We start from the raw sequence: 56,656 nt of genomic DNA on the forward strand, positions 1-56,656 counted from the left end.
TGGGAAGCCGCCAAGAAAGACCCCAGCGAATTCATGGGCCGGCTCTTCTTCGAAGCAGCCGTCCCCACCAAGGGAGCAGGCGCCCTCAAGAGCATCGCGCGGCTCAAGCACCTCGACGGTGCCACGGGTGGAGGCAAGGGTCGTGAAGGTCACGCGAACGACCCCCACGACACCTCTCGAGACTGCGACGGCAAGACGTGCGCCAAAGACCCCGTCGACATGGCCACCGGCCGGATGCTCCTACCGCAGACGGACATATCCCTGCCGGGCTCTCTGCCCCTTGTGTTCAGCCGTACCTTCGAGTCGTCGTACCGAGCGGGCCGCTGGTTCGGGCCGGCGTGGGCGTCGACCATCGACCAACGTCTGGAAATCGACTCCGAAGGCCTGATCTTCGTCCGCGAGGACGGCAGTCTGCTGGCCTACCCCCATCCGGCCCCCGGTGTGCCGGTCATGCCGACCCATGGTGCGCGCCTACCGCTGGACCGCGACCAGGACGGTTACACGGTTACCGACCTGGAAACGGGCCGGATCTGGCGTTTCACCGACCACAGTGCAGATCTGGCACTGCTCGCCCAGATCGACGACCGCAACGGCCGCTGGATCACCTTCGAGTACGACCACACCGGTACCCCGACTGCGATCGTCCACCACGGTGGCTACCACCTCAAGCTCACCACCGCCGAGGGCCGCGTCACCGCCCTGCACCTCGCGGGCGCCGCGCCCGACGGCACCGACCAGGAGATCCGCCGCTACGGCTACACCGACGGCCACCTCACCGAGGTCGTCAACTCCTCCGGCCGCCCTCTCCGCTTCGGCTACGACGAGCACGGCCGGATCACCTCGTGGACGGACACCAACGGCGGCCACTTCGACTACGTCTACGACGACCAGCACCGCTGTGTGTACCAAACCGCCCCGAGCGGCCTCATGGAGTCCCGTTTCACCTGGGACGACGTGGACCCGGAGACCGGACTGCGGTCCCACGCGATCATCGACGGCCTGGGCAACACCACGCGCTATCTCGTCAACGACCGTGTCCAGGTGGTCGGCGAGATCGACGCGACGGGAGCGATCACCCGCTTCGAGTACGACCGTTACAACCGGCTTCTCTCCCGCACTGACCCGCTCGGCCATGTCACGCGATACACCTACGACGACGCGGGCCGGCTGATCGAAGCGGTCCGGCCGGACGGCAGACAGCTGACCGTGGACCGCGACGAGCTCGGGCTTCCGCGGCGCGTGCGAGGCACGGACGGCACGGTGACGCGCCTCACCTACGACGAGCGCGGGAACCGCACCTCCGTCACCGATACCACAGGCGCCATGACCCGGTTCTCGTACGACGAAGCGGGCAACCTGACCCAGGTGACCGACGCCCTCGGGCACTCGTCCGTCGTACGCCGCAACCCGGCAGGGCTACCCATAGAGGTCACCGACCCGCTGGGAGCCACGACGCGCTACGAGCGCGACGCACTTGGCCGGACCGTCACCATCATCGACCCGCTCGGTGCGACGACCCGCCTGGAGTGGACGGTCGAGGGTCGGCTGGCCCGACGCGTCGACCCGGATGGCAGCGAGCAGTCCTGGACGTACGACGCAGAAGGGAACTGCCTCTCCCACACGGACCCCATGGGCGCCGTCACCCGCTTCGAGTACACGGACTTCGACCTGCTGGCAGCCCGGACCGAACCCAATGGGGCCCGCTACGAATTCCTCCACGACTCCAACCTGCGGCTGACCGAGGTCGTCAACCCGCAGGGACTGCGCTGGACATACGCGTACGACCCCGCTGGGCGCCTCGTCTCCGAGTGCGACTTCGACGACCGCACCCTCACCTACGCGCACGATGCGGCGGGTCGCCTCATCGCCCGTACCAATGGCGTGGGGCAGACGGTGCGGTACGAGCGCGACGTGCTGGGACAGGTCGTACGCAAGGACGCGGCGGGGGCCGTCACGACCTTCGAGTACGACATCTTCGACGAGCTCGCCGTGGCAACCGGCCCGGACGCGACGGTGACACGCCTGCGTGACAAGTACGGCCGCCTCCGGTCCGAGACCGTCAACGGGGCCCGGATGGAGTTCGGGTACGACACCCTGAGCCGCCGTACGAGCCGCAGGACCCCCAGCGGCGCCGTCAGCACGTGGGCCTACGACGCCGCAGGCCGCCGCACGGAGCTGACCACGGCCGGCCGCACCCTCACCTTCGAACACGACGCGGTCGGCCGGGAACTCGCCCTCCACATCGGCGACACGGTCACGCTGACCCACGCATTCGACTCACTGGGTCGTCTCACCGACCAGCACGTCACCGGCGCAGGCCGCACCGTCCAACGCCGCGCCTACACCTACCGCGCGGACGGCAACCTGATCGGCATCCAGGACCAGCTCTCCGGCACCCGCACCTTCGACGTCGACGTGACCGGCCGAGTCACCGCTGTCCACGCGGAGGGATGGACGGAGCGGTACGCCTACGACGAGGCGGGCAACCAGACGGAGGCGAGCTGGCCCGCTTCCCACCCGGGCCAGGAGGCCACGGGCACCCGCGCCTACACCGGCACCCACCTCACCCGCGCGGGCTCCATCCGCTACGAGCACGACGCACAGGGCCGCATCGTGCTGCGCCAGAAGACCCGTCTCTCGCGTAAGCCGGACACCTGGCGTTACGAGTGGGACGCGGAAGACCGGCTGACGTCGGTGACGACGCCGGACGGCACGGTCTGGCGCTACGCGTACGACCCCTTGGGCCGCCGAATATCCAAGCAATCCCCCAGGGAAACGGTCCACTTCACCTGGGACGGCACGACCCTCTGCGAGCAGACGACCGACCACGTCACTCTCACCTGGGACCACGCGGGCCTACGCCCCCTGTCCCAGACGGAACGCCGCACGGACACGGATGATGAGCGCTTCTTCGCCATCGTCACCGACCTCATCGGCACGCCGACGGAACTCGTCGACGAATCGGGTGACGTGGCGTGGTGCACCCGATCGTCCCTCTGGGGCACGACGACGTGGAACCGCGACGCCACGGCGTACACCCCCCTCCGCTTCCCGGGCCAGTACTTCGACCCTGAATCGGGCCTTCACTACAACCACTTCCGCTACTACGACTCGGAGTCGGCCCGCTACCTCACCCAGGACCCACTGGGCCTGGTCCCGGCGCCGAACCCGGCGGCGTACGTCCACAATCCGCACACGTGGGGTGATCCCATGGGCCTGTCGGGTTGCAAGGATTTCTCCCCGGGCGCAACGCTAGGAGACGTCAGCAAAGTAAAAGGCTGGGTCCCCGACTCCATTCCCGAAGAGGCAATGGAGGTCCTTCGGGACGTCAGAGAGTATGGTTTCGGCTGGTGGGGCGGCCCGGGCTTCCACGGACCGAAGTGGTGGATGGAACCGTTTGCAAATGACGCGAGAAATGACGGCTACCAGCTCCCCACACACGACCCCTCGGGAACTCCAATCACCTACACGGAATACGGAACGTATCCGTCACCGGAAAACCCAAAGCCCGGCGGCGAGCGCTGGGTGTTCGGCAGCGATGGATCCGTCTACTACACCCCTACCCACTATCAGACGTACATTGTCGAAACAAGCCCTACGTGGACGGAGCAATGAAGGAAGGCTCACCCGTGGTTCACATCAGCCCGTGGATGCACGTCGTCACAGTAGGTGGCGCCATGCCGATCGATGAGATCCTGCCACTATCGGGCAGATTTTACGTAGCCCACTTGGAAGGTCAAGAACTTCCAGACGAGTTCTCGGCCTTCCAAAATCTCCAGGAATCATTGCAGTTCCCCGAATACTTCGGCTGGAACTGGAACGCCGTATACGACTGCCTTCGGGATCTACAGTGGCTCTCATCGGATCACCATGTTGTGATCATCAAGTCCGCGGAGCGCGCACTTTCCGAGGACGACACAGCCCGCGAAAAGTTTTTCAGGACTCTGTGGCGTGCGGGTCAGCGGTGGTCTTACGTCAAGCGGCCTGAAGGCATAACACTCAGCAGGCTCACCGTCATCCTGTCATGTGCCAAAGATTCCGTATCGGGCCTCACGGATCTCCTTCAAGAGCTTCAGGACTAGCCCAAGCACCTCATCGATGACATCGGAAGCCATCGCCACATAGATCAAGGGGCCCGGAAACCGTAGAAAGGTCCCGGGCCCCCTCTGCTGGCCTCGTGTCGCTTACCGCGCCGCGTCCGGGTGGACCGACTCGGTCACCGGGCGCGACTCCGCCGACTTCGGCGTCACCGGCTTGCGGAGCGCGATGTTCAGCTCGCGGAGGCGCGACTCGTCCAGCTCCGTCGGCGCGCCCATCATCAGGTCCTGGGCGTTGCCGTTCAGCGGGAAGGCGATCGTCTCGCGGATGTTCGGCTCGTCGGCGAGGAGCATGACGATGCGGTCCACGCCCGGGGCGATGCCGCCGTGGGGCGGGGCGCCGAAGCGGAGGGCGCGGAGCATGCCCGCGAACTCGTGCTCGACGGTGTCGCGGTCATAGCCCGCGATCTCGAAGGCCTTCAGCATGATCTCGGGCTCGTGGTTCCGGATCGCGCCGGAGGAGAGCTCCACGCCGTTGCAGACGATGTCGTACTGCCAGGCGAGGATGTCCAGCGGGTCCTTCTCCTCGAGGTCCTTCATGCCGCCCTGCGGCATCGAGAAGGGGTTGTGGGAGAAGTCGATCTTGCCGGTCTCCTCGTCCTTCTCGTACATCGGGAAGTCGACGATCCAGCAGAAGCGGAAGACGTTCTCCTCGAAGTGGCCGGCGCGCTTCGCGGCCTCGACGCGGACCGCGCCCATGATCTTGGAGACCTCGTCGAAGTCGCCGGCGCCGAAGAAGACCGCGTGGCCGGGGGCCAGGGAGAGGCGCTCGGTCAGCGTCTTGACGTTGTCCTCGGTGAGGAACTTGGCGATCGGGCCGGTGAAGGACATGTCCTCGCCGACGCGGATCCAGGCCAGGCCCTTCGCGCCGTGCTCGACCGCGAAGTCGCCGAGGGAGTCGAAGAACTTGCGGGTCTGCGACGCGACGTCCGGCACCGGCAGCGCGCGCACGTGCTTGCCCGCGAACGCCTTGAACTCGGAGTCGGCGAAAACGTCCGTGATGTCGACGAGCTCCAGCTGGGCGCGCAGGTCCGGCTTGTCGTTGCCGTACTTCAGCATCGCCTCGCGGAACGGGATCCGCGGGAACGGCGACGTGACGTGGCGCCCGCCGCCGAACTCCTCGAAGAGCTCGGTCATGAGCTTCTCGATCGGCTGGAAGACGTCCTCCTGCTCGACGAAGCTCATCTCGACGTCGAGCTGGTAGAACTCGCCCGGCGAGCGGTCCGCGCGCGCGTCCTCGTCGCGGAAGCAGGGCGCGATCTGGAAGTACCGGTCGAAGCCGGAGATCATCAGCAGCTGCTTGAACTGCTGCGGCGCCTGCGGCAGCGCGTAGAACTTGCCCGGGTTCAGACGGGACGGCACGACGAAGTCACGCGCGCCCTCCGGCGAGGTCGCGGTGAGGATCGGGGTCGCCATCTCGTTGAAGCCGAGGGCCACCATCTTGGAGCGGATCGCGGCGATGACCGCCGAGCGCAGCATGATGTTGCGGTGCATGCGCTCGCGGCGCAGGTCGAGGAAGCGGTACTCCAGGCGCCGCTCCTCGTTGACGCCGTCGTCCGTGTTGATCGTGAACGGCAGCGGGGCGGAGGCGCCCAGCACCTCGACCTCGGCGACCTCGACCTCGATCTCGCCGGTCGGCAGGTCGGGGTTGATGTTCTCGGTGCCGCGCGAGACGACCTTGCCGTCGACGCGGACGACGGACTCCTTCGTCTGCTTGTCCAGCGCCTCGTACGCGGCGGTGCCGGGCCGGGCGACCAGCTGCGTGATGCCGTAGTGGTCGCGCAGATCGATGAAGAGGATGCCGCCCAGGTCGCGCCGATTGTGCAGCCAGCCGCTCAGCCGGACGTCGGTACCGACGTCAGAGGCGCGGAGCTGGCCGCAGGTGTGGGACCTGTACCGATGCATCGTCGTTCATCCAGTCTCGGGATAGGGATAGGGCTCGACGCGTCAAGGGTACCGGCCGCACCCAGCCGGGTACCGAATCGCCGGTGGCGGGCGGTACCCCCGCCTTCTTAGAGTGGGTCAATGCGCACCGAGGACGTCCTGGCCGCGATCGCGACCGGCCTGTGGCGTTGGGACAACGCGACCGGGATCGTCACGCTCGACGCGGAGGCCGCCCGGCTGCTCGGGCTGCCCGCCGGGCCGGCGGAGCTGACGGAAGCCGCCGTACGCTCCCGCTTCCACCCCGTCGACTGGAACGAGATCGACGGGATCGTGAACCTCGCCGTCGCCGAGGGCACCCTCGCCGAGGCGCGCCTGCGGATCGTGGACGAGAACGGCCGGGTGCTCCGTACCGTACGCAGCCGCTCCCGGCCCCTGATCGACGGCACCGACTACCACCTCGTCGGAACGCTCCAGGAGGTCGCGGAGCCGCCGGCCGGCACCGCCGCCCGCACCCCCGTCACCGGTGACTGGCGCCGGTCGCGCGAGGCGTTCCTGCTGGACGCGGGGCGGGCGCTCGCGGAGGCGCGGTCGACGGCGGAGGTGCTGCGGGTGGCGGCGTCGCTGTCGATGCCGGGCTTCTCGCCGGACGGCCTCGCGGTCTTCGGGGTGGCGGGCGACCGGTTGACGATCATCGGGCACCACGGACACAACCCGGGCGACGACGGGCCCTTCGCGGACATGCCGCTGGACACGGACTACCCGGCGGCCGAGGTCGTACGGTCGGGGCGGGCGATCTATCTGCCGTCGCCGGAGGAGTACCGCGCCCGCTTCCCGGCGACCTGGCCCCTGGCGCAACGTTTCGGCAGGGAGTCCTGGGCCTTCCTGCCGCTGATCGTCGCGGGGCGCACGATGGGCGCCTGGATGGCGGCGTTCAAGCACCGGGTCGCCTTCACGCCCGACGAGCGGTCGGTGCTGACGACCGTGGCGCGGATGCTGGCGCAGGCGCTCGCGCGCGCCGGGGTCGCGGAGTCCGAGCGCGAGCTGTCGCTCGGCCTCCAGCGCACCATGATGCCGGTGCTCGGCCCGGCGATCCCCGGCATGGAGGTGGCCGCGCGGTACGTGCCCACGGGCGGCGGGCTCCAGGTCGGCGGCGACTGGTACGACATGATCCAGCTGCCGGCCGGCCGCGTCGCGCTCGTCATCGGCGACGTACAGGGACACGACGTGCGGGCCGCCGGCCTCATGGGGCAGCTGCGGATCGCCCTGCGCGCGTACGCCTCCGAGGGCCACCGGCCAGACGCGGTGCTGTCGCGCGCCTCCCGCTTCCTGTACGGGATCACCGACAGCGCGGAGGGCGACCACGGCGGGCGCTTCGCGACCTGCCTGTACCTGGAGGTCGACCCGGCGACGGGCGCGGTGGACATCGCGCGGGCCGGGCACCCGGACCCGGCGATCCGGATGGCCGACGGGACGGTGGTGCAGCGGCCCACCGCCGGCGGGCTGCCGCTCGGCATCGTCGCGGACACCGACTACCCGACGACGCGGCTCACGCTGGAGCCCGGCGAGACGCTGATGATCTGCACGGACGGGCTGCTGGAGACCGGCGGGCACGACCTGGAGTCGGGCTGGGCCCGGATCCGCAAGCTGCTCGAACAGCACGACGGCGCCGACGGTCTGGAGGTGCTGGCCGACAGCCTCGTCCAGGCGGTGCACGGGCCCGGCTCGCACTACACCACCGGGCCGTTCGCCGACCGGCGCGAGGACGACATCGCGGTGCTGCTGCTGTCGCGTACGCCGGGGGGCGCGGCGCAGCGGGTGGCGGTCCGGCGCACCGCGCTGACCGTCGCCCAGGCCGAGCCGGAGCGCATCGCGGCGGGCCGGCGGCAGCTGCGCGAGCTGCTGCACGACTGGGCGGACCCGGAGCAGGTGGACGCGGCGGTCCTGATGGTCTCGGAGATGCTGACGAACGTCCTCGTCCACACGGACGGCGACGCGCTGCTGGTCGCCGAGGCGACCGGCGAGCACGGGGAGCGCCTCCTGCGCGTCGAGGTCGCCGACGCGAGCGACGAACTGCCGCACAAGCGGCGCCCGGGCGAGATGGCGTCGTCGGGCCGGGGCCTGCTGCTGATGGAGATGCTGGCGCAGGCGTGGGGCGTGGACCCGCGGGGCGAGGGCAAGTCGATCTGGTTCGAGCTCCGCGAGGGGGCGGCGCCGGCGGAGTCGGCGGGGCCGGCTGGGCTGGAGTCGGAGGCGCCCATGGCGTCGTTCTACGACGACGAGGGCCCGCCCGCGCCACCGGAGGGCCCGCCCGCGGCCGAGCCGCTCGCGTAACGCCTGCGCAGTTCGCCGAGCACCCCGAAGGCCGCCGCCGTCAGCGGCACCGCCAGCAGCATGCCGAGGATGCCGGCGACCGACGCGCCCGCCGTGATGGCCAGCATGACGACGGCCGGGTGCATCTGCACCGTGCGGGACTGGATCACCGGCTGGAGCACGTGCCCCTCCAGCAGCTGTACGGCGAGGACGACGCCGACCGCCCACAGCGCGATCACCCAGCCCCGGTCGGCGAGCGCGACGAGGATGGCGACGGCGCCGGAGATGAAGGCGCCGAGGTACGGGATGTACGCCCCGACGAAGACGAGAGCGCCGAGGCCGAGGGCGCCGGGCACGCGCAGGATCAGCATGCCGACGGCGATGAGCACCCCGTCGATCAGCGCGATGAACGTCGTGCCCCGCATGAACCCCTCCATGGCGCCGAAGGCGCGCCGGGCCATGGCCTCGACGTGGTCGGCGCTGTCGCGCGGCGCGAGCGAGCGCAGCGCCCGCATGGCGCGGCCGGAGTCGCGGAGGAAGAAGAAGACCAGGAGCAGGGCGAGGACGGCCATGGCGATCACCTCGCCCACCACGCTGAGCCCGCTGATCACACCGGAGGCCGCCGTACCGCCGAACTTGCCCAGCAGCTCCCGGGCGTTGGCGGCGAGGTCGCCGAGCGAGGTGCCGGCGGCGCCGAAGTGCCGGGCGAGGCCGTCGGCGGCGCGCCGCAGCGAGGTGAGGATCTGGTCGCCGGTGTCGATGAGCGCGGCGACGACGACGTACGTCGCCCCGCCGACGACCGCCACGACGGCGGCGCAGGTCAGCCCGGCGGCCAGCGACCGCTGCACCTTCATGGCGAGGAGCCGCCGGTGGAGCGGTCCGAGGAGCGCCGTGCCCAGGAGGGCGAGCAGGACGGGGGTCACGGCGGTCTGGAAGGTGACGCACAGCCAGACGCCGACGGCCGCGACGCCCGTCAGCAGAAGGACGACGACGCACCAGGCGGCGAGGCGCCGGACCGGCTCGGGCAGCAGGGTGTGCACGCCACCCAGCGCACCACGCCCGGCCGGGGGCCGCCCGTGGACGGGCCCCGGCCGGGTGACGCGGCGTCAGCTTCCCTGGCCCGTCAGCCGGTGATGTCAGCCGGCCTGGAGGCCGCCGGGCGTCATGCCGTGGACGGCGGGGATGCGGCCGAGGCGTCCGGCCTGGAAGTCCTCGAAGGCCTGCTGGAGCTCGGCGCGGGTGTTCATCACGAACGGCCCGTAGTGCGCCATGGGCTCCCGGATGGGCTGCCCGCCGAGGAGGACGACCTCCAGGTCGGGGGTGTGGCCGTCCTGCCGCTCGTCGGCGCGCACGGTCAGCGCGCCGCCGTCGCCGAAGACGGCGGTCTGCCCCATGTGGACGGGCCGCCGCTCGCGGCCGACGGAGCCGCGCCCGGCGAGCACGTACGCGAGACCGTTGAAGTCCTCGCGCCAGGGCAGGGTGACCTCGGCGCCGGGGCGCAGGGTGGCGTGGACCATGGTGATGGGCGTGTGCGTGATGCCGGGGCCCTGGTGCCCGTCGAGCTCGCCGGCGATGACGCGCAGCAGCGCGCCGCCGTCGGGCGAGGTGAGGAGCTGGACCTGGCCGCCGCGGATGTCCTGGTAGCGGGGGTCCTTCATCTTGTCCTTGGCGGGCAGGTTCACCCACAGCTGGAGCCCGTGGAAGAGGCCGCCGGACATGACGAGCTCCTCCGGCGGCGCCTCGATGTGCAGCAGGCCGGACCCGGCGGTCATCCACTGGGTGTCGCCGTTGGTGATGGTGCCGCCGCCCCCGTTGGAGTCCTGGTGGACGAAGGTTCCGTCGAGGAGGTACGTGACGGTCTCGAAGCCGCGGTGCGGGTGCCAGGGGGTGCCCTTGGGCTCGCCGGGCGCGTACTCCACCTCGCCCATCTGGTCCATCATGATGAACGGGTCGAGGTACCGGTAGTTGATCCCGGCGAACGCGCGCCGCACCGGGAAGCCCTCCCCTTCGAACCCGCTGGGCGCGGTCGTCACGGCCAGCACGGGTCGCGCCGCGGCCTGGGCCGGTGCGGCGACGCGCGGCAGGGCGAGCGGGTTCTCGACGGTCACGGCAGGCATGGCGTCCTCCTCGGGTGGGGCTGCGTTCCAGATTAGTTGAATTCTGAACTTCCTGCTACTGGAACACGGCTCCGCCCTCCGGCATTCCCCCCTGGTCCCGTTGTCCCGTTGTCAGTGGTGGCTGCGATCATCCCCGGCATGGAGAGCGAGACGGGAACGGCCGTCATCGAGGTGGCGTACGGCGAGGGCTGGGACCTGGCGGCCCGCGCGCTGGTACGGCCCCTGAGCCGGGAGGCGGCGCGCGCGCGGGACGGCGCGGGCCTGCCGTACGCCGTGGCGCTGCGGATACCGGGCCGCGAGGCGCCCCTCGAAGTCCGGCTGGTGTCCTGGCGGGACCACTACGCGGGGGTGTGGGTGTACGACGCCGAGGGCCGGCGTACGCACCACCTGGACCTGCGGCTGCTCGACGGGGGCAGGCTGCTGCACCGCCTCACGCGGCACTGGGAGTACGCCGACGCCGGGACCCCGGAGTTCGACGACGGCTGCGCCCGTACGACGCTGGAGCTGTTCCCCGACGGGCGGGGGTCGCTGGAGCGCCACCGGCCCGGGCCGGGCGGCGGCACCCTCGTGACGACGCCGGACCTCGCGGAGGAGGAGCGGTGGCTGGCGCGGCCGGCCTTCGGGGAGTGGCCACTGTTCTCGGCGGAGGCGGCCGAGGCACCGTCTTTCCGCGAGGCGGAGGTGGAGGCCGGTGAGGGCGTGGAGCCCCGGGAGGAGTGGCACCCGCCGCGCCCCGGCGGCTACGGCGACCGCGGGGTGCTCTTCCAGCCGGGTACGCGCCTGGCCACGCGCCACCACCCCGAGATGACGGTGCTGGAGCCGGACCGGAGCCTACGGATCCGGATACCCGGCGGGGTCCTGGCCGTCGACGCCCCCGACAACCGTGACGGCCCGGCCTTCGCGATCCCGGTCCCGCCGGGCACGTACCCGCTGGAGACCGCCCGGCTCTCGTACGGCTACGACTGCGAGTTCCGGGGCCGCTGGGTCACCACGACCGACCTTCCGGCCGTGCGGCTCCGGCTGAGCGACGAGCCGCCGGTGCGGTGGGAGATGGCCCTCGGGGAGGACCACGACCCCCGGCTGCTGCCGGACGGCGGGGCGTACGGCTTCGACACCGACAGCGCGACGGGCTGCTTCGCGGACGCCGCCGCCTGGGAGCCGCTCAAGGGGCTGTACGCCCGAGCCTTGTTCGAGGATGACGAGACCGCGGGAGAGGACCTCTCGGGAAACAGGGACTCGATGTTCCTCATGCGGACGTCGGACGAGGCGACGGGCGCCGACCTGATGGCCTTCGCCACCGGCGGGGACTGCACCTACGCCGTCTGGCTGGGCCGTGCGGCCTCCGGCGACCTCGCCTGCGTGGACGTACAGGTGGGGTACCTGCAGGAGCTCAGGGTCCTGTCGGACCCTCGGCCGTGAGGTCGAGTTCGCCGATGATCTCGTCCTCGGCCTTCTCACCGGTCGGCTGGAAACCGAGCCCCAGGTAGAACCCCTCCGGCCCGTCCTCCCCCGGCACCCACGTCACCGTCGCGCGCGTGCCGCCGCGCCTGCGGATCTCCTCGCAGACCGCCTCGACCGCGAAGCGCCCGTACCCCTTGCCCTGCTCGTCGGCGGCTATGGCCAGCCGCCACAGCCCGGAGCGCGGCCGGGGGTCCTCGCACTCGGGGGCGAAGCTGATGTCGAAGAAGGCCATCACGAAGCCCACGAGCCGGTCGCCGTCGAAGACCAGCCGCGGCCAGGCGGTGTCGGCGTCGGGCCGTGCGTACGCCTCGGCCAGCGACCGTGCGACCGGGGCGACGAAGCGCTCCTGGTCCGGGCGGACGGTGAGCTCGCAGGCGGCGAGGACGTTCTCGGGGGTGATCTTCTCCAGGCGGAGCGCTGTTGTCATGCCCGGCACCCTAGGCGCCCGTCCCCGGCCGGGCACCATGGTTTTTCCCGTACGGACAGGGGCCCGCTCAGCGCGACTGGAGGGCGTCCAGGGCCACGGTCAGGCACAGGACGAGCCGGCGGTCGAGCGACGGGTCCTGGACGCGTATCGCGTACCGGTCGCGCAGGCCCCACTTCCGCTCCACCGACATGACGGGGCTGCCGTCCTCCCGGGCGAAGTCGAAGTGGAAGACGAACGGGATCGGCACCGGAATCGGCAGGACCGCGTCCGCCAGCTGCACCGCACGGCGGGCCAGCGCGATCCCCTGGCTCCGCTCCTTGCCGGTGACCGGCGGCTCCTCGCCCTGGGTCAGGTGCCAGGTGGACCGCAGCAGCGAGGCCTTGCCGTCCTTGCGGAAGCTGCCGACGGGGGTGCCGTCGGCGCCGGTCACGTCGTACGTGGCGCCGAAGTCGATGAGGCTCTGCGCCTTGAAGCGGGCGAGCACCGTGGAGCGGTCCTCGCCGGTCCAGAGGGTGACTTCCTCCTTCAGCTTCATCCGCTTCTGCTCGGCGAAGGCGACGACCTGGCCACCGTCGGGGCTCGTGATCACATAGCGGTTCACGAGCGCGGTGACCTTCTGGGTCATGAGGAACTCACTCATCTGCTGCATACGCGGAACGCTATGCGGCGCGGCGAGGCCGCTTCCTCATCCTCAGGTCGGAGAACGGCCGGAGCCGCCGGCCGTATCCCTAGCCGTACATCCGCCGCATCGCGAAGTCGACCATCTGCTCGACGGCCTTGGCGTCGAAGACGATCCGGTGGTCGCCCTCCATGTCGAGGACGAAGCCGTACCCGGTGGGCAGCAGGTCGATCACCTCGGCGCCGGTGATCACGAAGTACTTGGACTCCTTGCCCGCGTACCGCCGCAGCTCCTTCAGCGAGGTGAACATCGGGATGACCGGCTGCTGGGTGTTGTGCAGCGCGAGGAAGCCGGGGTTGTCACCGCGCGGGCAGTAGACCTTCGAGGTGGCGAAGATCTGCTGGAAGTCCTCGGCGGACAGCGACCCGGTGGTGAAGGCCCGCACGGCGTCGGCGAGCGAGGGCGGCGACGGCTCGGGGTACAGCGGCGGCTGCTGCGCGTACCCCTGCTGGGGCGGGGCGTACTGCTGCTGGGCGCCCTGGTTCTGGTCGTAGCCGTACATGGCCACCAGGGTACTGAGTACGAAGCGGGCTCGTGGGCCCACCACCCGCCCGCGGCACGGTTTCAGACAGCCGTCGGCGGCACCGGCAGCATCGCGCGGGGGTCCTGTCCGGACAGCCAGAGCCCGATGAGGAAGGCGGTGGTCGCCTCCAGCAGTCCGGCCCGCTCCAGCCCGCCCGCGTCGAGCGGCTCGCCGCCGATGTCGCGTACGAGGGTGCGTACGGTCTCCAGGGCCTCTTCGTCGTCGCCGCACAGCGGTACGGCGGGCGGGGCGAGGCGCCACACGGAGTCCGCGCAGTGGTTGAACGCCTTCACGACACGGGCGCCGGACGCCTCCGCGATGCGCTGGGCGGCGGAGGGGCCGCCGTCGGTGGTGAGCAGGAAGCCGGGGCCCACGGGGTTGGTGCAGTCGATGAGCACCCGGCCCTCCAGGGCGGTGCCCGCCGCCCGCACGACGTCGAGGGCGCTGCCGTACGGGACGGCCAGCAGCGTCGCGTCGCCGAAGCCGGCGACGTCCGCGAGGGTGCCCGCCCCCTCGGCGCCGATGCGGCGCGCCAGCTCCGCCGCCTTGTCGGGTGCGCGCCCGCCGATCCGTACGCGGTGGCCCGCGCGCACCCAGTGGGTGCCGAGGGCCTCTGCCATGTTTCCGTTGCCGAGTATGCCGATGCGCATGTTCATGTCGGCTTACGCTAGGCGGCTCATCGGTAACCACCCGGTGCCCAAGCCGCCTGCTACGGAGGGGACTTCATGGACGACCGGCTCGCCGACTGCCGTGCCCGCCTCGGCTTCGACCTGCTGGCCCACACCTGGAACGCGGTCGTCCTCTACGCCCTCGCCGACGGCCCGCGCCGCCCGCGCGAGCTGCGGGCGGCGATCGGCGGCATCAGCGCCAAGGTCCTCACGGAGACGCTCCGGCGCCTGGAGGGCCACGCGCTGGTGGAACGCCACGCGTACGCGGAGTCGCCGCCGCGCGTGGAGTACGCCCTCACGGAGCTGGGCGCGACCCTGCTGGAGCCCATCCGCGCCCTGGGCCGCTGGTCCGCGGAGCACGCGGACGCCTACGCGGAGGCGCAGGGGTGGGGGGACGAGGCCTGACGGGCCTCCGGCGGGCGCGTCGCTCGTCACAGATCACCCGATAGGGGTTGCTCTTATTACCGACGGGTAGCATCATCGTAGCTACTTGCTGGTACGTGTACGAGGATTCCGCCTCCCCGAGCCTTACGGAGCCGTCGCCATGGGGCACTACAAGTCGAATCTCCGCGACATCGAGTTCAACCTCTTCGAGGTCCTCGGGCGCGACAAGGTGTACGGCACCGGTCCGTTCGAGGAGATGGACGTCGAGACCGCCAAGAGCGTGCTCGACGAGATGCGCCGTCTCGCCGAGAACGACTTCGCCGAGTCCTTCGCGGACGCCGACCGCAACCCGCCGGTGTTCGACCCGGAGACGAACACCGCGCCGATCCCGGAGACCTTCAAGAAGTCCTACAAGGCCTTCATGGACTCCGAGTACTGGCGCCTGGGCCTGCCCGAGGAGATCGGCGGGACGACCTCGCCGCGCTCGCTGATCTGGGCGTACGCGGAGCTGATCCTCGGCTCGAACCCGGCGATCTGGATGTACTCCTCCGGCCCGGCCTTCGCCGGCATCCTCTTCGAGGAGGGCAACGAGGCGCAGAAGAAGATCGCCTCGATCGCCGTCGAGAAGCAGTGGGGCTCCACGATGGTGCTGACCGAGCCCGACGCGGGTTCGGACGTCGGCGCCGGGCGCACCAAGGCCATCCAGCAGGAGGACGGCTCCTGGCACATCGAGGGCGTGAAGCGCTTCATCACGTCCGGTGAGCACGACATGTCGGAGAACATCCTCCACTACGTCCTGGCGCGCCCCGAGGGCCACGGCCCGGGCACCAAGGGCCTGTCGCTCTTCCTCGTGCCGAAGTTCCACTTCGACTGGGAGACCGGCGAGCTGGGCGAGCGCAACGGCGTGTACGCGACGAACGTCGAGCACAAGATGGGCCTCAAGGCGTCCAACACGTGCGAGATGACCTTCGGCGACAAGCACCCCGCCAAGGGCTGGCTGATCGGCGACAAGCACGACGGCATCCGCCAGATGTTCCGCATCATCGAGTTCGCCCGCATGATGGTCGGCACGAAGGCGATCGCCACCCTCTCCACCGGCTACCTGAACGCGCTGGAGTACGCCAAGGAGCGGGTGCAGGGCCCGGACCTGGCGAACTTCATGGACAAGACCGCGCCCAAGGTCACCATCACGCACCACCCCGACGTGCGCCGCTCGCTCATGACGCAGAAGGCGTACGCGGAGGGCATGCGCGCCCTCGTCATGTACACCGCCGCGATCCAGGACGAGATCCAGATCAAGGAGGCGGCCGGCGAGGACGCCAAGGCGCTCATCGGCCTGAACGACCTGCTCCTCCCGATCGTGAAGGGCTACGGCTCCGAGAAGTCGTACGAGCAGCTCGCCCAGTCGCTGCAGACCTTCGGCGGCTCCGGGTACCTCCAGGAGTACCCGATCGAGCAGTACATCCGTGACGCCAAGATCGACACGCTGTACGAGGGCACGACGGCGATCCAGGGCCAGGACTACTTCTTCCGGAAGATCGTCCGCGACCAGGGCGCCTCGCTGAACGCGCTCGCCGAGGAGATCAAGAAGTTCCTGGCCGTCGGCACGGGCGGCGAGGAGCTCGCCCCGGCGCGCGACGCGCTCGCCAAGGCGGCCGTCGACCTGGAGGCGATCGTCGGCACGATGCTGACCGACCTCACCGCCACCGGCGAGGACGTCAAGAACATCTACAAGGTCGGTCTCAACACCACCCGCCTCCTGATGGCCTCCGGTGACGTGGTCGTCGGCTACCTGCTGCTGCGCGGTGCCGCCGTGGCCGCGGAGAAGCTGGAGACGGCGTCCGCCAAGGACAAGGCGTTCTACGAGGGCAAGATCGCGGCCGCGAAGTTCTTCGCCGCCAACGTCCTGCCGGGCGTCTCGACCGAGCGCGCCATCGCCGAGGGCGTCGACAACTCCCTCATGGAGCTGGACGAGTCCGCGTTCTAAGTCCCAAGCAACGCGGCCTGGTCCTCATGGCGGCCCGCTCCCCGAGGTTCCCGGGGGCGGGCCGCCGTCATGCCACGGCGACGACGCCGGTCATGCCGCCGACGCCCGTATCGACGCCCGCGCGACCAGCACCGCCGCGGTCACCGGCAGGAGGTCGCCGAGGCGCACGGGCTCCCGGTCCGGGGTCCCCGTCGCCGCGGCCGCGCACGCCGCGCACAGCGGCATGAGGAGCTGGGCGCGCCACTGCGCGCCGGGGGCCGCGCACGCGGCGCAGGCCGGGGTCGGGGCAAGGGAAGTCGGGGCAAGGGAAAGAGTGCGGGTGGAGCCGGTCGTCGTCGTGGTCACCAGGACACCTCCGGTCGCGTTCGGTCCAATGCGGTGGACTCGTTCCGATCGTCGCAGCCACCACTGACAATCGGCCCGGCAACGGTGCCGCCATCGCACGGCAACAGGCCCCGCAATCGCCCGGGCCAGGCCCGGTTCCCCGCCGTAAGGTGACCTCATGACCAGCTCTCCCGCCCGCTTCGACCGCGGCCACACCGACGACCTGATGTCCTTCCTGGCGGCTTCCCCGTCCCCGTACCACGCCGTCGCGAACACCGCCGAACGGCTGGAGAAGGCCGGCTTCGAGCAGGTGGAGGAGACCGCCGCCTGGGACGGGACGACCGGCGGCAAGTACGTGATCCGCGGTGGCGCGATCATCGCCTGGTACGTGCCGGAGGGCGCCGCCCCGCACACCCCCTTCCGGATCATCGGCGCGCACACCGACTCGCCGAACCTGCGCGTCAAGCCCCGCCCCGACACCGGCGCGCACGGCTGGCGGCAGGTCGCCGTGGAGACGTACGGCGGGACGCTGCTCAACACGTGGCTCGACCGCGACCTGGGCCTGGCCGGCCGGCTGACCCTGCGCGACGGCAGCCACGTCCTCGCCAACGTGGACCGCCCGATGCTGCGCGTGCCGCAGCTCGCCATCCACCTGGACCGGCAGGCCAACGACGGCCTCAAGCTGGACCGCCAGCGGCACATGCAGCCCATCTGGGGCCTCGGCGACGACGTCCGCGACGGCGACCTGATCGCCTTCGTGGCGAAGGAGGCGGGCGTGGCCGCCGACGACGTCGCCGGCTGGGACCTGATGGTGCACGCCCTGGAGGCGCCCGCCTACCTCGGGCGGGACCGCGAGCTGCTCGCCGGGCCCCGCATGGACAACCTGCTGTCCGTACACGCGGGCGCCGCCGCGCTCGCCGCCGCGGCCGCCGCGGGCGACGGCCTGGCGTACATCCCCGTCCTCGCCGGCTTCGACCACGAGGAGAACGGCTCCGAGTCCGACACCGGCGCCCAGGGCCCCCTCCTCGGCACGGTCCTGGAGCGCTCGGTCTTCGCGCGCGGCGGCGGCTACGAGGACCGGGCCCGCGCCTTCGCCGGCACCGTGTGCCTGTCCTCCGACACCGGCCACGCCGTGCACCCCAACTACGCGGAGCGCCACGACCCGACGCACCACCCGCGCGCGAACGGCGGCCCCATCCTCAAGGTGAACGTCAACCAGCGGTACGCCACGGACGGCAGCGGGCGGGCCGTGTTCGCGGCGGCGTGCGAGAAGGCGGGCGTGCCGTGGCAGTCGTTCGTCTCCAACAACGACATGCCGTGCGGCACGACCATCGGCCCGATCACCGCCGCGCGCCACGGGATCCGCACCGTCGACATCGGCGTGGCGATCCTGTCCATGCACAGCGCCCGTGAACTGTGCGGCGCGGACGACCCGTTCATGCTCGCGAACGCGCTCACCGCGTTCCTGACGGACTGACACCTCCCGTACCGCGTAGGCGTTCCGGGTCCGGGTACCCGGAACGCCTACGTTGTGTTGACGAGGAGGCGGAAAATCATGGGCCTGGGTGGCTGCATCATCCTGATAGGGGTGGGTGCGATCCTCACCTTCGCGACCGACTGGGAAGCCGAGAGCGTCAACCTGGATCTGGTGGGGCTGATCCTGATGGCGGTCGGTCTCATCGGTGTCGCGACCTTCACCAGCATCTACCGGCGGCGCAGGGCGGTCGTCTCCCCGGTGGTCGACCCGATGGTCGACCCGCGTGACGACCGCCGCCCGCCGCTGTGACGCCCCGATCGGTACCGGGTGCTACGCGTCGAGTCCCGCGAGGATCAGCGGCAGGCGCGTGGCGCCCCCGTCCGTGACCTTCACCGGCACGCCCCAGTCCTGCTGGTGGACGTGGCACGCCGGGTATTCGTTCTCGGGGTCGTCGTCGCACGAGGCGGCCATCGCCGACACGTGCAGCACGCCCTCGGTGACCGCCGGATCGAACACCAGCTCCCGGAACAGATCCGTCCCCGTGCCGTCCCCGGACGCGAGCAGCTCCGGCGGCGTGGAGGACACCAGGAGCCGGGTGGAGGGCCCGTACCGGTCGTCGAGCTTCTGGCCGGCCGGGGCCTGGAAGACCACGTCCAGGCGGAGCGTGCCGGGGGCGACCTCGGTCGCCTCGCGCTGCGTGCGGTGGGCCACCGCCTCCACCTGGACGGCCTCCTCGGGAAGCCGCAGCCGGGTCAGGCGGTGCCGGGCCGACTCGACGACCACGATGTCGTCGCCGACGAACACGGCGTCGCTCGGCTCGCGCAGGTCGGTGGCGAGGGTCGTGACCTCGCCGGAGGCGGGGTCGTAGCGGCGCAGGGCGTGGTTGTACGTGTCCGAGACGGCGACCGAGCCGTCCGGCAGGGCGGTGACGCCCAGCGGGTGCTGGAGCAGCGCCTGACCGGCCTCGCCGTCACGGTGGCCGAAGTCGAACAGGCCCGTGCCGACGGCCGTGCGCACGGTGCCCTCGGCGTCGATCCAGCGCAGGGCGCTCGTCTCCGAGTCCGCGATCCACAGGCGGTCGCCGGCGGCCGCGAGCCCGGACGGCTGGGCGAACCACGCCTCGCCGGCGGGTCCGTCGACCAGGCCCTCGTTGGTCGTCCCGGCGGCGACGGAGACGGTGCCGTGCTCCGGGTCGTACGCCCACAGCTGGTGGACGCCCGCCATGGCGATCCATACCTTCCCCTGCCACCAGGCCACGTCCCAGGGGGAGGAGAGCGCCACCTCGCGGGCGGGCCCGGAGGTGGGGGAGCCCTGCCACCACTGCGCGCCGGTCCCGGCGAGGGTGGACACCTCCCCGGTGGCGAGGTCCAGGAGCCGCAGGGCGTGGTTGACGGTGTCGGCGACGACGACGCGGCCTTCGGGCAGCAGCGCGAGGCCCTGCGGCTCGTTGAAGCGCGCCGCGTCGGCCGCCCCGTCCGTGAGGCCGCGCTCGCCGGAGCCGTAGCGGCGTACGACGCTCTCGCCGTCCGGCGCCAGCTCGACCAGCTGGTGGCGGGTGGTGTCGGAGACCAGGAAGTTCCCGCTGTCGAGCAGGAGCGCCTTGCCCGGGAAGCGCAGGTGGGTGGCGACGGGCTCCGGCGGGACGTACGGACCGTCACCGCGCCGCAGGGTGCCCTTGGCCTCGTGCTCGGCCTCCAGCTCGTCCACGAGCCGCTCGATGGCCGTGGCGTGGCCCTCGCCCGCGTGCTGGGCGACGACGTACCCCTCGGGGTCGATGACGACGAGCGTGGGCCAGGCCCGTACGGCGTACTGCTTCCAGGTGGCGAGCTCGGGGTCGTCCAGGACCGGGTGGTGCACGCCGTACCGCTCGACGGCGTCGACGACGGCCTGGTGCTCGGCCTCATGCACGAACTTCGGCGAGTGGACGCCGATGATCACCACCGTGTCGCGGTGCTTCTCCTCCAGCTCCCGCAACTCGTCGAGGACGTGGAGGCAGTTGATGCAGCAGAACGTCCAGAAGTCGAGGATGACGATGCGGCCGCGCAGATCGGCGAGGGTCAGGTCCTTGCCGCCCGTGTTGAGCCAGCCGCCCTTGCCGACGAGCTCGGGGGCGCGGACACGGGCACGGCGGGGCGCGGAGGCGCGAGCGGAATCGTTCATGGTTCAAGGGTGCCATCCGCGCCCGCGCCCTGGGAACGGCAGTTCCAGCCGCTCCCCCGCGGGTCCTCAGCGGCCCAGGACGCGGTCCTTCAGGGCCGGGAACCGCTCCCGCGTGGTGGTCACCTTCTCCGGGTCGAGCTCGACCGTGAGGGTCTCCTCGCCCGGGCCCGCCTCCGCGAGGACCTCGCCCCACGGGTCGACGACGATGCTGTGGCCCGCCTGCTCGACGCCCGCGTGCGTGCCGGCCGTACCGCAGGCGAGGACGTACGCCTGGTTCTCGACGGCGCGCGCCCGGGCGAGCAGCGTCCAGTGGTCGCGGCGGCGCGCGGGCCAGCCGGCCGCGATGACGAGCCCGAGCGCGCCCGCGTCGACCAGGCCCCGGAACAGCTCGGGGAAGCGCAGGTCGTAGCAGGTGGCGACGCCGAGCGGGAAGTCCCCCACCGGGACGGTGACGAGCTCGGAGCCCGCCGCCATCAGCACGGCCTCGCCCTGGTCGAAGCCGAAGCGGTGGATCTTGCGGTACGTCGCGGCCAGGTCGCCGGAGGGGGAGAAGACGAGCGAGGTGTTGTAGAGGAGCCCGTCGGGCCCGCGCTCCACGACGGAGCCGGCGTGCAGCCACACCTCCGCCTCGGCCGCGGCCTTCGCCATCGCCTCGTACGTCGGGCCGCCGGGCACCGGCTCGGCCTCCGCCTCGAACGACTCGTACGCGAAGGCGCCGATCGGCCACAGCTCGGGGAGGACGACGAGGTCGGCGACCCCGCGCTGTCCGGCTACGAGCGACGCCACGCGCGCACGACGGTCTTGGGGCGATTCGTCCGGGTCTACCGCGATCTGGATCAGCGAGGCGCGCACACTACCACCGTCCTGGCATTCGAGTCGTCAACTCCGGCCCTACGATCGTCACACGAAAGCACTGCCGGGGTGCCTCGCGGCAGCGTAACTTAACTGCACAGCACCCAGCCCGCGTACCAACCGCCCGAGGGGTCCCGTGACCGTCCATCCCAGCCTCCAGAATTACGCCGACGCCTGGACCCACTCCATCGAAGCGATAGCCGAGCTGGTGCAGCCGCTCGCCGAGGGGGAGTGGAACCGCGCCACACCGTGCCCGGGCTGGTCGGTGCGCGACATCGTGTCGCACGTCATCGGCATGGAGTGCGAGATGCTGGGCGACCCGCGCCCGATCCACTCCCTCCCCCGCGACCTGTTCCACGTCCGCGGCGACTTCGCCCGCTACATGGAGGTGCAGGTCGACGCGCGCCGCCACCACACCGCCCCGGAGATGACGGCCGAACTGGAGTACGTCCTCATCCGCCGCGCCCGCCAGCTGCGCAACGAGAACCGCTCCCCCGACACCCTCATCCGCGCCCCGCTCGGCGCCCAGCAGTCGCTGGAACTGGCCTACCGGATGCGCGCCTTCGACGTGTGGGTGCACGAGCAGGACCTGCGCACCGCGCTCGGCAAGCCCGGCAACCTCGACTCCCCCGGCGCGTACGTCGCCCGCGACAACTTCCTGTACGTGCTGCCGCGGGTCGTCGCCAAGGACGCGGGCGCGCCGCCGAACACCGCGGTCGTCTTCGACATCCACGGGCCGGTCGAGTTCCTGCGTACGGTCCGGGTCGACGCCGAGGGGCGCGGCACGATCGACGGCGCGCCGTCCCTCGGGCCCGCCGTGACCATCGCGACGGACTGGGAGACGTACGTGCGCCTGGCCTGCGGGCGCGTACGGCCGTCGGCCGTGGCGGACCGGGTCAAGATCGAGGGCGACCAGGAGCTGGCCGACGCGATCCTCGCGCACTTCGCCGTGACGCCGTAGGCGCCGGGAAGGGCCGAAGGGCGTCACGCCGCCGGGACGTGCACCGTCTCCACCCGGCTCGCCACCAGCCGCTCCCGCTCCAGCCGGGCCGTGCGGGCCCGCAGGCGAAGGATCTGGGTGACGCCCAGCGCCTGGAGCGCGAAGACCGACGAGAAGGCGATCCGGTAGTCGTCGCCGGTCGCGTCCAGCAGCAGGCCGACGGCGAGCAGCGTCGTGATCGAGGCGGTGAACCCGCCCATGTTGACGATCCCGGAGGCCGTGCCCTGCCGCTCGGGCGGGTTGGCCGGCCGCGCGAAGTCGAAGCCGATCATCGAGGCGGGCCCGCACGCGCCGAGGACGACGCAGAGGGTGGCGAGCAGCCACATCGGGGCGTGGTCACCCGGGTAGGCGAGGGTGGCCGCCCACACGGCCGCCGTCGCCGCGACCGTACCGAGCGCGAGCGGCACGCGCGCGCCGTGGTGGCGGGCGATGATCTGGCCGTAGGTCATGCCGAACACCATGTTGGCGAGGACCGTCAGCGTCAGCATGTCGCCGGCCGTGCCCCGGGCGAGGCCCTGCTCCTCCACGAGGAACGGCAGGCCCCACAGCAGCAGGAACACCATCGCCGGGAACTGGGTGGTGAAGTGCACCCACATGCCGAGCCGGGTGCCGGGCTCGCGCCACGACCGCGCGATCTGGCGGCGGACGAACGCCGCACCCGCGTGGCGCACGGGCTCCGGCTCGTACCCCTCGGGGTGGTCCTTCAGGAACAGCACGAGGAGGACGAGGACGACCACACCGGCGAGCGAGCTGCCGGCGAACGTCACCGTCCACCCCAGCCCGTCCAGCGTCCGCGCGATCACGATCGTCGAGACGAGGTTGCCGACGACCCCGAAGAGCCCGGCGACCTGCGCGATCAGCGGCCCGCGCCGCGCGGGGAACCAGCGCGTGCCCAGCCGCAGCACGGAGATGAACGTCATCGCGTCGCCGCAGCCGAGCAGCGCGCGGGAGGCCAGCGCCATGCCGTACGACGGCGAGAGGGCGAAGCCCAGCTGGCCGACGGTGAACAGCACCACGCCGAGCGTGAGGACCTTCTTCGTGCCGAGCCGGTCGACCATCAGGCCGACGGGTATCTGCATGCCCGCGTAGACGAGCAGCTGGAGTATGGAGAAGGTGGACAGGGCGGAGGCGTTGATGCCGAAGCGGTCGGCGGCGTCCAGCCCCGCGACGCCCAGGGATGTGCGGAAGATGACGGCGACCAGGTAGACGCAGACGCCGACGCCCCAGACGAGGGCGGCGCGGCGGCCGCCCGGGGGGTCGTGCGGCAGCGCGGGCACGGGAGTGGCGTGGCTCACCGCTCCTCACCCCGCACCAGCTCCTTGACGCGGCTGACGTGCCGGTGCACGCACTGCGCGGCGCGCTCGGCGTCCCCGTCGCGGACGGCGGCGAGGATCTCGGCGTGCTCGGCGATGTTCTTGGCGATGCGGTCGGGGTGGGCCTCCATGACGGCGACGCCCATCCTCAGCTGCCGGTCGCGCAGTTGGTCGTAGAGGCGCGAGAGGATCTCGTTGCCCGCGTGGCCCACGATCTCGGCGTGGAAGGTGCGGTCCGTCAGGGCGACGGCCGCGAGGTCCCCCTCCTCGGCGCGCCGGCGCTGCTCCTCCACCAGCTCCTCCAGCCGCCCGATCAGCCGCGCCGACGCCGGTACGGCCTTGCGGACCGCGAACTGCTCGACCAGCAGCCGGGTTTCGACGACGTCCGAGATCTCCTGCGCCGACACGGCGAGGACGAGGGCGCCCTTCTTGGGGTAGAGCTTCAGCAGCCCTTCCATCTCCAGCTTGAGCAGCGCTTCCCGCACCGGAGTACGGGACACCCCCACGGCTTCGGCGAGTTCGCCCTCGGTGAGGAGAGTGCCGCCCTGGTAGCGGCGGTCGAGGACGGCTTGCTTGACGTGGGTGTAGACGCGGTCGGCGGCAGGAGGGGACGCGGAAGGGGCTGGCGGCATGCGCACAGCTTAGATACATGAAGGGTGCATGCGAGAGGCCCGCCCCGGAAATGGGACGGGCCTCACAGACGCGCCTCACGTAAGAGACGTAGGCGCGCTACGCCCAGGTGATGAGCCGCTTCGGCTGCTCCAGGATCGCGGCCACGTCCGCCAGCACCTTGGAGCCGAGCTCGCCGTCGACCAGGCGGTGGTCGAAGGAGAGCGCCAGGGTGGTGACCTGACGGGGCTTCACCTTGCCCTTGTGGACCCACGGCTGGAGCTTGATCGCCCCGACCGCGAGGATCGCGGACTCGCCCGGGTTCAGGATCGGCGTACCGGTGTCGACGCCGAAGACGCCGACGTTGGTGATGGTGACGGTGCCGCCCTGCATGGCCGCCGGGGTGGTCTTGCCCTCGCGGGCGGTGGCCACCAGCTCGCCGAGCGCCTCCGCCAGCTGCGGCAGGGTCTTGGCGTGGGCGTCCTTGATGTTCGGCACGATCAGACCGCGCGGCGTGGCGGCCGCGATGCCGAGGTTCACGTAGTGCTTGACCACGATCTCCTGGGCGGCCTCGTCCCAGGAGGCGTTGATCTCCGGGTTGCGCTTGATCGCCACGAGCAGCGCCTTGGCGATCAGCAGCAGGGGGTTCACCCGGAGCCCGGCCATGTCCTTGTCGGACTTGAGCTCCTCGACAAGCTTCATGGTGCGGGTGACGTCGACCGTGACGAACTCGGTGACGTGCGGCGCCGTGAAGGCCGAGCCGACCATCGCCTGGGCCGTCGCCTTGCGCACGCCCTTGATCGGGATGCGCGTCTCACGGCCGGACGCCGGGGCCGCCGGCGCTTCCGGCCGCGGCTGCGCGGCCGGGGCCGGAGCCGGGGCCTGTACGGGTACGGCGGCGGGCGCGCCGACCGAGGCGGCCGCCAGGGAGACCGCCGCGTGGACGTCCTCGCGGGTGACGGTCCCGCCGGGCCCGGTCGGTGTGACCGTCGCCAGGTCGACCCCCAGGTCCTTGGCCAGCTTGCGCACCGGCGGCTTGGCGAGCGGCCGGGGGCCGGCGGGCGCGGTGGTGGGCGCGGGGGCGGGCGCGGGGGCCTCCGGGGCAGGGGCCGGGGCCCCGTGCCCGTTCAGCTCGCCCTGGATCGCGGCGGCCGCGGGCTCCTGGGCCGGGGCCCCGGGCGCCTGCTTGCGCGGGCGGCGCTTGGTCGAGGTCGCGGCGACGCCGTACCCGACCAGGACGGGCTGACGCCCCTGGGGCTCGGCCTCGTCCGAGGCGGCCGCGTCCTTCGCGGCGGGCTCCTCCGCCGCGGGCTGCGCGGTCTGCGGCTGCTCCTCGGCGGCGGCGCCACCGGCGACCTCCACCGAGATGATCACCTCGCCGACGTCGACCGTCGTCCCCTCGGGGAAGCGCAGCTCGTGCACCACCCCGTCGTACGGGCACGGCAGCTCCACCGCCGCCTTCGCGGTCTCCACCTCGCAGACGACCTGCCCGTCCGTGACGGTGTCACCGGGCTGGACGTACCACTTGAGAATCTCGGCCTCGGTGAGGCCCTCGCCGACGTCCGGCATCTTGAACTCGCGGATCACAGCGGGCCTCCTCAGTACGCGAGCGAGCGGTCGACGGCGTCGAGCACTCGGTCGAGACCCGGCAGGTACTCCTCTTCGAGCCGGGCCGGCGGATAGGGCGCGTGGTAGCCGCCCACCCGCAGGACCGGCGCCTCCAGGTGGTAGAAGCACCGCTCCGTGACGCGCGCGGCGATCTCGGCACCCGAGCCGAAGAAGACCGGCGCCTCGTGCACGACCACCAGCCGCCCGGTCTTCTCGACGGACGCCTGCACGCTGTCGAAGTCGAGCGGCGAGACCGAGCGCAGGTCGAGGACCTCGACCGACCGGCCCTCCTCCGCCGCGACCGCGGCCGCCTCCAGGCACACCTTGACCATCGGCCCGTACGCGACCAGCGTCAGGTCGGTGCCCTCGCGGACCGTCCGCGCGCGGTGCAGCTCGCCCGGGATGGCCTCGGTGTCGACCTCGCCCTTGTCCCAGTAGCGGCGCTTCGGTTCGAAGAAGATCACCGGGTCGTCGCTCTGGATGGCCTGCTGGAGCATCCAGTACGCGTCCGAGGAGTTCGACGGCGTGACGATCTTCAACCCGGCGACATGGGCGAAGAGCGACTCCGGCGACTCGCTGTGGTGCTCGACGGCACCGATGCCGCCGCCGTACGGAATGCGGACGACGACCGGCAGCTTGACCTTGCCCAGCGAGCGGGCGTGCATCTTGGCGAGCTGCGTGACGATCTGGTCGTACGCGGGGAAGACGAAGCCGTCGAACTGGATCTCGACGACCGGCCGGTAGCCGCGCAGCGCGAGACCGATGGCCGTGCCGACGATGCCGGACTCGGCGAGCGGGGTGTCGATGACCCGCTCCTCGCCGAAGTCCTTCTGGAGGCCGTCGGTCACGCGGAAGACGCCGCCGAGCTTGCCGACGTCCTCACCCATGATGAGGACCTTGGGGTCGTTCTCGAGCGCCGTGCGCAGCGACTCGTTGAGCGCCTTCGCGAGCGGGAGTTTCTGTACAGCCATGGTTACTTGACCTCGCCATCCGCGTCGGCGAACGACGCCTGGTAGGCGGCGAACTGCGCGCGCTCCTCATCGACGAGCGCGTGCCCGTCGGCGTACACGTTGTCGAAGATCGCCAGGTGGTCGGGGTCGGGCATGGCCCGCACCGCCTCGCGGACGCGCTTGCCGAGCGCCTCGCTCTCCGCCTCCAGCTCCTCGAACCAGGCGGCGTCGGCATGCCCCTGCTTCTCCAGGTACGCCCGCAGCCGCAGGATCGGGTCCTTGGCCTCCCAGGCCGCCCGCTCGTCGTCGTGGCGGTAGCGGGTCGGGTCGTCGGAGGTGGTGTGCGCGCCCATGCGGTACGTGAACGCCTCGACGAGCGTCGGGCCCTCGCCGCGCCGCGCCCGCTCCAGGGCGGAGCGGGTCACGGCGAGGCAGGCGAGGACGTCGTTGCCGTCGACGCGGACGCCGGGGAAGCCGAAGCCCTGCGCGCGCTGGTAGAGCGGGACGCGGGTCTGCTTCTCGGTGGGCTCGCTGATCGCCCACTGGTTGTTCTGGCAGAAGAAGACGACGGGGGCGTTGTAGACCGCGGAGAAGGTGAAGGCCTCGGCGACGTCACCCTGGCTGGAGGCACCGTCACCGAAATAGGCGATGACCGCGCTGTCCGCACCGTCCTTCGCGACGCCCATGGCGTAGCCGGTGGCGTGCAGGGTTTGCGACCCGATGACGATCGTGTACAGGTGAAAATTGTTGCTGTTCGGGTCCCAGCCACCGTGGTTCACGCCACGGAACATTCCGAGCAGATTGGTCGGGTCGACCCCCCGGCACCAGGCGACGCCGTGCTCACGGTACGTCGGGAAGACGTAGTCGTCGTCGCGCAGGGCGCGGCCGGAACCGATCTGGGCGGCCTCCTGGCCGAGGAGCGAGGCCCACAGGCCCAGCTCGCCCTGGCGCTGGAGGGAGGTGGCCTCCGCGTCGAAGCGGCGGGTCAGCACCATGTCGCGGTACAGACCGCGGAGCTCCTCGGGGCTGAGGTCGATGTCGTACTCGGGGTGCTGAACGCGCTCACCCTCGGGGGTGAGCAGCTGTACGAGCTGGGGCTCGGCGCTCGCGGCGCCGGATGCCTTGGTCCCGCTCGCGCTGGTGCGCTTACTGCTGCGTCGCGGCTTGCGCGCGGCAGTGCCTTCCACGGTCACGTGCGTGCTCCTCCGTCTGTCCGGCCCCCGGGGTCCGCCGGGTAGGCCAGTCGGCTCCGCCTGTTTCCGTACGTATGCGCACGGGGTGGGTGCCCTCGGCCGGGAACAGGCGTGACAGGTGCCCCGGCGAGCACCCTGCCAAAGGCACGTTACCCAGTGCGCCGCATTACTGCGAAACCCCATTTGACCTGCGATTTTGCTTGGATTTCCAAGTAAATCGAGAATGCGGGGACGCGGAACGAAAAGAGCACAGGTCACAGCCTTGCGGGCCGCCGGAACACGGGCACGTTATCCCGCGGACCCCGGGCACGGGAAGAGTGAGTATGTGAGACTGATTCTGTGCGCGAAGATGGAAAAATCACGGTATTTCTGCTCGATGACCACGAAGTCGTACGGCGCGGCGTGCACGAGCTGCTCTCCGGTGAGCCGGACATCGAGGTCGTCGGCGAGGCCGGCACGGCGGCGGAGGCCCTCTCCCGCATTCCGGCGACGCGCCCGGACGTCGCCATCCTCGACGTGCGCCTCCCGGACGGCAGCGGCGTCGAGGTGTGCCGCGAGATCCGCTCCCGGGACGACTCCGTGAAGTGCCTGATGCTCACGTCGTACGCCGACGACGAGGCCCTCTTCGACGCGATCATGGCGGGTGCCTCCGGGTACGTCCTGAAGGCGATCCGCGGCAGCGAGCTCCTCACGGCGGTCCGCGACGTCGCCGCCGGCAGGTCCCTCCTGGACCCGGTGGCCACGGCCCGCGTCCTGGAGCGCCTCCGCGACGGCGCCCCCAAGGGCGACGAGAAGCTCGCGTCCCTGTCGGAGCAGGAGCGCAGGATCCTCGACCTCATCGGCGAGGGGCTGACGAACCGCGCGATCGGCGAGCGGCTGCACCTGGCGGAGAAGACCATCAAGAACTACGTCTCCAGCCTGCTCTCCAAGCTGGGCATGGAGCGCCGCAGCCAGGCCGCGGCGTACGTCGCCCGCCTCCAGGCCGAGCGCCGCTGACGGACCCGGGCTTACGCGGGACTTGGGGCCTGACCCGAAAGACAGGCCCTACGTCCCGCCGCCGCAGGGCCGAGCGGCCCTTCTGCGCGCCCGCGGCGCCACGGGAGGGTGGAGCCATGCCTCTCACCGACGAACCGCTCGCCGTCGAGCTGCTCGGGCGCGTGCCGTACGGCCGCATCGCGACCAGCCTGCGGGCCCTGCCCGCCGTGGCGCCCGCGCGGCACATCGTGAGCGGCGACGGCGAGGACGGCGAGGTCCTGCTGCGCATGGACCGGCGCCTCGGCTACCACCACGCCTGCCACGGCACCGTCGTCGCGTACGGCGCCGACAACTTCAACTCCGGCGCCGACGTCCTGTGGTCCGTCCAGTTCACGGGGACCGCCCGCCTCGCCGACCCCACCCCCCGCGAGCTCGCCCTCCTCGGTGCGGCCCCGGACCACCTCGACCCGGTTTACCTGCGCGTCCGGCCGGGATTCGTCTCCGTGCACACCCCCCACGCTGCGTGATCTAACATCTGCGGAGTGCCGCGCTCATCTGCAACACCCCCCGCCCCACCCCTGAGTGCGCTGCTGCGCCGCTACGACGGACCCGGCGAGCCGCTCTCCTGCGTCCCCGTCACCCAGGGCCTGCTGAACCGCGGCTACCGCCTCGCCACCACCCGCGGCGCGTACTTCCTCAAACAGCATCTCGACGCCCCGACCGCCGACCGCGACACCATCGTCCGCCAGCACCGCGCCACCCAGCGCCTGCACCACCTCGGCGTCCCGGTGGCCCCGCCGCTCGCCGACACCGAGGGCCGGACCGTCGCCGAGATCGGCGGCCGGTGCTACGCGCTCCACCCCTGGGTCGACGGCCGCCACCGGGACGGCGCGCAGCTGACGACGGCCGGCTCGCGGCGCCTCGGCGCGCTCCTCGGGCTCGTCCACACCTGCCTGGAGCAGGTGATGGAGCCGCAACCGCACACGGACGGTGACCACGGGCACCGCAGCGCCAACCCCGAGGACACCTTCCGGCTCATCGACCGGCTGCTGGCCCTCTCCCGCGCACGCCGCCCCCGCGACACCTTCGACGAGCTCGCCGAGCACCGGCTGCTGGAACGGCGCCGGCTCCTCGCCGAGCACGCCCACCGCCGCCCCCCGCGGGCCGACGCGGGCGGCTGGGTGCACGGCGACTTCCACCCGCTGAACCTGCTCTACCGGGGTGCGGAGCCCGCCGCGATCATCGACTGGGACCGCCTGGGTGTCCAGCCGCGCGCCGAGGAGGCCGTACGGGCGGCCGTCATCTTCTTCGTGCAGCCGGCGGGTGAACTGGAGCTGGCGAAGGTACGGGCGTACGCGCGCGCCTACCGGCGGGCGACCGGGGCCGACGCGGCCGAGCTGGCTGCGGCGGTGCACCGGGTGTGGTGGGAGCGGCTGAACGACTTCTGGATACTGCGCTGGCGCTACCAGCTGCACGACGGCAGGGCCGACCCGCAGTTTCCTGCGGCGTCGGCCCTGGCGGTGTGGTGGACGCGGGAGTACGAGGCGGTGCGCGACGCCTTCACGGCGTGACGCGCGGCCGACTACTGCGTGCCGCCGCCCTGCGTCGTCCCGGTGGTCGCGCCTTGGTCGGCACCGGCGTTGGTCGCGCCCTGCGTCGTCCCGTTGGTCGTGCCCTGGTCGGTACCGGCGTTGGTCGTGCCCTGGTCGGCACCACCGTCGGTCGTGCCCTGGTCCGTGCCGCCGTCGGTCGTGCCCTGGTCGGCACCACCGTCGGTCGTGCCCTGGTCCGTGCCGCCGTCCGTCGTCCCCTGGTCCGTACCGCCGTCCGTCGTGCCGGGGGAGGAGGGGGTGCCGCCGGACGGTGACGGCTCGTCCGTCTTCGGGTCCGTCGGCGGGCGGTACGACGGCGGGTTGTCGTTCCAGTTGCCGCCGCCGCCCGAGGAGCTGTCGGGCTCCTGGGACTCCTCCGACGGGTCGTCGCTCGGCGACGGGCTGTCGTCCTTGCCGGGCGTGGAGGGCGCGGTCGTCTTCGGCGTCTTCGTGTCCTGGCCGCCCTTGGGGGTGTTGGGCTTGTCGAGCGCGTACACCGCCCCCGCGACCATCGCGATCAGCGCCAAGGCGACGAACAGCCACAGCTTCCCGCGCCCGGAGCCGCCCTTGCCGCCGTCGTACGCGTACGCCCCGTCGTCCGGGTTCATCGGCGGCAGTATCGGGCCCTGCGAGGTCTCGCCGTGGACGGGGTGGCCCATCACCGAGGTCGCGGCGACGCCGCCGGCCGGGGTGCGGGCGCCGTCGTGCGTGTCGACGGGGCCGGTGTTCCAGGTCCCCGAGTGGCTGCCCTGCTGCTGGAGCATCTGGAGCCCGTACTGCACCAGCCCGCGCATCTCCTCGGCGCTCTGGAACCGGTCGTCCGGGTCCTTGGCGAGCGCGCGCATGGCCAGCCCGTCCAGCTCCGGAGGCGCGACGTCGGAGACCTCCGACGGCGGCACCGGGATGTCCTGGACGTGCTGGTACACCACGGACAACGGTGTCTCACCGGTGAACGGCGGCCGCAGCGCGAGCAGCTCGTACAGCAGGCAGCCCGTGGCGTACAGGTCGGAACGGTGGTCGACGGCCTTGCCGAGCGCTTGCTCGGGCGAGAGGTACTGGGGGGTGCCCATGACCATGCCGGTCTGCGTCATGGTGGTGGACGCCCCGTGCAGGGCGCGGGCGATGCCGAAGTCCATCACCTTGACCGCGCCGCTGTGCGTGATGATGACGTTCGCGGGCTTGATGTCGCGGTGCACGATGCCGTGCTGGTGCGAGTACGCGAGCGCCTCCAGCACACCGGAGACGATGATCAGCGCCTGCTCGGGCGGCGGCGCCTCGGCGTTGTGCAGCAGATCGCGGATGGTGCGGCCCTCGACCAGCTCCATCACGATGTAGGGGACGGACTGGCCGCCCACGATGTCCTCGCCGGAGTCGTACACCGCCACGATCGCGTGGTGGTTGAGCCCGGCGACGGACTGCGCCTCGCGGGTGAAGCGGGCCTTGGAGACGGGGTCCTCGGCGAGGTCCGCGCGCAGCAGCTTGACGGCGACCGTGCGTCCGAGGCGTACGTCCTCGGCGGCGAACACCTCCGCCATGCCGCCGCGGCCGAGGCGGTGGGTCAGGCGGTAGCGGCCGTCGCCGACGAGGCCGCCGACGCCCCAGTCGGAGGCGTCGTCGCGCATCTCGCGGGCGCCGCGCGACGCTTCGTCGCTCTGGTTCTGGTTCTGGTCGCGCTGACCGGGCTGGTCCCGCTGGTCACGCTGGTCCGGCGAGTCGCTCACGTCCCGGGAGTCGCGCGCTCCGCCGTCCGAGACTCCGCCGCCATCCGACACTCCTCCGCCGCCGCCTGCTTCGGATCCGGGTGCCATCAGTCCTCGCCGTCGTTTCTGTGCCCGCGTGCTGGGTGTGCCTGCGGTGTGCCGCCGTGTTCCAAAGGGGTACTACGCCCCGTCACGCTACAGCCTCCGCGCGCCGGGCCGGTTCCGGATGGACCGGCCATCCAATCGGTTCCACGTACACCTGTGCAAATTGCGTCGTGGGCGTGTAACGCTTCCGAGACGCTTCTTGTGCGTACGGTCACGGAACGGGCACCTGGCTTGACGTGTCCCGGCCCTCGGGCAGACTGGGCCCGTAAAACCGGATCACCGCGGCCACGCGCGCGCACGGGGGAGCAAGAAATGAGCCAGGACGGCGCACGGGGCCGCTATGCGGGCGGCTCGGTCGCGAGCGGCCGGTACCAGCTTCGCGACCTGCTCGGCGAAGGCGGCATGGCGTCCGTGTACCTGGCGTACGACACGGCCCTCGACCGCCAGGTCGCCATCAAGACGCTCCACACGGAGCTGGGGCGCGAGCAGTCCTTCCGCGAGCGCTTCCGCCGCGAGGCGCAGGCCGTCGCCAAGCTCCAGCACACCAACATCGTCTCGGTGTTCGACACGGGCGAGGACGAGCTGGACGGCTCGCTCATGCCGTACATCGTCATGGAGTACGTCGAGGGGCAGCCGCTCGGCTCCGTCCTGCAGGCGGACATCCAGCAGTACGGCGCGATGCCGGCCGACAAGGCGCTCAAGGTCACGGCCGACGTGCTCGCCGCCCTGGAGACCAGCCACGAGATGGGCCTGGTCCACCGGGACATCAAGCCCGGCAACGTGATGATGACCAAGCGCGGCGTGGTCAAGGTGATGGACTTCGGCATCGCGCGCGCCATGCAGTCGGGCGTCACCTCGATGACGCAGACCGGCATGGTGGTCGGCACGCCGCAGTACCTGTCGCCGGAGCAGGCCCTCGGGCGCGGCGTCGACGCCCGCTCCGACCTGTACTCGGTCGGCATCATGCTCTTCCAGCTGCTGACCGGCCGCATCCCCTTCGACGCGGACTCGCCGCTGGCCATCGCGTACGCCCACGTGCAGGAGGAGCCGGTCGCGCCCTCCTCCATCAACCGGGCGGTCACGCCGGCGATGGACGCGCTGGTGGCGCGGGCGCTGAAGAAGAACCCGAACGAGCGCTTCCCCAGCGCGGCCGCGATGCGCGACGAGTGCCTGCGGCTGCTGTCGGCCGGGCAGACCGGCGCGCCGGTGATCGTGGCCGGCGGCGGGCCGGTGAACAGCGGCGCGGGCGTGGGTTCGGCGGTCTTCCCGCCGGTCGACCACACGACCCCGGCGCCCGGCCCGCACGGTGTCCACACCCCGTACCAGCCCGGTCCCGCCCCGACCCCGGCGCCCGGCCCGTACGGCGCGCCGACCCCCGCGCCGCCGAGCTACGGCTACCCGCAGCAGGCGCACACCCCGGCCCCGGGCCCGGCGCCGTACCAGCAGACCCCGCCGCCGTACACGATCGCGCCGCAGGCCGCCCCGGCGTCCGGCGGTGGCAAGCGCGGCAGCACCGGCGTCATCGTGGGCGGCCTCGTCGCCGTGCTCGTCGTCATCGGCGGTGTCGTGACGGCGGTCAAGCTGTCCGGCGGCGAGGACGAGCCCGGCACGGACACCGGCCGCGGGGGCGCGACCAGCGGAGAGTCGGCCCAGGCGGGGCACAAGCCGCCGGAGCGCAACCGCACCATCGACCCGGAGAAGTGCACGGACGCGCCCGAGGACAGCGACGACCCGCAGAAGGTGCAGGCGCCGAGCTTCACCTACAAGGACGTGCTGTCGGTCAAGTCGTGCCTCCAGGCGGCGGGCTGGAAGTACAAGGTCGAGGAAGTGGACGACCCGCAGTTCGCGGAGGACCAGGTGATCTCGCAGTTCCCGACGGAGGGGACCGCCGTGGTGCCGGGCAACCAGACCTTCGAGCTGAGGGTCGCGACGGGCGATCCCGGGCAGTGACCCGGTCATGACCCCCGGGGTGCCGGCCGGCGGCCGCTGACTTTCGCTGGTGACTCCCGCGGGTGGTAACTCCTGGGGGTGGTAACTCCTGCGGGTGGCCGTGGGGCCGCCCGGGATGCCGGTGCGCCCGCCCCGTGTGACGCTGAGCCCACTGTACGAAGTGGCTCGCCACGGGAGGGGGTCACGCGGTGACTCCGAAACTCGGCCCACGGTCGCGGTGCGCGTTCCTCATACTGCTCGTGTGGGCGCTCGCGCCGGTCGGCTCCGCGTACGCGGACGAGAGCACGGCCCCGGGTACGCCGCCGGGCGCGGGCAGGCCCGCCGTCCGGCCGCTGAAGCCCACCGGGAGCGCGGCGGCACGGCCCGCCACGCCGGTCCCGGCCCCGGTCGCCCCGGCGCCGAGCGGTTCGGGCGCGGTGGGCGCCCCTTCGGCCGATACGTCCGCGGGGCTTTCGGGAGCCGCGGACGGGGCGCCGAATCCTGGGCTGAACCCGGCGCTGAACCCAGCGTTGAACCCGGCGCTCGTGTCGGACCGGCCATCGCCGTCGCCGTCGCCGTCGCTCGCCGGGCGGCCTGCCGGGGCGGGGCGTGAGCGGCCCGGGCGGCCTCTGCCGCCGTCGCCGTCGGTCGACCCGTCGGCGCAGGAGTCCGCCGCGAAGACGCCCTCCGAATCCGGCTCGGGCGACCCGTCACGTACCAAAACGGCAACAGCGCCGGACGCCTCCGGCGAGGAGGAACCGGACGACGAGGTACCGGAGACGGACGCCGCGGTGCCCGGAGAGCCGTCCCGTACGCCGCCCGCCGCCGCGTACGAGCCCGCCGCGCGGGCCGCCGAAACCGCCGCCGAGACCGCCGCTGACCGGCAGCTTCCCGTGCTCACCCTGGGTGTGGGCCTCGCCATGATGGGTCTGGGGCTCGGCTTCCTGGGACTGCGGATGCGCCGCCGCTGAGCCCCTGCCGGCGCCCTCGGTCCTCCTGTGTCCGCCGGGGTCCTCCTCGGGAGGGACCCCGCGGGTCCCTCGGAGGACGGTTGCCCGGCCCGACATACTCGGTATACATACTGAGTATGTCCATCCGCCACGGGCTGCTCGCCCTCCTCGAACACGGTCCGCGCTACGGCTCCCAGCTCCGTACGGAGTTCGAGTCGCGCACCGGGGCCACCTGGCCGCTCAACGTCGGCCAGGTGTACACGACGCTGAGCCGCCTGGAGCGCGACGGCATGGTGGAGCAGGGCGGCGAGGACGAGGCCGGGCACGCGCTCTACGCGATCACCGAGGCGGGCCGTGAAGAGCTCAGGAACTGGTTCGAGAAGCCCGTCGACCGCACCAGTCCGGCGCGCGACGAGCTGGCCATCAAGCTGGCCATGGCCGTCGGCGCCCCCGGCGTCGACATCCGGGCCGTCATCCAGGCGCAGCGCCGCCACACCGTCAGGGCGATGCAGGACTACACCCGGCTCAAGCACCAGGCGATCAGCGCCCTGGAGAGCGGGGCGTCGCGGGAACGCGACGACGTGGCCTGGCTGCTCGTGCTGGAGCAGCTGATCTTCCAGACGGAGGCCGAGGCGCGCTGGCTGGACCACTGCGAGGCCCGGCTCATCCGGCTGTCCCACGCGGTCGCGGGGGGCAGCGCTCCCGGGAGCGGTTCCGCCGCGGCGGGCGCGGCCTCCGCGGCGAGGGCCGCCGGCTCGACCCGCACCGGCTGAGCGCCGCCGCTGACCACTCCGGCGCTGCTGACCGCTCCGGCGCTCTCGCACCCTCACACGTCCGCACCTCACACGTCCGCGCTCTCGCGCTCCCGCACTCACTCTCGTACGAACATCCGCTGTGTACGCCCGCACGCGCGCGCGTACGCCCAAGGGGGGACCCTCCATGTCACCACGCCAGTCCGAGCAGCCGGTGCTGCAACTCCAGCGGCTCACCCGGGTCCACGGCTCCGGCGCCACCGAGGTGCACGCGCTGCGCGGCATCGACCTCGACGTCTTCCCCGGTGAGCTCGTCGCCGTCATGGGCCCGTCCGGCTCCGGCAAGTCCACGCTGCTGACCATCGCGGGCGGCCTCGACACCCCGTCCTCCGGGCGGGTCGTCGTCGAGAACACCGACATCACCAACGCCGACCGCAAGACGCTCGCCGCCCTGCGCCGCCGCAGCATCGGGTACGTCTTCCAGGACTACAACCTCATCCCGGCGCTCACGGCCGCCGAGAACGTCGCCCTGCCGCGGGAGCTGGACGGCACCTCCGCCCGCAAGGCGCGCGGCGAGGCCATCGCCGCCCTGGAGGAGATGGGCCTCGGCCACCTCGCCGACCGGTTCCCCGACGAGATGTCCGGCGGCCAGCAGCAGCGCGTGGCCATCGCCCGCGCGCTCGTCGGCGACCGGCGGCTCGTCCTCGCCGACGAGCCGACCGGCGCCCTGGACTCCGAGACCGGCGAATCGGTGCTGGCCCTGCTGCGGGCCCGCTGCGACGCGGGCGCTGCCGGTGTCCTCGTCACCCACGAGCCGCGCTTCGCCGCCTGGGCGGACCGCGTGGTGTTCCTGCGCGACGGCGCGGTCGTCGACCAGACCCTCCGCAGCGACGCCGACTCCCTGCTCACGGGCCAGGCGGCCGAACAGTGAACAACTGGTTCCACTCGTGGCGCGCGGCGGTGCGCATCGCCCGCCGTGACGCCTGGCGCTTCAAGGGGCGCAGCTTCCTCGTCCTGGCGATGATCGCCCTGCCCATCCTGGGTGTCAGCGCCGCCGATCTGACCCTGCGCTCCCAGGAACTGTCCACCGAGGAGAAGCTGGCGCGCACGCTGGGGGCCGCGGACGCGCTCATATCGGACCCGGGATACGGCGGAGTGCCGCTGTACCAGAACCCGCAGGGCGACCAGTCCTCGCCGGTCGGGGACTTCGACGACAAGCCGTTCCCCGAGGGCACGACGGACGTCACCAAGGCGTTCCCGGCGAACGCCACGGTCCTGCCGGACTCGGTCGGCTACGGGAAGCTGCGCACCGCGTACGGCCTCCTGCACGCCCAGATCCGCGAGTTCAAGGCCGACGACCCGTTGGCCGAGGGCATGGTCACCCTGCTGGACGGCCGGTTCCCGAAGAAGGCCGACGAGGTGGCCGCGACCAGCCACTTCCTGGAGGCCAGCGGCCTGCGCGTCGGCTCGGCGCTCACCGCGCGCGGCCTGGACCGCGAGTACCGCATCGTCGGCTCGTACGAGGTCCCCGACGCCCTCAAGGGCGACGAGGTCCTCGCCGTTCCGGGCGCGCTCCTGGACCCGCTGGACAAGGCGCTCAAGGCGGAGGGGCTGTCCGGCACGAGCAAGAGCACCACGCATCTGCTCCGGGTGCCCGGTGGTTTCACGTGGAACATGGTCAAGGAGGCCAACGCCAAGGGCGTGACGGTGACCTCGCGCGCCGTCCTCCTCGACCCGCCCGCCCGGTCCGACGTCCCCCTGTACGCCAAGGAGGGCTGGGCTCCGTACGAGCAGAGCGGCGCCGCCGACGCGGCGGCTCTGGCCGCCGCCGGCACGGTCGTGGGCCTGGCGATGCTGGAGATCTGCCTGCTGGCCGGTCCCGCGTTCGCCGTCGGCGCCCGCCGCTCGCGCCGCCAGCTGGGCCTGGTCGGTGCCAACGGCGGCGACCGCCACCACATCCGGGCCATCGTCCTCGCCGGCGGCCTGGTGATCGGCGCCGCGGCAGCCGTGGTGGGCACGGCGCTCGGCATCGCTCTGACCTTCGCGCTCCAGCCGGTGCTGGAGGAGACCATCGGCCGGCGGTTCGGCAGCTTCGACGTCCGCCCGCTGGAGCTGCTGGGCATCGGACTGCTGGCGGTGCTGACCGGGCTCCTCGCCGCGATCGTCCCGGCCGTCACGGCGTCGCGCCAGACGGTGCTGGCCTCCCTCACCGGCCGCCGCGGGGTGCGCCGCAGCAGCCGGGTGCTGCCCCTGATCGGGCTGGGCGCGGTGGCATTGGGCGCCGCGATCGCGCTGTACGGGTCGGTGTTCTCCGACCAGTTCGCCCTCGTCGCGGGCGGCAGCGCCCTCGCCGAGCTCGGTGCGGTGGCGATGACCCCCGCCCTGGTGGGTCTCTTCGGGCGCATGGGCCGCTGGCTGCCGCTGTCGCCGCGACTGGCGCTGCGGGACGCCGTCCGCAACCGGGGCCGTACGGCTCCGGCGGTCGCCGCGGTGCTCGCCGCGGTCGCGGGCACGGTCGCCGTGGCGACGTACGCGGTGAGCCAGGACGCGGGGAACCGGGCGCGCTACGAGGCGCGGCTGCCGCACGGCGCCGTCTCCGTGATGGTGATGGAGGGCGCCGGCCGGGACGTGCCGACGGTGCGCGACGCGGTCCAGAAGAACCTGCCCGTCGACGTACGGGCCGATGTCGACCGGATCGTGGTCGGCCGGGCCGGCTGCGAGCTGTACGGCAGTGGCGAGGGCTGCGGCACCCACGAGGTCGTCATCCCCAAGGCCAACGAGTGCCCGCTGTGGGTCTCCACGCCGGACGGCTCCGACCCCGCGGAGAAGCTCAGCAAGGAGGAGCGCCGCAAGCTCGGGCGCGACTGGCGCTGCCAGAGCATGGAGGGCATGGCGTACAGCGAGTCCGGGCTGATGGTCGCCGACGCCAAGCTGCTGACGGTCCTGGGGATCAAGGACCCGGGGGCCGCGAAGGCCCTGGCCGAGGGGAAGATCGTGTCCTTCTCGCGGCCGATGGTCGACAAGAACGGCGCCCTCTCCATCCGGCTGATCACCGACCAGCAGGCGGCCGATGAGGCCGCCCTGGCCGGCAAGGAGCGGCCGGGCCAGGTGAAGTCCTTCCCGGCGTACCAGGTGCCCGAGGGCACCGACGGGTACGGCGTGGCGGGCATCATGTCGCCGGCCACGGCCAAGGCGGCCGGGCTGGCCACGCAGCCGCTGGGCGCGTACTACACGACCGGCACCATGCCGACCGGCGAGCAGCGCCAGAAGCTGGACGACGAACTCGCCAAGACGGGCGTCGGCGTCGACCTCTACGTGGAGGAGGGCTTCGTCAGCGACGACAGCATCGTGCTGCTGTCGCTGACCGTCTTCGCGGGCCTCATCACCATCGGCGCGGCCGGTATCGCGACCGGACTCGCCCAGGCCGACGCGGAGGCCGACCTCAAGACGCTGGCCGCGGTCGGCGCGCCGCCGCGGGTGCGCCGGACGCTCAGCGGCTTCCAGTGCGGGGTGGTCGCCGTGATGGGCGTGGTGCTGGGCTCGGCGGCGGGCGTGCTGCCCGCGATCGGGCTCCGGCTCACCGAGCGGCGCCAGGAGATGAAGTGGTACCAGGAGGCGCTGGACCAGGGCGCCTCGATCGGCCCGGCACCGCACGTGCCGATCATCATCCCGTGGGAGACGCTGGCCGCCCTGCTGGTCGCCGTCCCGCTGGGCGCGGCGCTGCTCGCGGCCCTGGTGACCCGCTCCCGGGGGGCGCTGGCCCGCCGCGCGGCGACGTAGGCCGTACGTGTGCCCCTGGAGGAGGGTGGATCACCCTCCTCCAGGGGCAGACCGTGTGATGACGCACGTGTACGAGAGAATGGGCGCCATGGAGATGCCGAGGAATGAACGGTCGCAGGAGAGCAACCCCCACATCCTCGTAGTGGGGCAGGACGGGATGGCGCTCGGCGGCGGTGACGGCGACGACGAGCCGCGCGAGATCCCGGTGACCGAGATGGTCGAGCAGCCCGCGAAGGTCATGCGCATCGGCAGCATGATCAAGCAGCTGCTGGAAGAGGTCCGCGCCGCTCCCCTGGACGAGGCCAGCCGGGTCCGCCTCAAGGAGATCCACGCCAGCTCCGTCAAGGAGCTGGAGGACGGCCTGGCGCCGGAGCTGGTCGAGGAGCTGGAGCGCCTGTCCCTGCCCTTCACGGACGAGGCGGTCCCGTCGGAGGCGGAACTGCGCATCGCGCAGGCCCAGTTGGTGGGCTGGCTGGAAGGCCTGTTCCATGGCATCCAGACGGCGCTGTTCGCCCAGCAGATGGCGGCCCGCGCCCAGCTGGAGCAGATGCGCCGGGCGCTGCCGGCCGCCGCGCACCACGACGATGACGACCGCTCGCACGGCGCCATCCGATCGGGCCCGTACCTGTAAGACGTGTCCGTAGGCGTTTCGAGGCCCGGTCCCTTCGGGGGGCCGGGCCTCGTCCGTGCGTCGGGTCGGGAGCGGTCAGGCGCGGTCAGGGGTGACCAGCAGGACCTTGCCGACGTGGGTGCTCGACTCCAGCGTGCGGTGCGCCTCCGGTGCTTCCGGCATGGGGAAGACCCGGTCCACCACCGGTCGGACCGTGCCCGCCGCGATCAGCGGCCAGATGTGCTCCCGCACCGCCGCCACGATCGCCGCCTTCTCCTCCAGCGGCCGCATGCGCAGCGAGGTGGCGGTCACCGCCGCGCGCTTCGCCAGCAGCGCGCCCAGGTTCAGCTCGCCCTTCACGCCGCCCTGGAGCCCGATGACCGCGAGGCGGCCGTTCACGGCGAGCGCCTTGATGTTCCGCTCCAGGTACTTGGCGCCCATGATGTCGAGGATGACGTCCGCGCCCGCCCCGTCCGTGGCCTTCTTGATCTCCTCGACGAAGTCCTGCTCGCGGTAGTCGATCAGGATGTCCGCGCCCAGCTCGGCGCAGGCCGCCAGCTTCTCGGGGCCGCCGGCCGTGACCGCGACCCGCGCGCCCACCGCCTTCGCGAGCTGGATCGCCATCGTGCCGATGCCGCTGGCGCCGCCGTGCACCAGGAGCGTCTCGCCCGGCCGCAGGTGCGCCACCATGAACACGTTGGACCACACCGTCGCGGTCACCTCGGGCAGAGCCGCCGCCGTCACCAGGTCGACGCCCTTGGGCGCGGGCAGCACCTGCCCCACCGGCGCGACGACCTTCTCCGCGTAGCCGCCCCCGCCCAGCAGGGCGCACACCTCGTCGCCGACGGTCCACCCGGCGACGCCGGGGCCGAGCGCCGCCACGCGCCCGGAGCATTCGAGCCCCGGGTACGGGGAGGCCCCGGGCGGCGGGTCGTAGAAGCCCTGCCGCTGGAGCAGGTCGGCGCGGTTGACGGCGCCGGCGGCCACCTCAATGAGGATCTCGCCCTCGCCCGGCACGGGATCGGGCACCTCGGCCCAGACGAGCGCCTCTGGTCCACCTGGTTCCGGAATCGTGATCGCATGCATGGCGGCGACGCTACTCCTGCTGCTCTTCCTGGTCTCCTGCTCCGGGTCTCCTGCTACTCCGGCGGCGTGCTCAGCGGTGTGACCGGCTTGGCCCGTACGATCGTGATCACCCGGTCCGTCAGCTGGAGCGGGCTCGCCTCCGGGTCGTCGTACCCCAGCAGCCGGTGCCCACGCAGGACGCTCACCACCAGGTCGTCGGTCTCCCGCACGCTCTTGCCGACCTCGGCCTTTATCACCGGCCGCTCGACCAGGTCGAGGCCGCTGCCCGACTGAATCAGGTCCTCCATCACCGTGCCCGCGCTCGGGCTCAGCACCGACAGGCCGAGCAGCCGTCCCGCCGCGCTGGCGCTGGTGATCACGGCGTCCGCGCCCGACTGCCGCAGCAGCGGCGCGTTCTCCTCCTCGCGGACGGTCGCGACGATCTTGGCGCCGCGGTTGAGCTGGCGCGCGGTCAGGGTGACCAGCACCGCCGTGTCGTCACGCTGCGTCGCCACCACGATCTGGCGCGCCCGCTGCACCTCGGCTCTCAGCAGGACGTCGCTGCGGGTGGCGTCACCGACGACCCCGACGAGCCCGTCGCTGTTCGCCGTCTCGATCACCTTGTCGCTCGGATCGACGACGACGATCCGCTCCTTCTTCAGGCCGGTCGCGCAGAGCGTCTGGACCGCCGAGCGGCCCTTCGTACCGAATCCGACGATGACGGTGTGGTCGCGCAACGTGGACCTCCAGCGGTTCAGCCGCCACTCCTCCCGGGTGCGCTCGGTGAGGACCTCGAGAGTGGTGCCGACGAGAATGATCAGGAACAGCACGCGCAGGGGCGTCACCAGCAGCACGTTGACGAGCCGCGCGCTGTCGCTGTGCGGGACGATGTCGCCGTATCCGGTCGTGGACAGCGTCACGGTGGCGTAGTAGACGGCGTCGAGGACGCCGACCTCGCCGTCGGCGTTGTCGTGGTAGCCGTGTCTGTCCACGACGACGATGAAGACGGTCAGCGCGAGGACGCACAGGGCCATCAGCAGCCGCTTGGCCACCTGCCGCAGCGGACGCTCCATGACCTGGCGGGGAAGCCTGATCCGCGAGGTGATCAGCTGCTCCTCGGCCCGTCTGGCCATCGCGTCTTGGCCGGGAAGTTTCACGTGAAACACCCTTCGGTGGTCGATGGCCACGGCAGGCCCAGGATCTCCAGGACGTCACCGGGCGCGGCGCCGCCCGGAGGGACGACCGCGAGCCCGTCGGCCGCCGCTATGCCGCGCAGCATGGCGGGGCCGTTGTAGTGCAGCGGCACGGCCTGCCCGGCCCGGCGCACCACCGGCACGAGCCGCGTGTCGTACGGATGGCCGTGCACCTCGTCGCGTACGGGCAGCCGGTACGGCTCCGGGGCGGGCCGGCCGGCGAGGCCGCGCAGCAGCGGCTCGGCGAGAGTGAGCAGCCCGGACACGGCGGCCAGCGGGTTGCCGGGCAGCCCCACCAGGTGCGTGCCGGGACCGAGGCGGGCGAGCAGCATCGGATGCCCGGGCCGCACCTTCACCCCGTCCACCAGCAGCTCGGCGCCGGCCTTGCGCAGCACCGGGTGGACGTGGTCGACGGGCCCGGCGGCCGTGCCCCCGGTCGTGACCACCACATCCGCCGAGGAGCCGGTGACCGCCGCGTACAGCGCCTCGGCGTCGTCGCCGATGCGCCGGGTGGCGACGACGTCCGCGCCGAGGGCGGCCAGCCAGGGGCCGAGCAGGGGTCCGAGGGCGTCCCGGATGAGCCCGTCGTGGGGGAGCCCGGCGGTGAGCAGCTCGTCGCCCAGTACGAGGACCTCCACGCGGGGCTGCTCCACAACCGGCAGCTCGTCGTATCCGGCGGCCGCGGCGAGGCCCAGCACGGCGGGCGTCACGGGGCTGCCCGCGGGCAGCAGTTCGTCGCCGGAACGGCACTCCTGGCCCCGGGGGCGGATGTCCTGCCCGGGCAGGACCTCGCGCTCGGCGTGCAGCCGGGCGCCGTCGGCCTCCGTACGGGAGTGCTCGGCGCGGACCACGGCGGTGGCACCCGGCGGGACGCGGGCGCCGGTGGCGATCCGTACCGCCGAGCCGTCGGGCAGCTCGGCGGCCGTGGCGTGACCCGCCAGCACGGAGCCGCTCCCGGCCACCGCCCACGGGCCGGGTCCGGCGACGGCCCAGCCGTCCATGGCGGAGGTGTCGAACGACGGCAGGTCGGTCAGCGCGACGAGCGGCTCGGTGAGCACCCGCCCGAGCGCGTGTGCCGGCGCCGCGCGGCGGGACCGCTTCGGTCCGGCCCGCCCCTCGCGGGCGGCGACGTCCCGGGCATCGCCCCAGGGCGTGGCCCGGTGCCGCTCGTGCGCTCCCTGACCGGTCATTCCTCGCCGGCTTCCTTCGCCCAGCGGTCGGCGAGCGCGGCGGCCTTGCGCGCCGCCTCGGCGACGGCTTCGGGGCCGTCACCGCCGGCCTTGGCCGCGGCGTAGCCGACCAGGAAGGTGGTGAGCGGCGCGGCGGGCCGGGCGACGCCGTGCGCGGCGTCGCGGGCCAGGTCGAGGAGGACGCCGGTGTCGACGTCCAGCTCGATGCCGAGTTCGGCCTTGACTGCGGTGATCCATTCGTCCAGCACGTTCCCATGCTCCCTGATCCGGGCACGGGCCGTGGAGATGTCCTCCCAGGTGTCGCAGTCGAAGGAGGCGAGCGGTCCGAGGGGGATCCGTACGAGGTCCAGCTCCTGGGTGAGCAGCCGCAGCGGCAAACCAGACAAGCTGCCGTATTCCGTTGCCAGCAGCGCGACTTCGCGACGGAGCGGTTCCGTGCGGTACGCCGCGACGAGCGGCTGGTCGCGGCCCTCGGCATCCACGGACAGCACACCCTCGGCGGTCCCGTCCCGCAGGGCCTCGGTCAACTTCCGTACGCTGCCCTCCTCCAGGAACGGCAGGTCCCCGCTCAGGACGAGCACGGTGTCGGTCTCCACCTGCCGCAGCCCGGCCGCGAGCGCGGCGACGGGCCCGCCCCCGGGCGGCTCCTCCCGCGCCCACACCACGGGCCGTACGGTGGGCCGCCGACCGCCGACGACCACGACCCGCGGGGCCTCCCGGCAGGCCGCCAACACGCGGTCCAGCAGGGCGCGTCCGCCCACGCTCACCCCGGGCTTGTCCACCCCACCGAGCCGCTTGGCCGATCCCCCGGCAAGCACGACAACGTCACATCGGGTCACGCCCTCAGTATTCACCGGGCCGCGCAGGCCCCGGCCCCCGGGTCGGCGGGGCGATCCGGGGGCCAGGGCCTGCTAGGGAGTGCTAGAGGGTGCGCAGCAGGACCGTGGGCGCCTCCACGCAGTCGGCGACGTACCGCAGGAAACCGCCTGCCGTGCCCCCGTCGCAGACGCGGTGGTCGAAGGTCAGCGACAGCTGGACCACCTGGCGTACGGCCAGCTCGCCCTGGTGTACCCAGGGCTTGGGGACGATCCGGCCCACGCCGAGCATGGCCGCCTCCGGGTGGTTGATGATCGGCGTCGAGCCGTCCACCCCGAAGACCCCGTAGTTGTTCAGCGTGAAGGTGCCGCCGGTCAGGTCCGCCGGGGTCAGCGTCCCGGCGCGCGCCGCGTCCGTCAGGCGGGCGAACTCCGCCGACAGCGACTCGGCCGTGCGGCGGTGCGCGTCCCGTACGACGGGCACGACCAGGCCCCGGTCGGTCTGGGCGGCGAAGCCCAGGTGCACCTCGGGCAGGCGCACGATCTCGCGCGCCTCGGTGTCGACCGTGGAGTTCAGCTCCGGGTAGCGGGCGAGCGCGGCCGTACAGATCCGGGCCAGCAGCGCCAGCAGGGAGATCTTCGGGCCCCCGGCGGCGTTCATCGCGGCGCGCGCGGCCATGAGCTCCGTCGCGTCCGCGTCGACCCAGCAGGTGGCCTCGGGGATCTCGCGCCGGCTGCGGGCCATCTTGTCGGCGACCGCCCCGCGCACGCCGCGCAGCGGCACCCGCTCACCGGCCACGGGGGCCGTCTCGGGCGGGGCCGGGCGGGTCCGCTCGGCGGTCGCCCGCTCCACGTCCGCGCGCAGGATCAGCCCGTCCGGGCCGGAACCGCGCACCTGGCGCAGGTCGAGGCCGCGCTCCCGGGCCAGCTTCCGCACGAGCGGCGAGATCACCGGCACCGGGCCGCCGCCCGGAGCCGGCGGCGCCGGGGCCGGAGCGGGAGCGGGCGCGGGCGCCGCCGGGGCGGAAGGCACGGCGGCGGACGGCGTGGTGGAGGCCGTCCGCACGCGGCGCCTCCGCGCGGCCGGCGCGCCCGTCCCGTAGCCGACGAGGACGTTCCCGGAGGATTCGGCGGAAGCCCCGGGGGACGCGGAGGCATCGGAGGGCTCGGAAGACCCGGAGGACCCGGTCTGTGCCGACTCCGCTCCGACCGCGACCGTCAACAGCGGCGCCCCGACGGGAAGTTCCGTGCCCTCCTCACCGAACCGCGCCGTCACCACGCCCCCGTACGGGCACGGCACCTCCACCATCGCCTTGGCCGTCTCGACCTCGACGACTGGCTGGTCGACGGCGACGACGTCCCCGACCTCCACCAGCCAGCGCACGATCTCCGCCTCGGTGAGCCCCTCACCGAGGTCCGGCAGCTTGAACTCCAGCACCTGGGCCATCAGCTGTCCGCCTCCCACTGCAGTCGCGCCACCGCGTCCAGCACCCGGTCCACGCCGGGCAGGTGGTGCCGCTCCAGCATGGGCGGCGGGTACGGGATGTCGAAGCCGGCCACCCGCAGGACGGGCGCCTCCAGGTGGTGGAAGCACCGCTCCGTGATGCGCGCGGCGATCTCCCCGCCCGGACCGCCGAAGCCGGTCGACTCGTGGACGACGACCGCGCGCCCCGTGCGCCGTACCGACGCGCAGACCGTCTCGTCGTCGAACGGCACCAGCGACCGCAGGTCCACGACCTCCAGGTCCCAGCCCTCCGCGCGCGCCGCCTCGGCGGCCTCCAGGCATACCGGCACGGACGGCCCGTAGGTGACGAGCGTCGCGCTGCGCCCCGTGCGCCGGACGACCGCGCGACCGATCGGCTCCACCGGCTCGGGCGCGTCCGGCGACCACTCGGCCCTGGACCAGTAGAGCCGCTTCGGCTCCAGGAAGACCACCGGGTCGTCGGAGGCGATGGCCGCCCGCAGCAGCCCGTACGCGTCGGCGACCGTCGCGGGCGTGACGACATGGAGCCCCGGAGTCGCCATGTAGTACGCCTCGGAGGAGTCGCTGTGGTGCTCGACGCCGCCGATCCCGCCGCCGTACGGCACGCGCACCACGATCGGGAGCGGCATCGCGCCCCGCGTGCGGTTCCGCATCCGCGCCACATGGCTGATCAGCTGCTCGAACGCCGGGTAGGCGAAGGCGTCGAACTGCATCTCGACCACCGGCCGCAACCCGTACATCGCCATGCCGACGGCCGTGCCCAGGATGCCCGCCTCGGCGAGCGGGGTGTCCGTACAGCGGTCCTCGCCGAACTCCTTGGCCAGTCCGTCCGTCACCCGGAAGACGCCGCCGAGGGTGCCGACGTCCTCGCCCATGACGTGGACGGACGGGTCCTCGGCCATCGCGTCGCGCATGGCGCGCTGGAGCGCCTGCGCCATGGTGGCGGGCTTGGCCGCCACCTTCGCCGCCGTCTTCGCCGCCGTCGTCATCACGCCTCTCCCTCGGCGTCGAGCTCGGCACGCAACTGCGCCGCCTGCTCCCGCAGTTGTGCCGTCTGCTCGGCGAAGACGTGCGCGAAGAGGTCCATCGGCTCCAGCTCCGCGTCGGCGTTCATCCGCTCGCGCAGCCGCGCCGCCATGGCCTCGGCGTCCTCGGCGGCCTGCCTTATCCCCTCCTCGTCGAGGAGGCCCCGCTCGGTCAACTCCCGCTCCAGGAGACGGATCGGATCGTGCGCGCGCCACGCCTCGACCTCGCCGTCGCCGCGGTAGCGGGTGGCGTCGTCGGCGTTGGTGTGGGCGTCGATGCGGTACGTCACGGCCTCGACGAGCGTCGGGCCGCCGCCGCGCCGGGCGCGGGCCACCGCCTCGGAGAGGACCTGGTGCACGGCGGCCGCGTCGTTGCCGTCGACGAGCCGGCCCGGCATGCCGTACCCGACGGCCTTGTGGGCCAGGGACGGCGCCGCGGTCTGCTTGGCGAGCGGAACGGAGATGGCGAAGCCGTTGTTCTGTACGAGGAAGACGACCGGTGCCTGCCAGACCGCCGCGAAGTTCAGCGCCTCGTGGAAGTCGCCCTCGCTGGTGCCGCCGTCGCCGACCATGGCGAGCGCCACCACGTCGTCGCCCTTGAGGCGGGCGGCGTGCGCCAGGCCCACGGCGTGCGGCAGCTGGGTGGCGAGCGGGGTGCACAGCGGCGCGACGCGGTGCTCGCGCGGGTCGTACCCGGTGTGCCAGTCGCCGCGCAGCAGGGTCAGCGCCTCGACGGGGTCGACACCGCGCGCCACCGCGGCGAGCGTGTCGCGGTACGACGGGAAGAGCCAGTCCCGCTCCTCCAGCACGAGCGCGGCGGCGACCTCGCAGGCCTCCTGGCCGGTGGTCGACGGGTACACCGCGAGCCTGCCCTGCTTGGTGAGGGCGGTCGCCTGGGCGTTGTAGCGGCGGCCGCGCACCAGCTCGGCGTACAGCCTGCGCAGCAGTTCCGGCGCGAACCCGGCCGCGGCGTCCGTGCCGAGCACCCGGTAGGGCTCGGGGTCCGGGAGCAGCGGTGCGGGGTCGGTGCGCGGCCGCCACGCCGGGGGCGGGGCGGGCCGGTAAGAGGCCGCACCAGGCAGCTCTTGGACCGTCATGACAGCACCTCCTCGTGGGAGCGGGGCATAAGACCCGAAGGGGGACGCGACTGTGACGCGCCTCACCTACCGATTGTTCGGTCGTGGATCCATTTTGGCTACAGGCGCCTTCAGCCTGTGGACAAACGGTTCTCCACAGCCTGGGATGGAGGCAGGTCGTCCATGGAGAAGAGGCGGGGGGACATGGCAGCTGAACAAATGGCCGACGACGACGGGCCCGGCGAGAGGCCCGACGACAGGGAGCTGCGGCCGGCGGGCGGCACGCCGCACCTCGCCCCGCGCCCGCTCGACGCGATCGACCGGGACATCCTCCGGATCCTCCAAACGGATGGCCGCGCCTCGATACGCTCCGTGGCCGACCGCGTCCACGTGTCGCGTGCCAACGCCTACGCGCGGATCAACCGGCTCATCGACGACGGGGTGATCCGCGGTTTCACGGCCCGGGTGGACCACGAACGGGCCGGGCAGGGGGCGTCCGCGTACATCACGCTCAAGATCGTGCAGAACTCCTGGCGCACGGTCCGCGAGAAGCTCCAGGCGCTGCCCGGAGCCGCTCACATCGCCCTGGTCAGCGGCGATTTCGACGTACTGCTGCTGGTGCACACGCCGGACAACCGCACCCTGCGCGAGCTGGTCCTGACCAGGCTCCAGTCCATCCCGGAGGTGCTGTCGACGCGGACGCTGCTGGTCTTCGAGGAGACGGACCTGAACCGGCGGCTGCCGGCGGACGAGCCCTGACCGGCGGACGGTCCAAGACGGACGGTCTAAGCGGTACGCAGGCCGTCGAAGGCGAGGCGTACGACGGTGTCGGCGAGCTGCTGCCGGTCGCCGTCGCCGCCCGGCTGCGGCCGGTACCACTCCACCAGTGAGTTGATCATTCCGAAGAGCAGCCGGGTGGCGAGCCGTATGTCCACGTCGGCGCGGAGGTCGCCGTCGGCCGCGGCGGCCTTCAGCAGGTCGGCGACCCGGTGGTCGAACTCGCGGCGCCGCTCCAGCGCCCACCGCTCGGTCTTGGTGTTGCCGCGCACGCGCAGCAGCAGCGTCACGTACGGCAGCTCGTCCATCAGCACCTCGACGGTGCGCCGGGTCACGTACTCGACGCGCTCGATGGCCCGTCCGCGCGCGGCCCCCGGCTCGTCGAGGACCGCGAAGAGCCCGTCCAGGGCCCGGCTGACCGCGCGCCGCAGCAGCTCCTCCTTGCTCGTGACGTGGTGGTAGATCGAGGACTTGGAGATCCCGGCCGCCTTGGAGAGGTGCTCCATGGAGGTGCCGTCGTAGCCGCGCTCGTTGAAGACGCGGACGGCGACGGACAGCAGCGTCTCGGGGGTGTAGGTGTCACGCCTGGCGGTGGTCATCGGCTGTTCCGGTCCTTCGTCGCGGCCAGCTCCTCGTGCGCCCGGCGCACGACGTCGAGGCAGGGGGCGTAGCGGCCGCCGGGGTAGCGCTGGTCCAGGGCGCCGAGCAGGTCGGTCACGTGCTCGTAGCCGAGCAGGGCGGCCCACTCGAAGGGGCCCGCCGGATAGTTGACGCCGAGCCGCATGGCCGTGTCGACGTCCTCCGCGGAGGCGACGCCGCGTGCGACCGCGTCGACGGCGAGATCGACCAGCATCGCGACCGTGCGGGCGACGATCATGCCGGGGGTGTCGGCGATCACCGTGACCTGCTTGCCCAGCGCCTGGAACAGGCCGACGGCCTCCCGGAGGGTCTCGGGCGTGGTGGTCCGGGCGGTGGAGAGGGCGATGCGGGTGGCGGTCGTGTAGTCGTGGGCGAGGTCGAAGTAGACGATCTCGTCGCCGCCGTACTCGAAGGCGGTCTCGCCGTCGGCGAGGCCGAGCTGTCCGCCGCCGGGGAGGATGAGGTGCTTGCCGTGCTTCTTGCGCCGGACCTTGATCCCGGCCTCTTCCATCATGGAGACGAGTGGCTCGGCGTGGCCCAGGTTCCCGTGCACCGTGACCTGCGCCGGCGCCGGCGCGGGCTCCTCGGTCCGGGGCTGGGGCCGCTCGGCGCCCTCGCCGTACGCGTACCAGCCCTGACCCGTCTTGCGGCCGAGGCGACCCGACTCGACCAGGCGCCGCTGGGCGAGGGACGGGGTGAACTTCGGGTCCTGGTAGAAGGCCTCCCAGACGGACCGGGTGACCGCTTCGTTGACGTCCTGGCCGATCAGGTCGGTCAGCTCGAAGGGGCCCATCCGGAAGCCGCCGCTCTCGCGCAGGACGGCGTCGATGGTGGCCGGGTCCGCGGCCCGCTCCTCGTACAGGCGCAGCGCCTCCGCGTAGAAGGGGCGGGCGATGCGGTTGACGATGAAGCCGGGGGTGTCGGCGCAGCGGACCGGCGTCTTGCCCCACGCCTCGGCGGTGGCGTACGCGCGCGTGGCCGCGGCGTCGTCGGTGGCGAAGCCGCTGACGACCTCGACCAGCGGGAGCAGGGGCGCGGGGTTGAAGAAGTGCATGCCCACGAAGCGGCCCGGCAGGCGCAGCGTCCCCGCGATGGCGGTGACGGAGAGGGACGAGGTGTTGGTGGCGAGGAGGCAGTCGTCGGAGACGATCTTCTCCAGCGCGGTGAAGAGCTCCTGCTTGACCGTGAGCCGCTCGACGATCGCCTCGATGACGAGCGCGGCGTCGGCGAGGTCGTCGAGACCGTCGGCCACCCGCAGGCGTCCGGCGGCGGCGTCGCGGTCCTCGGTCGGTATCCGGCCCTTCTCGACGAGCCGGTCGAGGCGGCCGGTGATGGCCGCGGCGGCCTCCCGGGCGCGGCCCGGCACGGTGTCGTGGAGGCGGACGGGGTGGCCGGCGACCAGGGCCACCTGGGCGATGCCCTGGCCCATGGTGCCGGTGCCGACGACAGCGACGGTGCGGCTGCGCTCGATGGCCATGTTGTCGGTCATGACAGTGATCCTCCCCGATGAGTTGTCCACAGGTTCGGGAGGCCCCCTTGTCCCGACCGATCGTTCGGTTACTCTAGCTCTGTCCGCCTGTCCCTGCCCAGCTCGACGAGGAGTTGGTCCGTCATGGCCGCCGCTCAGCTCACCCCCGACCACCTGTCCGAGAGGCACCGGCCCACGCTGGATCAGGCCCTGGAAGCGATCCGCACCCGCGCCTACTGGTCGCCGCACCCGGAGCACCCGAAGGCGTACGGGGAAGGCGGCTCGCTGAGCGCCGCCGACGGCCTCGCGGCGCACAAGGCAGTGCTCGGCACCCGCTTCGAGCTGGACCAGCCGGGCACGGACGGCTGGACGGGCGGCGAGGTCTCGCCGTACGGGCCGGAGCTGGCCGTGGAGTATCCGCACGCCGACATCGAGGTGCTGCTGCCGGCGATGCGCGCGGGCACGGCGGCCTGGCGGGACGCCGGTGCCGAGACCCGCGCCCTGGTGTGCCTGGAGGTCCTGGCCCGGATCAACGCCCGCACGCACGAGTTCGCGCACGCGGTGATGCACACCAGCGGGCAGGCGTTCATGATGGCGTTCCAGGCGGGCGGGCCGCACGCGCAGGACCGCGGCCTGGAGGCGGTGGCGTACGCGTACGCCGAGCAGACGCGCACGCCGCTGGACGCGGAGTGGTCCAAGCCGCAGGGCAAGCGGGACCCGCTGGAGCTGCGCAAGACGTTCACGCCCGTCGGGCGCGGCATCGCGCTGCTGATCGGCTGCAACACCTTCCCCACGTGGAACGGCTACCCGGGCCTGTTCGCCTCCCTGGCCACCGGCAACCCCGTCCTGGTCAAGCCGCACCCGCGCGCCGTGCTGCCGCTGGCGCTGACGGTCCGGATCGCGCGCGAGGTGCTGGCGGAGGCGGGCTTCGACCCCAACCTGGTGGCGCTGGCCGCCGAGCGGCCCGGCGAGGGCATCGCCAAGGAGCTGGCCGTCCGCCCCGAGATCCGGATCATCGACTACACCGGCTCGACCTCCTTCGGCGACTGGCTGGAGGCCAACGCCCGCCAGGCGCAGGTGTACACGGAGAAGGCGGGCGTCAACACCATCGTCGTCGACTCCACCGACGACTACAAGGGGATGCTGTCCAACCTGGCGTTCTCGCTCTCCCTGTACAGCGGCCAGATGTGCACCACCCCGCAGAACCTCCTCATCCCGCGCGACGGCATCGCGACGGACGCCGGACCGAAGACGTACGACGAGGTCGTGGCCGACCTGGCGGCCGCGGTCGACGGACTCCTCGGTGACGACGCCCGGGCCAACGCGCTGCTGGGCGCCATCGTCAACCCGGACGTGAAGGCCCGCCTGGAGGCGGCCGCCGGGCTCGGCGAGGTGGCCCTGGCCTCCCGCGAGGTCGCCAACCCCGACTTCCCCGACGCCGTCGTCCGCACGCCCGTCATCGTCAAGCTCGACGGCTCCAAGCCGGACGCGGAAGCGGCGTACATGTCGGAGTGCTTCGGCCCGGTCGCCTTCGCGGTCTCGGTCGACTCGACCGCCGACGCGCTGGAGCTGCTGCGGCGCACGGTGCGCGAGAAGGGCGCCATGACGGTCGGCGCGTACACGACCTCGGCGGACGTCGAGCGCGCGGTCGAGGAGGTCTGCCTGGAGGAGTCGGCCCAGCTGTCGCTGAACCTGACGGGCGGGGTGTACGTCAACCAGACGGCGGCGTTCTCCGACTTCCACGGCTCCGGCGGCAACCCGGCGGCGAACGCCGCGCTGTGCGACGGCGCCTTCGTGGCGAACCGCTTCCGGGTGGTGGAGGTGCGCCGCCAGGCCTAGGCCGCGGCGGGCGACACCCCCTAGGGGGTGTCGATCTCCGCGTACCGCTGCACCCAGGCGTGCATGGCGATCGCCGCGGCGGCTCCCGCGTTGATCGACCGGGTCGAGCCGAACTGCGCGATGGAGCAGACCATCGCCGCGTGCTCGCGGGCCTCCTCCGTGAGGCCCGGCCCCTCCTGCCCGAACAGCAGCACGCAGCGGCGCGGCAGCTCGGTCCGCTCCAGCGGCACGGCCCCGGGGAGGTTGTCGATCCCGATGACCGGCAGCCCCTCGGCGGCGGCCCAGGACGTCAGCGACGCGGTGTCGGGGTGGTGGCGCACGTGCTGGTACCGGTCGGTGACCATCGCACCGCGCCGGTTCCAGCGCCTGCGGCCGACGATGTGCACCTCCTTCGCCAGGAAGGCGTTGGCGGTGCGCACGACGGACCCGATGTTGAAGTCGTGGCCCCAGTTCTCCACGGCGACGTGGAAGTCATGGCGCCGGGTGTCCAGGTCGGCCACGATCGCCTCGCGCGTCCAGTACCGGTAGCGGTCGACGACGTTGCGCCGGTCGCCGTGGGCGAGCAGCTCGGGGTCGTACCGCTCGCCCTGCGGCCAGGGCAGGGGGTGCGGGCCGACGCCGACCTCGGGGCCGTAGCCGTCGTCGTACTGGAGGGGCTGGAGGGGGGTCTCGCTGGTCACCCCACGAGGGTACGGGGGGCGTGGGACTCCTCGGCGGGCCGCTGCTCGGCCTGCGGCCGCTTCGACCGGCGCAGCAGCCGCTCACGGCCCCGGCCGACCCGGGCACCCAGCCAGACCAGGAAGACGGTCGGCAGGAAGACGGCGTCCGCGGCGATCATCGCGAGCGAGAAGAACGGCAGCCCGAGCAGCACCGCGATCCCCGCGTGCTCCAGCATCATCGCGACCAGCAGGACGTTCTTGACCCGCCGGTTGAAGAGGGTGAAGGGGAAGGCCACCTGCACGATGACCGTGCCGTAGGTCACCACCATCACGATCACGCCGCTGCCGGCGAGGACGTCGGAGAGGAACGGCCAGGGCGTGAAGTAGTCCAGCTGGAGCGGGTAGTACAGCGCGGTGCCGTCCTGCCAGCGCGAGCCCTGGATCTTGTACCAGCCGGCGGTGGCGTAGATCAGGCACACCTCGGCCATGATCACGGCGAGGGTGGCGTTGTGGGCCAGGTTGGCGAAGGTGTCGAGCAGGACGCGCGGCTCGCCGGGCGCGTACCGGCACACCAGCCACCACACGCCCTGCGCCACCCACAGCAGCCACAGCAGCGCGAGGAGCCAGGGCTCCCCGGTGCGGTCGCCGAGGAGGGTCGCGGCGACCAGGGGGAGCGCGAGGACCGTCCAGAGCGCGGGGCCGACCAGGTCGCGGCGGGAGCCCGGGCCGCCGGTTCCGCGCGGGGCGCGGCGGGCGCGGCGGGCGTCCAGGGACCAGACCTGTGCGCAGCGGGTGAGGACGAGGTAGATGGCCATGAGGTGGACGACGTTGTCACCGCCGTCGCCCATGAAGATGGACCGGTTCTGCAGCGACAGGACCCCGGCCATGAAGAGCACCGACATGGTGCGGGTGCGCCAGCCGATCAGCAGCAGCACGCTGGAGAGCATGGCGACCGCGTACACGATCTCGAACCAGACCGTGCTGTCCGACCACATCAGGACGGTGAAGGAGTGGTTCTGCGCGATCAGCTGCTGGCCCATGTCCCAGGCCCAGGGGCCCTCGGGTCCGTACAGCTCATGGCGGTGGGGGAACTCGCGCAGCAGGAAGAAGAGCCAGGTGGCGGCGAAGCCGATGCGGACGATCGCGGTCTGGTACGGGCCGAGGGCCGTGGCGGTGACGCGCTGGACGGCGCGGGCGAGCCGGCGGTCGAGCGACTGGGGGGCCGGGGCGGGGGTCTGGTTCACCGCTGCGCCTCCGTACGGCCGTTGTCGACGCCGGCGGGCAGGTCGGCGGCGGTCACCGTCCACCAGGGGAGCGTGCGGTAGTAGGCGCGGGTGTCGGTCTTCTCCTCGCTCCAGGGCGGGGCCCCGACGGCCCGGGTGGAGCTGCGGACCTGTATCCGGTCGACGCGGCCGCCGAGGTCGTGGGCCTCCAGACGGAGCATCGTGATGCGCCGGATGTAGCGCTCGGAGAGCCGGCCCCGCATGCCGTTGGCGCGGTTGTCGGCGGTGTGCGAGTTGGCGTAGAAGTCCCAGCCGCGGCGCAGCTGGTTCTGGTCCACGTGGCTCGGGGCGAGGTTGCCCCGGATGGCCTCGCCGTCGTCGGCGGTGAGGTCGATCCAGTCGGTCGTCCGGCGGCTGCCGTCGGCGCGTATGACCTCGGCGCGGGCGTGGACGGCGATGTTCTGCTGGAGCGGGTTGGGCGCGAAGAGCTTCCAGTTCTGCTCGAACTCGGGGAAGACCCACTCGTCGACCGCCTCGCCGTGCTGCTTCGTGAGCGTGTTCGACGGCGCGACGTGCAGGAACACCATGGCCACGTGGTAGCAGGCGAAGACGGCGACGACCGCGACGGCGACGGAGGCGACGACTTGGTACGGCAGCGAGAGCCCGGCTATGCCCGCGCGGGCACGGTTCCCGTCACCGGGCGCACCGGCGTCGGGATCGGTGGCGGCGGGGGCGGCGTCGGCAGTGGCCGTGTCGGCGGTGCCGGGGCCGGCGGTGGCGGGGTCGCCGGATGCCTGTTCGGTCGGCCGGGGGACAGCCGCGGTGCTGGTCACCGGGTGCGCGGCGGGCTCGGCGTGCCCGCGCTCCTTGTCGTACGAGTCCATCCCGCCCCGATCCGCATCCATCCGCATCGATCCACCGCAGTTATCCACAGGGTTGACACCTTACGGGCCGTCGACTCACCATTGAAGTCATTCAACCGAACGATCGGTCGGTAGGGGGCCCGATGACGGCAGTGACCGCGGACACGCAGGGCGCGCAGGAGGCGTACGAGGCGGCCTTCGACGCCGCCGTGGCCGCCGACGAGCGGATCGAGCCGCGCGACTGGATGCCGGAGGCGTACCGCGCCTCACTCATCCGGCAGATCGCGCAGCACGCCCACTCCGAGATCATCGGCATGCAGCCCGAGGCGAACTGGATCACGCGCGCCCCCTCCCTCCGGCGCAAGGCGATCCTCATGGCCAAGGTGCAGGACGAGGCCGGGCACGGCCTGTACCTCTACAGCGCCGCCGAGACGCTCGGCGTCAGCCGGGACGAGCTGCTCGACAAGCTCCACTCCGGCCGCCAGAAGTATTCGTCGATCTTCAACTACCCCACGCTGACCTGGGCCGACGTCGGCGCCATCGGCTGGCTCGTGGACGGCGCCGCGATCACCAACCAGGTCCCGCTGTGCCGCTGCTCCTACGGCCCGTACGCCCGCGCGATGGTCCGGGTCTGCAAGGAGGAGTCCTTCCACCAGCGCCAGGGGTACGAGTCGCTGCTCGCCCTCTCGCGCGGTACGCCGGAGCAGCACGCGATGGCGCAGGACGCGGTGAACCGCTGGTGGTGGCCCTCGCTGATGATGTTCGGCCCGCCGGACGACGAGTCGGCGCACTCGGCGCAGTCCATGGCCTGGAAGATCAAGCGCCACTCCAACGACGAGCTCCGCCAGCGCTTCGTCGACATCTGCGTGCCGCAGGCCGAGGCCCTCGGGCTCACCCTCCCGGACCCGGACCTGCGGTGGAACGA

Annotated in this window: 49 protein-coding genes (1 of these 49 cut by a window edge); 21 read left to right on the top strand and 28 right to left on the bottom strand. The window is 72.2% G+C overall.

Features of this window, described 5'->3' with window-relative positions; translation table 11 throughout:
* On the top strand, positions 1 to 3,615 hold a 3,615-nt coding region (locus tag ABZX67_RS00005; protein WP_355351880.1), incomplete at its 5' end, for a DUF6531 domain-containing protein.
* A 14-nt stretch (positions 3,616 to 3,629) separates the two neighbouring features.
* Positions 3,630 to 4,082: a barstar family protein gene (locus ABZX67_RS00010; RefSeq protein ID WP_355351883.1), complete on the top strand. Its 453-nt coding sequence runs from the start codon at positions 3,630 to 3,632 to the stop codon at positions 4,080 to 4,082.
* A gap of 102 nt (positions 4,083 to 4,184) precedes the next feature.
* On the opposite strand, the gene aspS is transcribed toward ABZX67_RS00010, so the two are convergent.
* Positions 4,185 to 6,002, bottom strand: a complete 1,818-nt coding sequence (aspS, locus tag ABZX67_RS00015) for an aspartate--tRNA ligase (protein ID WP_355351886.1) — start codon at positions 6,000 to 6,002, stop codon at positions 4,185 to 4,187.
* Between the two features lie 120 nt (positions 6,003 to 6,122).
* Here aspS and ABZX67_RS00020 point away from each other — a divergent pair, with 120 nt between their 5' ends.
* Positions 6,123 to 8,312 carry a SpoIIE family protein phosphatase gene (locus ABZX67_RS00020; RefSeq protein ID WP_355351889.1) on the top strand — a complete coding sequence of 730 codons (2,190 nt, stop codon included), beginning with the start codon at positions 6,123 to 6,125 and terminating at the stop codon, positions 8,310 to 8,312.
* Here the strand turns inward: ABZX67_RS00020 and ABZX67_RS00025 are convergent.
* Together ABZX67_RS00025 and ABZX67_RS00030 are read right to left on the bottom strand one after the other, a co-directional pair.
* Positions 8,249 to 9,331, bottom strand: a complete 1,083-nt coding sequence (locus ABZX67_RS00025; RefSeq protein WP_355351892.1) for an AI-2E family transporter — start codon at positions 9,329 to 9,331, stop codon at positions 8,249 to 8,251. The genes ABZX67_RS00020 and ABZX67_RS00025 overlap by 64 nt on opposite strands.
* Before the next feature lie 96 nt (positions 9,332 to 9,427).
* Complete coding sequence (locus tag ABZX67_RS00030; RefSeq protein WP_355351895.1) at positions 9,428 to 10,408, bottom strand: pirin family protein; 981 nt, start codon at positions 10,406 to 10,408, stop codon at positions 9,428 to 9,430.
* A 138-nt stretch (positions 10,409 to 10,546) separates the two neighbouring features.
* Between ABZX67_RS00030 and ABZX67_RS00035 the strand changes: the two genes are divergently transcribed.
* Positions 10,547 to 11,827, top strand: a complete 1,281-nt coding sequence (locus tag ABZX67_RS00035) for a DUF4241 domain-containing protein (RefSeq protein WP_355351898.1) — start codon at positions 10,547 to 10,549, stop codon at positions 11,825 to 11,827.
* Here the strand turns inward: ABZX67_RS00035 and ABZX67_RS00040 are convergent.
* The 4 genes from ABZX67_RS00040 to ABZX67_RS00055 form a co-directional block, all read right to left on the bottom strand.
* Positions 11,799 to 12,296, bottom strand: coding sequence for a GNAT family N-acetyltransferase (locus tag ABZX67_RS00040; RefSeq protein WP_355351901.1), 498 nt, complete (start codon positions 12,294 to 12,296; stop codon positions 11,799 to 11,801). The genes ABZX67_RS00035 and ABZX67_RS00040 overlap by 29 nt on opposite strands.
* 67 nt (positions 12,297 to 12,363) lie before the next feature.
* Positions 12,364 to 12,945, bottom strand: coding sequence for a hypothetical protein (locus ABZX67_RS00045; RefSeq protein ID WP_355351904.1), 582 nt, complete (start codon positions 12,943 to 12,945; stop codon positions 12,364 to 12,366).
* A gap of 79 nt (positions 12,946 to 13,024) precedes the next feature.
* Positions 13,025 to 13,477 (bottom strand): SseB family protein, encoded by a 453-nt coding sequence (locus tag ABZX67_RS00050; protein ID WP_031072101.1) that lies wholly within the window; start codon positions 13,475 to 13,477, stop codon positions 13,025 to 13,027.
* A gap of 62 nt (positions 13,478 to 13,539) precedes the next feature.
* Entirely contained in the window at positions 13,540 to 14,148 is a 609-nt protein-coding gene (locus ABZX67_RS00055) for an NAD(P)-binding domain-containing protein (RefSeq protein WP_355352699.1), read from the bottom strand.
* A gap of 75 nt (positions 14,149 to 14,223) precedes the next feature.
* Between ABZX67_RS00055 and ABZX67_RS00060 the strand changes: the two genes are divergently transcribed.
* Both ABZX67_RS00060 and ABZX67_RS00065 read left to right on the top strand, forming a co-directional pair.
* The gene (locus ABZX67_RS00060; RefSeq protein WP_355351908.1) at positions 14,224 to 14,571 is read left to right on the top strand and encodes a helix-turn-helix domain-containing protein; all 348 of its coding nucleotides are present in this window, start codon (positions 14,224 to 14,226) and stop codon (positions 14,569 to 14,571) included.
* A 139-nt stretch (positions 14,572 to 14,710) separates the two neighbouring features.
* Positions 14,711 to 16,537 (top strand): acyl-CoA dehydrogenase, encoded by a 1,827-nt coding sequence (locus ABZX67_RS00065; RefSeq protein WP_355351911.1) that lies wholly within the window; start codon positions 14,711 to 14,713, stop codon positions 16,535 to 16,537.
* A 90-nt stretch (positions 16,538 to 16,627) separates the two neighbouring features.
* Here ABZX67_RS00065 and ABZX67_RS00070 read toward each other — a convergent pair whose 3' ends face one another.
* Positions 16,628 to 16,882: a hypothetical protein gene (locus ABZX67_RS00070; protein ID WP_355351914.1), complete on the bottom strand. Its 255-nt coding sequence runs from the start codon at positions 16,880 to 16,882 to the stop codon at positions 16,628 to 16,630.
* Between the two features lie 157 nt (positions 16,883 to 17,039).
* Between ABZX67_RS00070 and ABZX67_RS00075 the strand changes: the two genes are divergently transcribed.
* Both ABZX67_RS00075 and ABZX67_RS00080 read left to right on the top strand, forming a co-directional pair.
* Entirely contained in the window at positions 17,040 to 18,338 is a 1,299-nt protein-coding gene (locus tag ABZX67_RS00075; protein WP_355351917.1) for a M18 family aminopeptidase, read from the top strand.
* Between the two features lie 78 nt (positions 18,339 to 18,416).
* On the top strand, positions 18,417 to 18,647 hold the full coding sequence (locus ABZX67_RS00080) for a hypothetical protein (protein ID WP_355351920.1): 231 nt from the start codon (positions 18,417 to 18,419) through the stop codon (positions 18,645 to 18,647).
* A gap of 21 nt (positions 18,648 to 18,668) precedes the next feature.
* Here the strand turns inward: ABZX67_RS00080 and ABZX67_RS00085 are convergent, their stop codons facing one another.
* Positions 18,669 to 20,498: an NHL domain-containing thioredoxin family protein gene (locus ABZX67_RS00085; protein WP_355351923.1), complete on the bottom strand. Its 1,830-nt coding sequence runs from the start codon at positions 20,496 to 20,498 to the stop codon at positions 18,669 to 18,671.
* Between the two features lie 66 nt (positions 20,499 to 20,564).
* Positions 20,565 to 21,350, bottom strand: a complete 786-nt coding sequence (locus tag ABZX67_RS00090) for a carbon-nitrogen family hydrolase (RefSeq protein ID WP_355351925.1) — start codon at positions 21,348 to 21,350, stop codon at positions 20,565 to 20,567.
* A 136-nt stretch (positions 21,351 to 21,486) separates the two neighbouring features.
* Here ABZX67_RS00090 and ABZX67_RS00095 point away from each other — a divergent pair, with 136 nt between their 5' ends.
* Positions 21,487 to 22,311: a maleylpyruvate isomerase family mycothiol-dependent enzyme gene (locus ABZX67_RS00095; protein ID WP_355351928.1), complete on the top strand. Its 825-nt coding sequence runs from the start codon at positions 21,487 to 21,489 to the stop codon at positions 22,309 to 22,311.
* A 23-nt stretch (positions 22,312 to 22,334) separates the two neighbouring features.
* On the opposite strand, the gene ABZX67_RS00100 is transcribed toward ABZX67_RS00095, so the two are convergent.
* From ABZX67_RS00100 to pdhA (ABZX67_RS00120), 5 genes are all read right to left on the bottom strand, one after another.
* Positions 22,335 to 23,645 (bottom strand): MFS transporter, encoded by a 1,311-nt coding sequence (locus ABZX67_RS00100; protein ID WP_355351931.1) that lies wholly within the window; start codon positions 23,643 to 23,645, stop codon positions 22,335 to 22,337.
* On the bottom strand, positions 23,642 to 24,295 hold the full coding sequence (locus ABZX67_RS00105) for a GntR family transcriptional regulator (RefSeq protein WP_355351934.1): 654 nt from the start codon (positions 24,293 to 24,295) through the stop codon (positions 23,642 to 23,644). The genes ABZX67_RS00100 and ABZX67_RS00105 overlap by 4 nt, the downstream gene beginning before the upstream one ends.
* Before the next feature lie 97 nt (positions 24,296 to 24,392).
* Entirely contained in the window at positions 24,393 to 25,841 is a 1,449-nt protein-coding gene (locus ABZX67_RS00110) for a dihydrolipoamide acetyltransferase family protein (protein WP_355352702.1), read from the bottom strand.
* Positions 25,842 to 25,870: 29 nt separating this feature from the next.
* Entirely contained in the window at positions 25,871 to 26,851 is a 981-nt protein-coding gene (locus ABZX67_RS00115) for an alpha-ketoacid dehydrogenase subunit beta (protein ID WP_355351936.1), read from the bottom strand.
* Between the two features lie 2 nt (positions 26,852 to 26,853).
* Entirely contained in the window at positions 26,854 to 28,023 is a 1,170-nt protein-coding gene (pdhA, locus tag ABZX67_RS00120) for a pyruvate dehydrogenase (acetyl-transferring) E1 component subunit alpha (protein WP_355351939.1), read from the bottom strand.
* A 339-nt stretch (positions 28,024 to 28,362) separates the two neighbouring features.
* Between pdhA (ABZX67_RS00120) and ABZX67_RS00125 the strand changes: the two genes are divergently transcribed.
* From ABZX67_RS00125 to ABZX67_RS00135, 3 genes are all read left to right on the top strand, one after another.
* Complete coding sequence (locus ABZX67_RS00125; protein ID WP_355351942.1) at positions 28,363 to 29,019, top strand: response regulator transcription factor; 657 nt, start codon at positions 28,363 to 28,365, stop codon at positions 29,017 to 29,019.
* A gap of 116 nt (positions 29,020 to 29,135) precedes the next feature.
* Positions 29,136 to 29,525: a pyridoxamine 5'-phosphate oxidase family protein gene (locus tag ABZX67_RS00130; protein ID WP_355351945.1), complete on the top strand. Its 390-nt coding sequence runs from the start codon at positions 29,136 to 29,138 to the stop codon at positions 29,523 to 29,525.
* Positions 29,526 to 29,540: 15 nt separating this feature from the next.
* A complete protein-coding gene (locus tag ABZX67_RS00135) occupies positions 29,541 to 30,569 on the top strand; it encodes a phosphotransferase (RefSeq protein ID WP_355351948.1) in 1,029 nt (342 codons plus the stop codon).
* Between the two features lie 11 nt (positions 30,570 to 30,580).
* On the opposite strand, the gene ABZX67_RS00140 is transcribed toward ABZX67_RS00135, so the two are convergent.
* Positions 30,581 to 32,212 carry a protein kinase gene (locus ABZX67_RS00140; RefSeq protein WP_355352705.1) on the bottom strand — a complete coding sequence of 544 codons (1,632 nt, stop codon included), beginning with the start codon at positions 32,210 to 32,212 and terminating at the stop codon, positions 30,581 to 30,583.
* Positions 32,213 to 32,707: 495 nt separating this feature from the next.
* On the opposite strand from ABZX67_RS00140, the gene ABZX67_RS00145 reads away from it, so the two are divergent.
* The 6 genes from ABZX67_RS00145 to ABZX67_RS00170 all read left to right on the top strand — a co-directional run bounded on the left by ABZX67_RS00145 (position 32,708) and on the right by ABZX67_RS00170 (position 40,437).
* Complete coding sequence (locus ABZX67_RS00145) at positions 32,708 to 34,345, top strand: protein kinase (RefSeq protein WP_355351951.1); 1,638 nt, start codon at positions 32,708 to 32,710, stop codon at positions 34,343 to 34,345.
* Between the two features lie 188 nt (positions 34,346 to 34,533).
* Positions 34,534 to 35,295, top strand: coding sequence for a hypothetical protein (locus tag ABZX67_RS00150; RefSeq protein WP_355351954.1), 762 nt, complete (start codon positions 34,534 to 34,536; stop codon positions 35,293 to 35,295).
* A gap of 116 nt (positions 35,296 to 35,411) precedes the next feature.
* Positions 35,412 to 36,047, top strand: a complete 636-nt coding sequence (locus ABZX67_RS00155) for a PadR family transcriptional regulator (protein WP_355351957.1) — start codon at positions 35,412 to 35,414, stop codon at positions 36,045 to 36,047.
* 166 nt (positions 36,048 to 36,213) lie between these two features.
* A complete protein-coding gene (locus ABZX67_RS00160; RefSeq protein WP_355351960.1) occupies positions 36,214 to 36,957 on the top strand; it encodes an ABC transporter ATP-binding protein in 744 nt (247 codons plus the stop codon).
* A complete protein-coding gene (locus ABZX67_RS00165) occupies positions 36,954 to 39,806 on the top strand; it encodes an ABC transporter permease (RefSeq protein ID WP_355351963.1) in 2,853 nt (950 codons plus the stop codon). Before ABZX67_RS00160 ends, ABZX67_RS00165 begins: the two co-directional genes overlap by 4 nt.
* A gap of 88 nt (positions 39,807 to 39,894) precedes the next feature.
* Positions 39,895 to 40,437 (top strand): bacterial proteasome activator family protein, encoded by a 543-nt coding sequence (locus ABZX67_RS00170; RefSeq protein ID WP_355351966.1) that lies wholly within the window; start codon positions 39,895 to 39,897, stop codon positions 40,435 to 40,437.
* Between the two features lie 75 nt (positions 40,438 to 40,512).
* Here the strand turns inward: ABZX67_RS00170 and ABZX67_RS00175 are convergent, their stop codons facing one another.
* From ABZX67_RS00175 to pdhA (ABZX67_RS00205), 7 genes are all read right to left on the bottom strand, one after another.
* Entirely contained in the window at positions 40,513 to 41,502 is a 990-nt protein-coding gene (locus ABZX67_RS00175; protein ID WP_355351970.1) for an NAD(P)H-quinone oxidoreductase, read from the bottom strand.
* A 53-nt stretch (positions 41,503 to 41,555) separates the two neighbouring features.
* Positions 41,556 to 42,614: a potassium channel family protein gene (locus tag ABZX67_RS00180; RefSeq protein ID WP_355351973.1), complete on the bottom strand. Its 1,059-nt coding sequence runs from the start codon at positions 42,612 to 42,614 to the stop codon at positions 41,556 to 41,558.
* 20 nt (positions 42,615 to 42,634) lie between these two features.
* Positions 42,635 to 43,864: a molybdopterin molybdotransferase MoeA gene (locus ABZX67_RS00185; RefSeq protein ID WP_355351976.1), complete on the bottom strand. Its 1,230-nt coding sequence runs from the start codon at positions 43,862 to 43,864 to the stop codon at positions 42,635 to 42,637.
* Positions 43,861 to 44,703: an NTP transferase domain-containing protein gene (locus ABZX67_RS00190; RefSeq protein WP_355351979.1), complete on the bottom strand. Its 843-nt coding sequence runs from the start codon at positions 44,701 to 44,703 to the stop codon at positions 43,861 to 43,863. The genes ABZX67_RS00185 and ABZX67_RS00190 overlap by 4 nt, the downstream gene beginning before the upstream one ends.
* 82 nt (positions 44,704 to 44,785) lie before the next feature.
* Positions 44,786 to 46,126 (bottom strand): dihydrolipoamide acetyltransferase family protein, encoded by a 1,341-nt coding sequence (locus ABZX67_RS00195; protein ID WP_355351982.1) that lies wholly within the window; start codon positions 46,124 to 46,126, stop codon positions 44,786 to 44,788.
* A complete protein-coding gene (locus ABZX67_RS00200; RefSeq protein ID WP_355351984.1) occupies positions 46,126 to 47,151 on the bottom strand; it encodes an alpha-ketoacid dehydrogenase subunit beta in 1,026 nt (341 codons plus the stop codon). Before ABZX67_RS00200 ends, ABZX67_RS00195 begins: the two co-directional genes overlap by 1 nt.
* On the bottom strand, positions 47,151 to 48,284 hold the full coding sequence (gene pdhA, locus ABZX67_RS00205) for a pyruvate dehydrogenase (acetyl-transferring) E1 component subunit alpha (RefSeq protein ID WP_355351987.1): 1,134 nt from the start codon (positions 48,282 to 48,284) through the stop codon (positions 47,151 to 47,153). Before pdhA (ABZX67_RS00205) ends, ABZX67_RS00200 begins: the two co-directional genes overlap by 1 nt.
* A 162-nt stretch (positions 48,285 to 48,446) precedes the next feature.
* Between pdhA (ABZX67_RS00205) and ABZX67_RS00210 the strand changes: the two genes are divergently transcribed.
* Positions 48,447 to 49,022 carry an Lrp/AsnC family transcriptional regulator gene (locus ABZX67_RS00210; RefSeq protein ID WP_355351990.1) on the top strand — a complete coding sequence of 192 codons (576 nt, stop codon included), beginning with the start codon at positions 48,447 to 48,449 and terminating at the stop codon, positions 49,020 to 49,022.
* 26 nt (positions 49,023 to 49,048) lie between these two features.
* Here the strand turns inward: ABZX67_RS00210 and ABZX67_RS00215 are convergent, their stop codons facing one another.
* Positions 49,049 to 49,639 (bottom strand): TetR/AcrR family transcriptional regulator, encoded by a 591-nt coding sequence (locus tag ABZX67_RS00215; protein ID WP_355351993.1) that lies wholly within the window; start codon positions 49,637 to 49,639, stop codon positions 49,049 to 49,051.
* Positions 49,636 to 51,168 (bottom strand): 3-hydroxyacyl-CoA dehydrogenase, encoded by a 1,533-nt coding sequence (locus ABZX67_RS00220; protein WP_355351996.1) that lies wholly within the window; start codon positions 51,166 to 51,168, stop codon positions 49,636 to 49,638. Before ABZX67_RS00220 ends, ABZX67_RS00215 begins: the two co-directional genes overlap by 4 nt.
* Positions 51,169 to 51,291: 123 nt before the next feature.
* Between ABZX67_RS00220 and paaN the strand changes: the two genes are divergently transcribed.
* Positions 51,292 to 52,986, top strand: a complete 1,695-nt coding sequence (gene paaN, locus ABZX67_RS00225; RefSeq protein WP_355351999.1) for a phenylacetic acid degradation protein PaaN — start codon at positions 51,292 to 51,294, stop codon at positions 52,984 to 52,986.
* Positions 52,987 to 53,006: 20 nt separating this feature from the next.
* On the opposite strand, the gene ABZX67_RS00230 is transcribed toward paaN, so the two are convergent.
* Genes ABZX67_RS00230 through ABZX67_RS00240 form a run of 3 tightly spaced genes read right to left on the bottom strand, consistent with a single transcriptional unit; the run spans position 53,007 to position 55,779 of the window.
* Positions 53,007 to 53,666, bottom strand: a complete 660-nt coding sequence (locus ABZX67_RS00230; protein WP_355352002.1) for a TrmH family RNA methyltransferase — start codon at positions 53,664 to 53,666, stop codon at positions 53,007 to 53,009.
* Positions 53,663 to 54,889, bottom strand: a complete 1,227-nt coding sequence (locus ABZX67_RS00235) for an HTTM domain-containing protein (RefSeq protein WP_355352005.1) — start codon at positions 54,887 to 54,889, stop codon at positions 53,663 to 53,665. The genes ABZX67_RS00230 and ABZX67_RS00235 overlap by 4 nt, the downstream gene beginning before the upstream one ends.
* Positions 54,886 to 55,779: a DUF5819 family protein gene (locus tag ABZX67_RS00240; protein ID WP_355352008.1), complete on the bottom strand. Its 894-nt coding sequence runs from the start codon at positions 55,777 to 55,779 to the stop codon at positions 54,886 to 54,888. Before ABZX67_RS00240 ends, ABZX67_RS00235 begins: the two co-directional genes overlap by 4 nt.
* Before the next feature lie 95 nt (positions 55,780 to 55,874).
* Between ABZX67_RS00240 and paaA the strand changes: the two genes are divergently transcribed.
* Positions 55,875 to 56,656: the 5' portion of a 1,2-phenylacetyl-CoA epoxidase subunit PaaA gene (gene paaA / locus ABZX67_RS00245; protein ID WP_355352010.1), read on the top strand. It continues 226 nt past the right edge of the window; 782 of the gene's 1,008 nt are visible here — the first part of the coding sequence; it begins with the start codon at positions 55,875 to 55,877; the stop codon falls past the right edge of the window.

Source organism: Streptomyces sp. NPDC003036 (genome assembly GCF_040611175.1).
Lineage (GTDB): Bacteria > Actinomycetota > Actinomycetes > Streptomycetales > Streptomycetaceae > Streptomyces.

Bases quoted from the DNA above. Each gene is read 5' to 3' on its own strand.
- aspS (WP_355351886.1), bottom strand. From the start codon at position 6,002: ATGCATCGGTACAGGTCCCACACCTGCGGCCAGCTCCGCGCCTCTGAC.
- ABZX67_RS00020 (WP_355351889.1), top strand. From the start codon at position 6,123: ATGCGCACCGAGGACGTCCTGGCCGCGATCGCGACCGGCCTGTGGCGT.
- ABZX67_RS00030 (WP_355351895.1), bottom strand. From the start codon at position 10,408: ATGCCTGCCGTGACCGTCGAGAACCCGCTCGCCCTGCCGCGCGTCGCC.
- ABZX67_RS00035 (WP_355351898.1), top strand. From the start codon at position 10,547: ATGGAGAGCGAGACGGGAACGGCCGTCATCGAGGTGGCGTACGGCGAG.
- ABZX67_RS00040 (WP_355351901.1), bottom strand. From the start codon at position 12,296: ATGACAACAGCGCTCCGCCTGGAGAAGATCACCCCCGAGAACGTCCTC.
- ABZX67_RS00045 (WP_355351904.1), bottom strand. From the start codon at position 12,945: ATGCAGCAGATGAGTGAGTTCCTCATGACCCAGAAGGTCACCGCGCTC.
- ABZX67_RS00050 (WP_031072101.1), bottom strand. From the start codon at position 13,477: ATGTACGGCTACGACCAGAACCAGGGCGCCCAGCAGCAGTACGCCCCG.
- ABZX67_RS00055 (WP_355352699.1), bottom strand. From the start codon at position 14,148: ATGCGCATCGGCATACTCGGCAACGGAAACATGGCAGAGGCCCTCGGC.
- ABZX67_RS00060 (WP_355351908.1), top strand. From the start codon at position 14,224: ATGGACGACCGGCTCGCCGACTGCCGTGCCCGCCTCGGCTTCGACCTG.
- ABZX67_RS00065 (WP_355351911.1), top strand. From the start codon at position 14,711: ATGGGGCACTACAAGTCGAATCTCCGCGACATCGAGTTCAACCTCTTC.
- ABZX67_RS00075 (WP_355351917.1), top strand. From the start codon at position 17,040: ATGACCAGCTCTCCCGCCCGCTTCGACCGCGGCCACACCGACGACCTG.
- ABZX67_RS00080 (WP_355351920.1), top strand. From the start codon at position 18,417: ATGGGCCTGGGTGGCTGCATCATCCTGATAGGGGTGGGTGCGATCCTC.
- ABZX67_RS00085 (WP_355351923.1), bottom strand. From the start codon at position 20,498: ATGAACGATTCCGCTCGCGCCTCCGCGCCCCGCCGTGCCCGTGTCCGC.
- ABZX67_RS00105 (WP_355351934.1), bottom strand. From the start codon at position 24,295: ATGCCGCCAGCCCCTTCCGCGTCCCCTCCTGCCGCCGACCGCGTCTAC.
- ABZX67_RS00110 (WP_355352702.1), bottom strand. From the start codon at position 25,841: ATGCCGGACGTCGGCGAGGGCCTCACCGAGGCCGAGATTCTCAAGTGG.
- ABZX67_RS00115 (WP_355351936.1), bottom strand. From the start codon at position 26,851: ATGGCTGTACAGAAACTCCCGCTCGCGAAGGCGCTCAACGAGTCGCTG.
- ABZX67_RS00130 (WP_355351945.1), top strand. From the start codon at position 29,136: ATGCCTCTCACCGACGAACCGCTCGCCGTCGAGCTGCTCGGGCGCGTG.
- ABZX67_RS00140 (WP_355352705.1), bottom strand. From the start codon at position 32,212: ATGCGCGACGACGCCTCCGACTGGGGCGTCGGCGGCCTCGTCGGCGAC.
- ABZX67_RS00145 (WP_355351951.1), top strand. From the start codon at position 32,708: ATGAGCCAGGACGGCGCACGGGGCCGCTATGCGGGCGGCTCGGTCGCG.
- ABZX67_RS00155 (WP_355351957.1), top strand. From the start codon at position 35,412: ATGTCCATCCGCCACGGGCTGCTCGCCCTCCTCGAACACGGTCCGCGC.
- ABZX67_RS00160 (WP_355351960.1), top strand. From the start codon at position 36,214: ATGTCACCACGCCAGTCCGAGCAGCCGGTGCTGCAACTCCAGCGGCTC.
- ABZX67_RS00170 (WP_355351966.1), top strand. From the start codon at position 39,895: ATGGAGATGCCGAGGAATGAACGGTCGCAGGAGAGCAACCCCCACATC.
- ABZX67_RS00175 (WP_355351970.1), bottom strand. From the start codon at position 41,502: ATGCATGCGATCACGATTCCGGAACCAGGTGGACCAGAGGCGCTCGTC.
- ABZX67_RS00180 (WP_355351973.1), bottom strand. From the start codon at position 42,614: ATGGCCAGACGGGCCGAGGAGCAGCTGATCACCTCGCGGATCAGGCTT.
- ABZX67_RS00185 (WP_355351976.1), bottom strand. From the start codon at position 43,864: ATGACCGGTCAGGGAGCGCACGAGCGGCACCGGGCCACGCCCTGGGGC.
- ABZX67_RS00195 (WP_355351982.1), bottom strand. From the start codon at position 46,126: ATGGCCCAGGTGCTGGAGTTCAAGCTGCCGGACCTCGGTGAGGGGCTC.
- ABZX67_RS00200 (WP_355351984.1), bottom strand. From the start codon at position 47,151: ATGACGACGGCGGCGAAGACGGCGGCGAAGGTGGCGGCCAAGCCCGCC.
- pdhA (WP_355351987.1), bottom strand. From the start codon at position 48,284: ATGACGGTCCAAGAGCTGCCTGGTGCGGCCTCTTACCGGCCCGCCCCG.
- ABZX67_RS00210 (WP_355351990.1), top strand. From the start codon at position 48,447: ATGGAGAAGAGGCGGGGGGACATGGCAGCTGAACAAATGGCCGACGAC.
- ABZX67_RS00215 (WP_355351993.1), bottom strand. From the start codon at position 49,639: ATGACCACCGCCAGGCGTGACACCTACACCCCCGAGACGCTGCTGTCC.
- ABZX67_RS00220 (WP_355351996.1), bottom strand. From the start codon at position 51,168: ATGACCGACAACATGGCCATCGAGCGCAGCCGCACCGTCGCTGTCGTC.
- paaN (WP_355351999.1), top strand. From the start codon at position 51,292: ATGGCCGCCGCTCAGCTCACCCCCGACCACCTGTCCGAGAGGCACCGG.
- ABZX67_RS00240 (WP_355352008.1), bottom strand. From the start codon at position 55,779: ATGCGGATGGATGCGGATCGGGGCGGGATGGACTCGTACGACAAGGAG.